We start from the raw sequence: 41257 nt of genomic DNA on the forward strand, positions 1-41257 counted from the left end.
CCGACTACCTCGTCCCGCGGGTGAGTGGACCGGCTGCCTCGTCCTGCGGGTGAGAAAGTCAGCACGCCTGTCCCCGCGGGTGAGTGCGCCGGCTACGTTGTCCCGTAGGTGATGCAGGTCGGCTACCTCGTCGCGCGGGCGAGAAAGCCAGCACGCCTGTCCCCGCGAGTGAGCCGACCGGCTGCGTCGCCCTCTCGGGTGAGCCGGCCGATCACCTCGTCCCGCGGATGTTCAGCGCAGTGCAGCTCGCCCCGAGAAGGCGATGCTCGCGGCCAGGAAGCCGGCGTTGATCAGGGTGAACAGGCCGACGAACCAGACCGCGAACTGCGGGGCGACGGTGAGCAGCACGCCGGCGAAGGCGATCACCGCGCCGTAGTCGCGGACCAGTTTGACCAGGCGGACCGGCAGGGACGTGCTGGTGACCATGCTGGCGGCCTGGGTGCCGGACTGCATCACCGAGGTGACCAGGTTGACCATCCAGGTGGCGGCGAAGGCGGCCAGCAGCCACGCGGGGGTGGCCGGTTCCTGTGCGGCGGCGGTGGCGGCGAACGCGGCGACGAGCGAGGTCTGCACGGCCACGTCGCAGAGCACGTCGAGGCGGCCGCCGGCGGCGCTGGTCTGCTTGGTGACTCGGGCGAGCTGTCCGTCGGCGCAGTCGAAGGCGTAGGCGAGCTGCCAGCCGATCAGCGCGATCAGGCCGATCGGCCATGCCCAGATGTCGTCCCGGGCGACCGGGCCGGCGGCGACGATCACGATGAACGAGGTGAGGCAGCCGAGGCCGAGGTTGAAGATGGTGAGCACGGTCGGGGCGAGTTTGTGCTTGTTCGCCCACACCGAGATCCGTGCGCCGATCCGCTGGCTGACGGCCTCGCTGAACAGGCCGCCGCCACGGTTGGCCGCGTAGAAGTCGGCTGCGGTGGGCGTACCGCCGAAGGTCGTGCCGGAAGCCGGGGCGGACCCGGCGGCGGGCGTCGGACCGGGACCGGGCGCGTCGTTGTTGTCGATGCGGGTGACGCCGGGCTGTGAGGGGACCGCGCCGGGGCGGGCGGTGGGGTGGCCCGCGCCGTTGCCGAGGTCAGAGGGCTGTGAGGACATCGTCGTATTCGGCCAGCTTCTGCCGGATCTGTTCCGGCGTCATCGCGAGGTGTTCCAGGATGGTGTAGCGGTCCGGGCGGGTTCGAGGGGCGAACTGGACGACCCGGGCGAACTGTTCGGCGTCGAGGCCGACATCGGACGGTGTGCGGGGGAGCTGGTGGCGGGCCAGGCATGCGGCCATCTGCCGGAAACGGGGTTCGTCGCCGCGCAGGAAGGTGCAGAACAGCGCGCCGAGCCCGGCCAGTTCGCCGTGCGAGGCGGTGTCCGGGAAGAGCGAGTCGGTGGCGTGGATGATCTCGTGGCAGCCGCCGCTGCACGGCCGGCTGCTGCCGCTGACGGCCATGGCCAGGCCGCTGGAGATCAGCGCCTCGGCGAGGGTGGTGACGAACGTGTCGTCGCTGAGGTCGCCGGGCATGGACAGGATCGCCTCGGCGCCCATGCGGGCGAGGGACGCGGCGATGCCGTCGACGGGTTCGCCGCGGACCTGCCGGGCCAGTTCCCAGTCGGCGAGCGCGCTGATGTTGCTGATCACGTCGCCGATGCCGGCCCGGTTGACCCGGTCCGGCCCGTTCTCGACGAAGTCCAGGTCGACGATCACCCCGAACGGGATGTGCACCCCGTAGGAGCCCTTGATCCCGTCGTTGACCAGGCTGGAGACGGGCGAGGCGATCCCGTCGTTGGCGAGGCTGGTGGCCACCGAGATCATCGGCAGGCCCCAGCGGCTGGCCGCGTACTTCGCGGTGTCGACGGTCTTGCCGCCGCCGATGCCGACGACCGCGTCGTAGTGGCCGGAGCGCAGTTTGGCGGCCAGTTCGAGCGCGGCGTCCAGGGTGCCGCCGGTGGTGACGTGCACGGTCGCCGACTGCAGGGAGGGCCGGAGCAGGTCGACGATCCGCTCGCCGAGGCCCGGGCCGACCACCACGGCGACTTCGCCGCCCGAGGAGATCCGACCGTCGGCCAGGATCCGGCCGAGGTCGGCGACCGCGCCCCGCCGCACCTGAACGTGCAGCGGGGTCTGGACGCTCCGGGCTAGTAGCGGCATGCGATGTCCCGGGCCTTCGCCAGGTCCTCGTGGTTGTCGACCTCGACCCAGGGCAGGTCGCCGATCTCGGCCGCGCGGACCTCGCCGCCACGGTTCGCGTACTCCTGGAAGCCGTCCTCGTAGTAGAGGTTCGGGTCGCGCTCGAAGGTCGTCTTCAGGGCGTCGGCCAGCCGGCCGGCCGCGACCGGCTCGATGATGTTGGCGCCGATGTACTCACCGTACGCCGCGGTGGGATCCATCAGTTTCGTTATCTTCGTCAGCTGGCCATCTTCGTCGAAGACGGTCTTCATCTCCTCGTCGGCCAGCTTCTTGATGGTGTCCACGGCGAGCAGGATGCTCGGGCCCCGGCGGGCCAGCAGCGTCTCCTCGACGCTGACCGGGTGGACGGTGTCACCGTTGACCATCAGCGCGCCCTGCGCGAAGTGGTCCCGGGCCAGCCAGAGGGAGTAGGCGTTGTTCCACTCCTCGGCCTTGTCGTTGTGCACCAGGGAGATCTTCACGCCGTACTTCTTCTGGAAACCCTCGACGCGCTCCTCCACGGCGCCGGCGCGGTAGCCGACGACGATGGTGACCTCGGTCAGGCCGGCGGCCGCGAGGTTGCGGAGCGAGATGTCCATGATCGTGGTCTCCCCGTCCACGGGGACCAGCGCCTTCGGGAGCGTGTCCGTGTACGGGCGCAGCCTGCGCCCAGCCCCTGCGGCGAGTACCAATCCGATCATGGGGCGGTTCCTTCCAGAGGTACGTCAGGTGTGCCCAGCGAGGATAGCCGCCGGTGTCTCATCCGTAGGACTCGCGAGGGGCGCACGGAAAATGGTATAGACCCGGCTTCTAAGCTGATGTCCATGACCGCTGAGCAGCTGATCTCCTTTGCCCGTGGCGCGCCGTCGCTGGACATCGTCGACGTGGAGGGGCTCAAGGCCGCCGCCGCCCGCGCCTTCGACGCCGACCCCGCCGGCGTGACCGCCTACGGCACCTCTGTCGGCTACCTCCCGCTGCGGAAGTGGATCGCCGACAAGCACAACGTCTCCCCCGACCAGGTCATCGTGACGAACGGTTCGCTGCAGGCGGACGCGTTCCTCTTCGGCCACCTGGTGCAGCCCGGTGACGACGTGGTGGTGGAGAAGCCGACGTACGACCGGACGCTGCTCAACCTGCAGAACCTGGGCGCCAAGGTGCACCAGGTGACCCTCCAGTCGGACGGTGTCGACATCGAGGAGCTGCGCGCGCTGCTCGAGTCCGGGGTGCGGCCGAAGCTCGCCCACATCATCCCGAACTACCAGAACCCGGCCGGTCTCACCCTGTCCGAGGAGAAGCGGCGCGCGCTGCTGGCCCTGGCCGAGCAGTACGAGTTCATCATCTTCGAGGACGACCCGTACGTGGACATCCGGTTCCGTGGCGAGCCGCTGCCCTCGATGCTGTCGCTGGACAGCAACAACCTGGTGGTGCACGCCTCCAGCTTCACCAAGACGGTCTGCCCCGGTGTCCGGGTCGGTTACCTGGTGGGCCCGGCCGCGCTGATCGACGCGATCGCGAAGAAGGCCACCAACCTGTACATCTCCCCCGGCATGGTGTCCGAGGCGATCGTGCACCAGTTCTGCGTCTCCGGCGACATCGAGAAGTCGGTCCGGACGGTCAGCGCGGCGCTGGGCGAGCGGGCGAAGGTGCTGGCCGAGTCGATCCGCAAGCACATCCCCGGCGCCACCTTCACCGAGCCGGACGGCGGGTACTTCCTCTGGGTCGACCTGCCCACGGACGTGGACGTGGACAAGCTGTTCCCGGCGGCGATGAAGAAGGGTGTCGCGGTCGTGAAGGGCAGCGACTTCCTGCTCGAGGGCGGCCGGAACGCGCTGCGCCTGGCGTACTCCGCGGTCACCGTCGACCAGATCGACGAGGGCGTGCGCCGGCTCGCCGAGGCGATCGAAGAGGTCCGGGGCTGACGCGGGTTTCGTTCCCGTCCGGCGCGGGGATGGTTCCCCGCGCCGGGGTAGCCTCCAGTGGTTTGTCGTCCCGGGGGAGGCTGACATGACGGAAGAGCGCTCGTGGGCGGCCCGTGGCGGGCCCCTGAGCAAGGCGTGGGCGGCCCGGATGCGTGGCCTGCTGAACAACGGCGACCACTTCGAACCGGGCGGGTCCGATCAGAGTCCCACCTCGGTCGTCGACTGCGGCGTCTACATGGACGGTAAGCGCACGCCCGGGGAGTTCGCCCCCGACCAGGCGCTCGAGGAGGCCTCCCGGCAGGAGGGCGCGTTCGTCTGGCTGGGGCTGCACGCGCCGACCGACGCGGAGATGGCCTCGATCGCACGCATCTACGGCCTGCACGAGCTGGCGGTGGAGGACGCGGTCAAGGCCGAGCAGCGGCCCAAACTGGAGCAGTTCGGCGCGGTGCACTTCCTGGTGCTGCGGACCGCCCGGTACGTGCCGCACCAGGAGCTGACCGAGAGCTCGCAGGTGGTCGAGACCGGCCAGATGATGATCTTCATCGGTGAGCAGTTCGTGATCACGGTTCGGCACGGCGACGCGTCCGAGATGGCGCCGGTGCGCGCCGACCTGGAGAACCAGCGGGCGGCGCTGCTGCAACAGGGCCCGTGGGCGGTGGCCTACGCGGTCACCGACCGGGTCGTCGACCACTATCTCGAGGTGGCCGACGACTTCGAGGCCGATTTGGACCTGATCGAGGAGGGCGTCTTCTCGCGCGACCGGATCGCCCCGATACAGCAGGTGTACCAGCTGAAACGAGAGCTGGTGGAGTTCCGCCGGGCGGTCGTCCCGCTCCAGCGCCCACTCGCGGCGATCACGTCCAGCCAGGGTGTCGTGCCGAAGGAGATCCGGCGCTACTTCCGGGACGTCCAGGACCATCTGACCCGTACGGTCGAGCAGGTCTCCTCCTACGACGACCTGCTCAACTCGATCCTGCAGGCCCGTCTCGCCCAGGTGACCGTCGACCAGAACAACGACATGCGCAAGATCGCGTCCTGGGCGGCCATCGCCACGGTCTGGACCGCCTTCGCCGGTGTCTACGGCATGAACTTCGACTACATGCCGGAGACCGAGTGGAAGTACGGCTATCCCGCTCTGATCGCCCTTCTGTCGATCATCACGGTGCTGCTGTACCGGGCTCTGCGCCGCAACGGGTGGCTGTGACATCGTCGCTCGCGACGGGTGACCCCCCACGACATCGGCGCGGGGCTCTAGAGTGTCCGGGTGCCGTCGCGTCAGGATGAGCTGCATTCGTATCAATACTCGGTGCAGCGTGTGGTGGCGGCGCTGGTGTCACACGACCCGGACCCGCAACGATCGCCGCTGCGCCGGGCCGGTGTCACCGCCCTGGTCAGCCTGCTGATCGCCGCTCTCGTGGTCGGCGGTTTCGCCGTCTACGGGCTGTTCACCGGCAACACCATGGCGCAGGCGAACGACCCGAGCGCCGTACTGGTGGAGAAGAAGACCGGTGCGCGGTACGTCTATCTGGAGTCGGACCGGAAACTGCACCCGGTGCTGAACTACACGTCCGGCATGCTGCTGGCCACCGGCAACCCGCCCGCGCTGAAGACGGTCGCGGCCGAGAAACTCGCGAAGGTCCCGCTGGGTGAGCCGCTCGGCATCCTCGGTGCGCCGGACTCGCTGCCGACCGACAAGAACCTGCTCAAGGACACCTGGTCGATCTGCACCAGCACGGTCGCCGGCAAACCGAAGAGCACGCTGGTGATCGGCACCGGCGTCCCGCAAGGGAAGGGCGCCCCGAGCGGCGGTCTGCTGGTCAAGGACAACAAGGGGCGTACGTTCCTGGTCTTCGAAGGCAAGCGGCACCTGCTGCCGACCGCCCGCGCCGACGCCACCCTGCGCGTCCTCGGCTGGTACGGCAGCCGTCCGTGGATCGTCTCGTCCGCCTGGGTAGACGCCATCCCGTCCGGCTCCGACCTGGCCGCGCCGGTGATCCCCGGTTACCGCGGCGCCTCGGTGATCCGCGGCCGCAAGGTCGGTCAGGTGCTGACCCTGGACGGCAGCTCGTACGCCATGGTCCTCGCGGACGGCGTCGCCCCGCTCAGCGAGCTCCAGCTCAAGCTGTTGACCATGGTTCCCGGCGCGGGCCGGCCGATCACGGTCGGCGAGCAGGAGTGGGGCAACAATCTGACCACGTCCAAGATCGGCATGCCCTCCACCGCGGCGGATCTGCCGCTGGTCGCGCCGAAACTGGCCGCGGCCCCGTCGACGGCCTGCATGACCGCGACGCTCAAGGACGAACAGATGAACCTGGAGCTGCGGACCGGCATCGAGATCCCGGCCGGGCGCACCCCGGTGGGCATGGCCAGCGTCGACCTGGTGCACATGCCGCGCGGCAAGGGCGCGGTGGTGGAGTCGGTGTCGTCGCCGGACGCCCCGGCGGGCAGCGGCACGGTGAGCCTGATCACCGACAACGGCGTCCAGTTCGCGCTGGCGAGCCGGGAGCTGCTGGGCAAGTTCGGGTACGGCAAGGTCACGCCCACCCGGATCCCGTCCCAGCTGGTCGACTATCTGCCCGTCGGGCCGGCGCTGGACCCCGTCCAGGCCGGCCCGAAGGCGAGCTGATTACCGGGGGTCCTGCTTGATCGGGTCGGTCGTGGTGCCGTTCGCCGTGGTGTAGACGGTCGGCTCCATCGGCTCGAAGGCGGCGTCGTCGGCCCCGCCGGCGCGCGACACGGGCTCGTACTCCTCCCACTGGGCCTCACGGCGACGGCGGGCGACGTACGCGGCGCCCACGCCGACCGCGGTGCCCAGCAGCGCCCACCCGGCCAGGCGGCCGGTCCGGCTCTTGCGGGGAGACGCCTTCTCGGCCTTCTTCTGGAGTTTGCGGGCCTGCTTCTCCTGGGCCTTCAACTCCTTCTTGGTGGCCTTCTTGGTGGTCTTGCCGGCCTGCCGGACGGTCTCCGAGGCCGTGGTCAGCGCGGCGAGCGCACTGTCCCAGCTCTGCGAGGCCGCGTCACGAGCCGCGGTCGCGGCCGGCTGCACGCGGTCGCGAGCCGCGCTGAACTTGGGTGTGACGGTCGCGCTGGTCTCCTGGGCCGCGATCGAGGCCGCGCGCTTGAAGTGGTCCACGCTCTGCCCGAGCTCGTTGCGCATCCGCGCTTTCCGGCTCCGACGACGAATCGTTGCGAACACCAGTGCCCACCTCCTGTGGTCTCTTCCCACGTCATGTTGCCTTCTCAGGTACCCCCGCGCGACCGGATCCACGACATGGGGCAGGATCCGAATTGCACGAGAACAGCCCATCACCACGACGGGAGTACCCGTGGCCGAGAACATTTACGCCACCCTGCACACCAATCACGGCGCCATCCGGGTGCAGCTCTTCCCGGATCACGCTCCGGCGACGGTCCGCAACTTCGTTGAGCTGGCCGAGGGCACCAAGGAGTACACCGACCCGCGGACCGGCCAGAAGGGCAGCGGGCCGTACTACGACGGCACCATCTCGCACCGGGTCATCGCCGGGTTCATGATCCAGATGGGAGACCCGACCGGCACCGGCCGCGGTGGCCCGGGCTTCCAGTTCGCCGACGAGTTCCACCCGGAGCTGTCCTTCGACCGGCCGTACCTGCTGGCCATGGCGAACGCCGGGCCGGGCACCAACGGCTCGCAGTTCTTCATCACGGTCGGCCCCACGCCGCACCTGAACCGCCGGCACACGATCTTCGGCCAGGTGGCGGACGAGCAGTCGGCCAAGGTCGTCGACGCGATCGCGAACACGCCGACCGGCCCGGGCGACCGCCCGCGTGAGGACGTCGTGATCGAGAAGGTGTCGATCGAGCGTTCCTGACCTCTCGCGGTACCTTTGGTGCCATGAGTGAGGCGCCCTCGACGACACCGGTGTGCTATCGCCATCCGTCACGAGAGACCCTGCTCAGCTGCAGCCGGTGTGAGCGTCCGATCTGCACCAGTTGCATGAACGACGCGGTGGTCGGGCACCAGTGCCCCGAGTGTGTCAAAGAGGGACGCCGCAGCCAGCGGCCGGCGCGCACCGCCTTCGGCGGGAGCCGCGCCGGCCAGCTCGGCTGGGTGACCACCGGCATCATCGCGATCAACGTGATCGTCATGATCGTCTCAGCGATCTACGGCGGTCCGCGCGCCATCGCCGGTGGCGGCGGCTGGGGCCTGCTCGGCAGCAGCACCCCGGTCACCGACTGGGGCGAGGTGCTGGGCCTGGCCCTCTATCCCGACGGTGAGATCCACGGCGTCGCCCAGGGCGAGTGGTACCGGCTGTTCACCGCCATGTGGCTGCACTACGGCGCGGTGCACCTGCTGCTCAACATGATGCTGGTGGCGCAGGTCGGCCGCTATCTTGAGGGTCACCTCGGCCCGCTGCGGTTCGCCGGGCTCTACCTGCTGGCCGGCATCGGCGGCAACGTGACGGCCTACGTCTTCCAGGCGCCGAACCAGCCGTCCGCGGGCGCGTCCACCGCCACGTTCGGCCTGATCCTGGCGGTCATCGTGATCAACCGCCGGTTGATGCGGGACTCCAGCGCGATGACGTCCACGCTGGTGGTCAATCTGATCTTCACGTTCACCATCCCGTACATCTCGATCGCCGGTCACCTCGGCGGTCTGGCGGCGGGCGGCGCCGCGGCTGCCGTCCTCGCCTATGCCGACCGGCCGCATCGGGGCGTCAAACAGGCGATCGGCCTGGGAGCGCTGCTCGTGGTGATCGTGGTCGCGGCGGTCGTCCGGACCGGGAGCATCGTCTAGCCGGCTCTTCAGGTAAGCCCTTCTAGGCGACGGCGCGCAGGTCGGCCAGGGCGGCCGCCACCTCCTCCGGATGGGCGCTGAGGTCGTTGGTGGTGAACAGGTAGATGGCGTCGCCCGCGTCGATCTCCAGAAAGTCGCTGCGCAGGCCACGGCGGGCGGTGCTCTCGACCCGGACCCGCTCGATCCGCGCCCAGGGCAGATGCCGGCGGCCGGCGAAGCCGGTGACCACCGTGATGCCCGCCGGATCCGCCGCCAGACGGACCGGGACCACCAGATCGCGGGCCGCCCACGCGGCGAGCGCGGCCGCGGCGACGACGGCGAGGCCCCAGCGGACCACGTCGCCCTCGGCGAACAGCGCGGCCAGGGCGGGCACCGCGAGGGCGGCGACCAGCTTGGCGGCCGGGAGGACGGGTCTGACTCGCCACTGCATCATCCCCATCACTATTCCAGAATGATTCACACCACCCTCGGCGAGCTGTTGTAATTCGATATTCAGTGGGGCCACCCGCCTCTTCCGGCATTCATCTTCCGTTAACACTGCATGGACGTGTTCGCCAGTACGTTCCACCCCGCGGCCGAGGCCGCCGCGGCCCTGCCGGGGGCCGGCCGGCACCTTTCGATCTTCCGCAACTGCGTGGACCCGGACGACCCGGCGGTCCTGGTGGCGCGCTGCGTGCGCCCCGGATCGCCGCTCTCCGGCGACTGGTTCCTGCTGCTGACCCAGCGCCGGCTGGTGGTCACCCAGGAGACCCGGCCGCTGCACCGGCTGCGCCTGCACCTCAACGCGAACCTGCGCCTGCTCAGTAACGTGACGTGGCGCCTCGACCTGTCCAAGCCGGGCATCGAACTGGCCGTCACCGCGATGGACGGGGTGCGCGAGCGGTTCCGGATGCGCCTGAACGACTCCGCGACCGCGTGGCGGGTCGAGGAACTGTTGCGGGAGGGTTTCCTCCCCAAGCCCCTCACGGTCTAGATCCGGCGTGGGTATTCCGGCCGCGCCCCGTGCGCCCGAAATACCCATCCTGGTGTCAGCCGAGGAACTCGCTGATCGACCGGCGCAGCCCGGCCGGATCGAGGCCGTGGGCGCGCGCGTGGTCACGCATGCTGCCGTACCTGCGCACCTCGGCGCGCCCGACGCCCAGGTGCAGCGCCCGGTGCGGCAGCCCGCTCAGCGCCTCGCTGACCAGCCCGGCCGACGTGCCCTTCAGATAGGGCTCCACGACGACGAGCTCACCGGCCCGCATCAGCGACCGGAGGCCACCGGTGTCCAGCGGCCGGGGCGTGTTGGTGTAGGCCACCGTCACGTCCAGGCCCCGGGTGGCCTCCAGAACCGGGTCCAGCATCGGCCCCACCGCCACCACCAGCGGCCCGCCGTGCCGCAGCGCCCGCAGGCCGCCGCCGTCCGGCTGCGCCCGGCTGTTCTCCTGCTCGGAGAGCCGCACGTAGACCCGGTCGTCGTGGCGGGCCGCGTCGCGCAGCATCGCCGGCACCTCGTCCCGGTGGCCGGGCACGTGCACGGTCCAGCCGTCCAGGGTGTCCAGCAGGGCCACGTCGCCCGGGGACTGGTGGGTGTAGCCCTCGGCCGCCGCGTCGTACGACCCGCCGATGCTGACCAGCACCGCGCCCACGTCCTGGTGCCCGAGGTCGAGTTTGATCTGCTCGTAGGCCCGGTCGATCAGGAACGGCGCGTACGAGTGCAGGTACGGCCGCATCCCGGTGAGCGCGAGCCCGCCGCCCACCCCGGCCATCAACTGCTCCCGGATACCGACGTTGAACACCCGGTCCGGGTGGCGGCGCTGCGCGTCGCGGAACGAGGCGGCCGAGATGTCGGCGACCACCAGCGCGGTCCGCGGGTCGGCGTCGAGCAGTTCCTTCGTGGTGTCGATGAACGTCTGCCTCATAGCGCCGCCACCACCAGGTGCGGCCGGTCGCCGACGGCCCGCAGAGCCCGTTCGATCTCGTCGTGATCGCGCCCGCCGACCACCGACACGCCCCAGTCGGGGAAGCGCGCCGGGATTCCGCCGGGCCAGCCGTGCGTGGCCGACCGGTTGTCGATCACGATCGCGGTGATCGGCAGCCGGATCGCGGCCGCGTACGCGATCGCCTCGTGGTTCGATCCCTCGTCCAGTTCCGCGTCGCCGAGCAGCACGAACGTCCGGGTGTCCAGGTGACCCTGGGCGCGCAGGCCGAGCGCCGTGCCGACGGCGAGCCCCAGCCCGTGCCCGAGCGATCCGGTGCCGACCTCGACGCCCGGGATCAGCAGCCGGTCGGGATGGTGGCCGAGCGGGCTGTCCCAGCCGCCCATGTCGTCGAGCCATTCCGCGGGGATGAACCCCTTGGCGGCGAGCACGGCGTAGTACGCGGCCGGGCCGTGTCCCTTGGAGAGCAGGAAGCGGTCCCGGGCCGGATCGTCGGCGGTCCCGGGTGTGACACGTAGCACGCGGTCGTAGAGAATCCACAGCACGTCCAGTGTGGAATGCGCGCTGGGCGCGTGCTTCGCGTCGCCGGTGACACGGCTGAGCAGCGCGTGCACGGGGTGTCCTGGTGTCGTCATCACGGTCATGTGCTTAGGCTGCTACTTGAAGTTCACTTCAACTCAAGGGAGCTACATGGAGACGCTCACCATCGGCGAACTCTCGGCGCGCAGCGGCGTCGCACCGTCGGCCCTGCGCTTCTACGAGCGGGAGGGGCTGATCCACGCCTCCCGGACCAGCGGCAACCAGCGGCGGTACGACCGCGCCGAGCTGCGCCGGGTGTCCTTCATCAAGATCGCCCAGCAGGTCGGGGTCTCGCTCGACGAGATCCGCGAGGCGCTCGCCTCCCTGCCGGAGAACCGCACCCCCACCAAGGCCGACTGGTCCCGGCTGTCGGCCCGCTGGCGTTACCGGCTCCAGGAGCGGATCACCGTGCTGGAACGCCTGCGGGACGAGCTCAGCGGCTGCATCGGCTGTGGCTGCCTGTCCCTGCAACGGTGCAAACTCGCCAACCCGGGCGACCGCCTGGCCGCCGGCGGCACCGGGCCCCAGCGCATCCTCAACCCGGTCCTCGACCTCAACCCGGTCCTCGACCTCAATCCGATCCTCGATTGAGACTGAGGCGGACGGAGGGGGCCGCCCGGCCCCCGACGGGAACGCGGGGCCGGGGAGATCGAGCGGAGGATGTGGGATTCGAACCCACGATGAGTTTCCCCATACCGGTTTTCAAGACCGGCGCCATCGGCCACTAGGCGAATCCTCCAGCGGTGCGGGGTCCAGTCTGCCATTCGCGATTGGTTCTTGTCGTACCGGTGGGGCAGAGTCGGGCTCATGCACGCGATCGTGATCGAGGACAAGCGGCTCGTCTGGGCCGAGGTGCCGGAGCCGGAGGCGGGCGAGGGCGAGGTGATCGTCGACGTCACGGCGTCGGCGGTGAACCGGGCGGACGTTCTGCAGCGGCAGGGTTTCTATCCACCGCCGCCGGGCGCGCCGGCCCATCCGGGCCTGGAGTGCTCCGGGGTGATCAGCGCGGTCGGGCCGGGGGTCACCGGGCATCACGTGGGTGAGCGGGTCTGCGCGCTGCTGGCCGGCGGTGGTTACGCCGAGCGGGTGGCCGTGCCGGCGGGTCAGCTGCTGCCGGTGCCGGCCGGGTTGTCGCTGGTCGAGGCCGCGACCCTGCCCGAGGTGGCCTGCACGGTGTGGTCCAACGTGGTGGACCGGGATCGCCTGCGTCCCGGCGAGACGCTGCTGGTGCACGGCGGTGGCAGTGGGATCGGCACGTTCGCGGTGCAGCTCGGGGTTGCGCTGGGAGCGAAAGTGCTGGTCACCGCGCGGCAGGAGAAACACGAGCGGCTGCGCGCGCTCGGCGCCGACCTGACGATCGACTACCGGACCGAGGATTTCGTACGGGTCTCGCGCGACCACACCGGCGGCCGCGGGGTCGACGTGGTGCTGGACATCATCGGTGCGAAGTACCTGGCCCGCAACGTCGAGGCACTCGCGCCGGAGGGGCGGATCACGGTGATCGGCATGCAGGGCGGCCGGTCCGCCGAGCTCGATCTGGGCGCCTTGATGGCCAAGCGTGGCCGGGTGTCGTCGACCTCGTTGCGGGCCCGTCCGGCGGCCGACAAGGCGCGGATCGTGGCCGGTGTGCGTGACCAGGTCTGGCCGCTGGTCGCCGCCGGTCTGGTGAAACCGGTCATCCATCGCACGTTCCCGCTGTCCGAGGCGGCCGCCGCGCACGAGTTGATGGAGTCCGGTGACCACTTCGGGAAGATCGTGCTCCAGCGCTGATCACACTTCCGGGTGAACGGTAACGGAGGTATATGACCGATAAGCCCGGATATGCGGCGAGTCGTGACCTCGTCCGGCCGCGGCCCACCCAGCATGGACGGACAACGCGTCCGGTAGGCGGACGCGTACCGACCGCTGGGGAAGACCGTGACGTACGCACCGCACCGCACCCCACCCGTCCGGCACGCCCCGTCGCACGAGGACGGCGCGGATCCGGCGCTGCGGTGGCGCGCGCGGCTGTGGATCGCCGGCGGCATCGTCGTCTCGGCCGCGCTCGTCGTCTTCGGCGTGTGGGCGGTGGTGACCACCCCGCCGCCTCCGGCCGTGCTGCCGGACGGCCCGGTCTCCGGGGTGTCCCAGGTCAGCGGCTTCCGGTTCGATGTGACCGGGCTGCGCTGCGGCGTGTCGTCGATCGGCCCGGAAGGCCTGGAACAGCGGCCCGGCGGGCAATTCTGCCTGCTGGACGTGAATGTGACGAACAAGGGCCGGGAACCGGAACTGTTCAACAGCGAGGTTCTGCGGATCCACGACGCCAACGGCGAAGCCTACGCCGTCGCCGAGCAGGCCGCGGTCTTTCTCAACGATCGAAACCCGACCCTGCTCAACGAGATCGAGCCGGGGGACACGGTGGCCGGTGTGATCCCCTTCGACGTGCCGGTGGACGCCGAGCTCAATCAGGTGACACTGCGCGGCACGCTGTCCACTCCGGGCGTACGCCTCGATCTCCCGGATCCGCGCTGAACACAGCGTTTATCGGTTCGTGATCGGGGATCAATTATGTGAATCATGCCCCGGCGGATTCGATGTTGTGTTGGCATGGTCCACGGAATATGCACGGTTGTCCGGGTTCCCATTGCCCACCTTCGACGGCGGCATAAGCGCGGCAGGCACCATCGGCCGCGTTTGGATGGGATTCGCGCGAGTGCCCCGGGCCTATTTCGGAGGCAACACTGCACGGTTCGTCCACCCGCCGGGTGCTGACCGCCGGCGCGCTCGCGCTGGCCGTCATCACGCCGGCCCTAGACCCGGTCGAGCACAGCGCTGAGGCGGTCACGACGCCCCAGTCCCTGCCGGCCACACCGGACCTCACGGATCACCCGATCGATGTGGAGATTCAGAAGCGACAGCTCGACGAGCCGGCGGCGTCCAGCCTGACGGAACCGCGCCCGGACCGGCTCAGGGAGATCCGGTTCGACGCCGGCCTCACGCCGCCGGCGCCGCCCGCCCTGCTGGGCCGCCAAGCCGCTGATCAGCGGGTCTCCCGTGCGATACCGCGCCGGCCCGCCGCACTGCGCCCCGCCACCCGGGTACGCCCGGCGCCGGTCCTCCGCCGCCCCGCCCGGCTCATCCGGCCGGTCGAGGTCCGGCAGGTGACCCGGCCCGCTGCCCGGCCAGCTGCCCGGCCGGTGGCGCGGGAGATCCGGACCGTGCGAGACACGGCCCGCGCCCGGACGACGCGGATCGCCCGCAAGGCCGTCGTGGTGCAGCGCCGCCAGGTGACCCTGTCGCCCGGCAAGGTCAGCCGGACGGCCCGTAGCACCGGCGTGCGGCGGATGCGGACCTCGTCGGCGGCGCGGGACATGCGGGCGGTGATCGCGTACGCCCGGTCGCAGGTCGGCAAGCGCTACGTCCGCGGTGGGGAGGGACCGTACGGCTTCGACTGCTCGGGCCTCACCAAGCGCGCCTACGCCAGGGCCGGCCTGCGCCTGCCGCACTCCTCCGGGGCACAGGCCCGGCGGGCCAGGACGGTCTCGCGCTCCAAGGCGCGTCCCGGCGATCTGGTGGTGGGCTCCGGGCACGTGGGCATCTACATGGGCAACGGGATGATGATCGACGCGGGGAACCACCGCACCGGCGTCGTCTACCGCAAGCTCTACCGCGGCCTGTCCGTCTCACGGCTTGGCTGAGCTCACGACGGCGTCGATGCGAAAGCTCACGGCTGGCTGAGCTCACGCCGGCGTCGATGCGAAAGCTCACGGCTGGGCCGATGTGAGGGCTCACCGTCGGGTCGATGCGGAAAGGCCCGGACAGCAGTCAGCACCCGCCGGTTCGACGGGTGCCGACTCGCTGACCGCCGTGGTCCTTCACGACAGCCGATCGCAACCAGGCGCGGGGATCTCGGCCACACACACCCGGTCGGATGTCTGACAGAAGCATTACCGAAGACGGGTCCGAGCATGCGCACCACCTGTGCGTTTACCCCTTCGAGTGACGGCGGGCCGCAATGCGGACGAAAGGCGCTCGTCACGTCGAACGGTTAGTCTCGGCCCATCGTGGGAAGACCTGATCAGTTACTCACCACGTCGCCGGAGGCCACCTCATGAGTCTTGACCGCGCTCTGGCGCCCGATCCGTACGATGTCCTGCCGCCGGTCCCGGCCTTCACCGTGACCAGCACGGACATGACGGACGGGCAGCCACTCGACGAGCTGTACGTGCACACCAGTGTGGGCGGGAAGAACCTGTCGCCCCAGCTCGCCTGGTCCGGCTTCCCGGCGGAGACGCGCGGGTTCGTGGTCACCTGCTTCGACCCGGACGCGCCGACCGGCAGCGGCTTCTGGCACTGGGTCCTGGTCAACCTGCCGGTGACGGTCACCGCGCTGGAGCGTGGGGTGGACCCGCTGCCGGACGGGGCGTTCTGTGTGCGCAACGACTACGGCGAGCGCAACTACGGCGGCTCCGCGCCGCCGCCCGGCGACCGCGCCCACCGCTATGTGTTCGCCGTGCACGCGATCGACGTCGACCGCCTGGAGGTGGCCCCGGACGCGTCGCCGGCCTACGTCGGGTTCAACCTGGCGTTCCACACGCTCGCCCGGGCCACCATCCGCCCGACCTTCCAGGTGCGCGGCTGACGGGCCCGCAGACGGATGAGGCCGCCGGCTGATCGCCGGCGGCCTTGTTTCGCTTGGAGGCGGAACCTGGTCTGGTCGGTCAGCCGGGGACGCGGGCCACGCAGAACACCGACTGGCCGAACGGCGGCCGCACGACCCGCTCCGCGGCCTTGGTCACCGGCAGCACGAAGGTGTCGTAGATCTTGACCATCGGCCCCTCTTTCGGGGCGAGCTTGAAGATGCTCGTGGCGGTGTAGTAACCGAGCAGGCCCAGCGCGTTCGCGTAGTGCAGCTTCTCGATCTCCAGACCGGCCTCGGTGAAGGCGGCGCCCAGCGTCTTCTTCGTGTAGCGGCGGATGTGCCCGGTGGCGATGTCCACCTGGCTCATCGCGAACATGAACGCCGGCACGATGATGATCACCCGGCCACCCGGGCGCACCAGCTCCTTCATGCTGCGCAGCGCGCCCACGTGGTCCTCGATGTGCTCGAGCACGTTGTAGGAGACGGCCGCGCTGTATTCCCCGCGCGGGTCCTGGGCGGGAAGCAGCATCTGCTTCACGTCGATGTTCGCGAACTCGGCCATCCGCTCCTTGAGCAGGACGAGCCGGTCGGGATCGGCCTCGGTCGCGGTGAACTTCGGCAGGTGCTCCGCCCACTCGATCGCGTAATCCCCGAGGCCGCTGCCGATCTCGATGGGGTTGTCTCCGAGGTAGGGGAGAGCGAGCTCGACGAACCACCGGCGGTGGTTCACGGCCATGGCGAGGCCTTCGAGCACTTCGGACTGGATCCGCTGGTCTCCAGTGATGTCTGCCATAGGTGAGGTTCCCTCATCTTGCCGATCTGAGCTGACAGCGGGACCGCTGAAGTTAACCATCTGACGCGCCTATCCGAAAGTTGGGCACTGGTCACCACTGATTTTTTGGCCTGATTGAGACATAGGTGGGCCGGGTGCTCGGATGGGTTACCTCACCGGAAGTCCACAGTCTGGGCGGTTCGCCGGACACGCGGAAAACACGCGTACATATCGGCTCTATCACGCCTGGGGCGCACACCGCTGGCATCTGCGAAACCTCGGTTAGGCTCGCCGATGCTATGACGATTACGGGTTTTGACTCGACAGGCCAGCCGACCGACGAGAACGTTCTGTCGCGCGGCCGGGTGACCGCCGAAGACGACCTGGATGCGGAGCTGATAGCCCTCGAGGCAAACGTCGCGGTGACCGCTTCCGCGGTTTCCGTCCCGCCCAGGGAGACCGTCAAACCCCAGGTGAGACGGCGTCTGCTGACGTGGCAGGACATCGTCGCACTCGCCACTTTCATGATCGCTGCGTTCCTGCTCACCGCTCCGTTGTGGCTCAATCTTGATCATGAACTGCGTGATGATCCGCAGGATCAGGCTTTCTTCGAGTGGATGCTGGCGCACGGTGCACGAGTGCTCACCGATGGCGCGTATCCGTTCTTCTCGGACCGCTTGAATTACCCCGACGGGGTGAACATGATGGCCAACACCTCGGTGTTGGCCGTTTCGTTGCCACTGACGCCGATCACTCTTCTGTTCGGTCCGCATGTGGCCTTCAACGTATTCCTGGCCGGCGCATTGTCATTAACCGGGGCTTCGTGGTATCTGGTGCTCTCGCGCCGCTTCGTCGCTTCCCGCGCGGCGGCCTGGGTCGGCGCGCTCGTCTGCACCTACGCCCCCAGCATGGTCTCGCACGCCGGCGGCCACCCGAACATCGTCTCGCAGTTCCTCGTCCCGCTGATCATCTGGCGCACCCTGGAGCTCCGGGTCCGCGGGCACGCGGTCCGCAACGGGCTGATCCTGGCCGGCCTGCTGGTCTGGCAGGCGTTCATCAACCTCGAGGTCCTCTTCATGACCGCGGTCGGCCTCGGCGTCTTCTGCGCGGTCATGGCCGTGGTCCGGCGCAGGAGCCACCGCGGCGAGGTCCTGCCGTTCCTGCGGGCGCTCGGCATCACCGCGATCACCACCCTGGCCGTGCTGGCCTACCCGTTGAGCGTCCAGTTCTTCGGCCCGCAGGCCTACCACGGTCTCGCCGAGTTCGTTCGGGGCTTCGGGGCCGACCTCGCCTCGTTCACCGCTTACTCACGGCACTCGGTGGCCGGCGACCCCGCCACCGCCGCCCTGCTGACCCAGAACCCCGCGGAGGAGAACGCCTTCTTCGGCTGGGGCCTGATCGTCCTCTTCTTCGGGCTGCTGCTCTGGCTGCGGCGCTCGGCCGCGGTGCTGGTGCTGGGCGCGATCGCGATCCTCTTCGCGGCCATGTCGCTGGGCCCGACCATCGTGCTGAACGGTGTCGACACCGAGGTGCCGGGCATCTGGGCGTTCCTGCACCACCTGCCGGTGCTGAACTCGGCGGTGCCGACCCGCTGGGCGATGGCGATCGCCCCGATCGTCGGCATCGTGCTCGCGCTCGGCTGCCAGCGCGCGGCCGACACGATGCGCACCCAGCCGGCCGCCCGCGGCCCGGTCCGGGTCGCGATGATCACCGCGGTGGCGATGGCGCTGGTGCCGCTGATCCCGCGGCCGCTGGCGACGGTCCCGATGGAGCCGGTGCCGGAGTTCGTCACGTCTGGGGCCTGGCGGGCCTACCTCGACGACCGGCACACCATGGTCGCTCTGCCGCTGCCGGACAGCAGCTATCCCGACCCGCTGCGCTGGACCGCCTACACCGGGCACGACATGCGGATCGCCGGGGCGTACGCGCTGCTGCCCAACCAGAACCCGCAGGACCCGTCCGACCGGACCGCGATGTTCTCCCCGCCGTGGCGCCCGACGAGCGGTCTGATCTCCTCGATCCGGCAGGGCAACCCGGTTCCGGAGATCACCGACGAGCGGCGCGAGATGGCGCTCGCCGACCTCCGCTTCTGGAAGGCCGGGGTGGTCGTGCTGACCCCGCAGAACCGGGACATCGAGATGCTGCGCGCCATGTCCGACCTGCTGGGCTTCCGCCCGACCTGGATCGGCGGCGCGTGGGTCTGGGACGTGCGGGCCCTCGTCGACGACCCGGACGCGGTGCTGACCAGCGACTCCTAGCGGGTGGGGGCCACGCTCCCGGGGGTGGCCTGTACCACCGCGCTCAGCCCGCAGCGGGCGGCAAAGGCGGATGGGCCGCCGACGCCGCTCCGGAGAGTCACGGTGCCCTTGTTCGGCCCGTACCACTAAGGGGTTTTGATGCAGCAGCCCGGGCAGACCTTGGGCTGTGGCAGGGTGAAGGCCAGGCAGCACGTCTTGCGTCGCACGTCGAGCCGGCCCTGGTTGTTGGGGTGGAGCTCGATCAGGTCGCGCACGCCGAGGGCGGTGAGCAGCCGGTCGATGGTCTCGGCGGAGGGGCCGGCGACCGCGTCGGCGGATCGCAGCACGCCGTAGGCGACGCCGGAGGCCAGGGAGCCCAGCAGTGTGCGTTTGCCGAGGCGGACCCGGCCGTGGACGGCGTCGAGCAGCGGGGTGAGGTGCTCGTCGAGGATGCTGCGGCGGAACTCGGCCAGCAGCGCGTCCTCGTCGGAGACCACCCGGACCTCCGGGCGCCCGGAGAGGGCCAGCGGGTCGTTGGGCAGGACCGCGATGGTGGCGCCGCGGCGGATGCCGAGCGTGATCAGCGGGCGCGGGTCGTCGAAGCGCATGACCGCGTCGGTGGCGGTGAGCAGCGGAACCCGGCGTGCGGAGGCCCAGCCGAGGACGGCCGGGAGGGTGAGCCAGTAGGTGTACGCCTTCCAGGCGAGCGCGGCGGCGGCGTGCGGCTGAGCGTTCCACCGGCGGCGTGCGGCGTCGAGGAGCGTGTCCAGGTGGACGTCGGTCAGGCGGGCGGTGGGGGTCCAGCCGGCCATGTCGGGCACCACGAGGCCGGGCGCCAGGCCGGGGATCTCGGTGCTGGTGCCGAACATGGCGCGCAGGGTCGCGGTGACCGGCGCCAACGGCCGGGGGCGGATCTGCGTGAGCTCCATGGTGGGGCTGGTCACGGGTGTCCGCCTGCCCGCGGCACTCGTCGCTGAGTCACCGCATTCTCCTTGCGGATGGACTTGCTTGAAGTAGGTGGGGCGAGCCGGGCTCTTGTGGAGCGGCTGGGCTCGTCGACGACCCACGGTACCCGGTTAAGGGTAGCCTAACCACACTGGGCAAGGGGATCTTTCGGGCGAATGCCCTAGGTAATGATTACTTTACGTAGCGTGCTGGCGCTGCCGGATTCGTCAAGGTATCTGTCGGCAAGTCGCTACTAGCTCCTTCGCGACAGGGACTCGCGGTGACACTGAACATGCCGTCGCGAAGGGGACATCCGTGATGACCACCTCGCCCATCGAACGGGCAGCAGACCAGTTCGTCACGGTGCTCGCGCAATGGCGGGCCGAGCGCGGGATGACGAAGAAGCAGCTCGCCGCGCGCATGGGTTTCGATCCCTCCTACGTCAGCCACGTCGAGGGACGGCGCCACAAACCCACCGAGGACTTCGCCCGCAGAGCCGAGGCGGTGCTCGGCGCCGGCGGCGCCATCTGGCAGAGATTCCAGGAGTACGACGAACTCCGGCACGCCCGCAACGCCGGGATGCACCGGGAACCGCCCATCCCCGTCCAGTGGCTGCCGCCGGGCACCGGCCTGATCGTCGAACGTGAGGTCGCCGAGCTCGCCTACACCGGCGGGGCCTACCGCTGCCGGGTGTGGCGCTGGCTCTACAACGCCGGCGTCGAACCGGTCACCCGCTACCTGGCGAAGGTCGCCGTCGACCGGTACCCGCACGACCCGGCCGGCTCGAATCGGCACCATCGGGAGAACCCGCTCGACTTCGACGAGATGGACGTGCGGGCGTTCGCCGGTGAGGGCGACGCGGCCGAGCCGATGCAGTGGCGGGTCAAGCTCGACCGGGACGCGTCCAAGGAGATCTGGCTGATGTTCGCCAATGAGCGCGGCCAGTTCCCGCTCTACCCCGGCGATCGGACGATCATCGAGTACGCGTACACGGTCGACGAGAAGAAGTGGGGCCAGTGGTTCCAGCGCGCCGTCCGGCTGCCGACCCGCTCGCTCACCGTCCGGCTGGATTTCCCGGAGAGCTTCGAGCCCCAGGTCTGGGGAGTGGAGGCATCGCTCAACGCCGAGGTGCCCGTCCGGACCCCGTTGGAACGCCGCACCGAGGGAGGTCGTGCCATTTTCGAGTGGTCCACCGACGCGCCCCTGCTCAATGCCCGGTACCGGCTGGAATGGCGGTACCGCGGCGCCGGCGCCCCGCTGTACGAGGAGGTCGGGCCGCCGGAACCGGCCCTGCCACGGGCCTCGCATCGGATGCGCGGCATCGGCATCATCCAGCGCGGGTCCGACCTGCTCCGGCAGCGGGCCCGCCACTTCCAGCTGCCCCGTGAGGCGTCCGCCGCCCGCAACGCGGTCACTCAACTGCTCACCTCGCTGGGCCGGCTCGACGACCTGCACGAGTTCAGCAAGGGGGTCGGGCTGGCCGCGCCGCAGATCGGCGTGCCGGTGGCGGCTGCCGTCGTCCGTCCCCCGGAGCGGGACATCGATCCGGTCGTCCTGCTCAACCCGCGGGTCGTCGGGGAGTCCACCGAGTGCGACGAGCAGTACGAGGGATGTCTGTCGTTCTTCGACTACCGGGGGCTGGTGCCGCGGTCGCTGCGGATCGACGTGGAGCACGCCCGGTTCGACGGGACCCGGGTGGTGACGACGTTCGAGCGCGGGCTGGCCCGGCTGGTCAGCCACGAGATCGACCATCTGGAGGGGCGGCTGTACGTGGACCGGATGCAGACGGACGCCAGCCTGCTGCCGGTCGCGGAGTACCAGCAGACCGGCCGCCCCTGGGACTACTAGCCGCTTCACTCCGAGAAGCTGTCATACTTTATCCGGATTGAGGGGACCTGAAGTTCGGCGAGGGTCTTCAGGGTGGCCTTCACCATCCGGCCCGACCCGGAGACGAAGAAGTCGTGCTCCTTCCACGGGCCGTACTTCGCCAACACGTCCGAGATGTCGCCCTGCTCCCCCGGGAAGGTCGGATCGTCACTGCACGCGGTGACCACCGACAGCCACGGGTACCGTGCCGCCAGCCGGTTGAGGTCGGCCAGGTCGTAGAGATCCTCCCGGTTCTGCGCGCCGAAGAAGACATGCACCCACCGGGTCCGGTTGTACCGGGTCAGCTCCTCCAGCAGCGACTTGATCGGGGCGAGACCGGTGCCGCCGGCCACGAAGACGGCGTCCCGGGTCGACCTGCGGTCCAGCGTCATCGAACCCATCGGGGCGGCAAGCTTCACCATGTCCCCGACCTGCAGCCGGCGGACCAGCGCGCTCGACACCCAGCCCGCGCCCACCGCCCGCACATGGAACTCCAGGGTGTTGTCGCGGCGCGGCGCGTTCGCTGGGGAGTAGGTGCGCCACAGCCGCGGCTGGTAACGCGGGGCCTCCAGGCTCAGGTACTGCCCGGCCCGGAACTCCAGCGGCTGCAACGGCAGAACCGTGAACACCGCGATGTCCTGCGAGCGGCGTTCGTGCGCGACCACCTCGCCGTACCAGTACGGCGGATTCTGATCGGCGTCCGCACCGGCCAGCATCTTCGAGGCGATCACCGCGTACGCGTCGGCCCAGGCCTGGTCGTACTCGACCCCCCACTCCTCGCCCGCGAACGCCCGCATCGCCTCGATCAGCGCCCCGCCGACCACCTCGTAGTGCTCCGGTTCCACGTGGAACTTGCGGTGGTCCCGGCCGAGCGCCCGCAGATAGTCGTCGAACCGCTCCGGGTCCTCGAGCGTCTGCACCGCGGTCACGATCGCGCCCAGCAGCCGGGCCCTCTGCACATCCATCTGCACCGGGAACAGATCACGCAGGTCGGGGTGCGACAGGAACATCCGCGCGTAGAAATAGCCCGCGACTTTGTCCTGATGCTCCTCGACCAGGCTCCAGCTCTCCTTGAGCAAGCGTGCGAGGTCTCCCATGTCATTCAGGGTGGTCAGCACAGTCGGGAACACGACGCACCCGAAGTGCGATTCGCCACCCTGCCCGGCGCGCCGTTTGCCGAAATGGGCGAATTTGTGCCTCGCCTACAGTTGTCGGGTGAGCGTCGAGGAACAGCAGCAGTCAACCCGTCCGCGGTACGGGACCGAGATCACCATCGTGTTGCTGCTGTCGCTCGGGCAGTCCGCCATCTACTCCATCGTCTCGCTCACCGCGAAACTCACCGCCGAGGCGCCGCTCGCCAAACAGACCGCCACCCTCAACCCGACCGTCTCCCCGCGCCCCTACCTCGACCTCACCTACCAGCTCCTGGGCATCTTCTTCGCCCTGATCCCGGTGATGCTGGCCCTGTTCCTGCTGTGGCGCGATCACATCCGGCCGCGCGACCTCGGCATCGACTTCCGCAAGCCGGGCTTCGACATCGGGTGGGGCGCCGGCCTCGCGGCCGGGATCGGGCTTCCGGGGCTTCTTCTGGTGTACGCCGCCCTGCAGCTCGGCATCAACGCGCAGATCCGCCCGTCCGGCCTCGACGCCTACTGGTGGACCCTGCCCGTGCTGATCCTCGCCGCCGTGCAGAACGCGGTGCTCGAAGAGGTGATCGTCGTCGGGTACCTGATGACCCGGCTCCGCTCCCTCGACCTGTCCCCGGTGTGGATCATCGCCGCGTCCGCCGTGCTACGCGGCTCCTACCACCTCTACCAGGGCTTCGGCGCCTTCATCGGCAACGCGATCATGGGCGTCGTCTTCGCGCTGTTCTACCTCAGGACCAAGCGGGTCATGCCGCTGATCGTCGCGCACAGCCTCCTCGACATCGTCGCCTTCGTCGGTTACGAACTACTGCCCGCATCCTGGCTCGACTGGCTCGAATCCTCCGCATAGAACCGCTGCGCGCGGGCCGCCACCATCCCGGCAGTCGCCCGGGCGCCCAGCACGGCGGTGACCAGACTCACGCCCGGCAGCGCCCGGTTAGCGAGCCACAACGCGGCCCACGCCACGAACGGCCCACTGCCCGGACTGGCGAGCCTCAGCAGATCCTTCGCCCGCCGCGGATCCTCCGGATCCATCCCGAACGCGGCCGCCACGTGCAACACCAGCTCGGCGTGCGTCACCACGATGGCGGTGGTCAACGCGACAGGTGCGAACGGGCCGGCGACGGCGCCCAGAGCACCGCGCATGCCGGCGGTCCGGGTGAACCGGTGCGCGGCCAGCCGGGCCAGCGCCTGCGGGGACGCTGTGGGATAGGTGTCGCGGGCGCGGGCGGCCCAGGCCTTCGCTCGCGGCCCGATCGCCTCGACGGCGGCAAGAGCCAGGATCTCGGGGGTACGGGAGGGCTCAGCCAGCAGTTCCTCCGCCAGCGACTCGAACCGCTTCCCCACCGGAACCCGAACCTGCGGAGCCACTGACGGCAGCCGCAGAACAACCGCCGCCTCCGCCGCCACCGTTTCCGCCGCCTTCGCCGTCACCGTTTCCGCCGTCGCCGTTTCCACCGCGGCCGTCTCCGCTTCCGGCGTCGCCTCGGATGCCGCCTCGGGCGCCGCCGTGGGTGCCGCAACCACCGCTGCTTCCGGTGGGGCGATCGCCTTGGTCTCCGCTGTCTCAGACGCTGCGATTACCGCTGCTTCCGGTGGGGCGATCGCCTTGGTCTCCGCTGTCTCAGACGCTGCGATTACCGCTGCTTCCGGCGCGGCCTTGGGCGCCGCAATCACCTCTGCCTCCGGTGCCGCGATCGATCCGGTGCCTGCTTCGGGTGCCGTCTCTGGCACCGCTTCGGGTGCCGCGGTCGACTTCGTCTTCGGCGAATCCGGGGGTGTGAGTTGCGGTGTCTCGGTTCCCTCCGGCTGTGGGGTGCTGGGCGTTGTGGATGCTGCTGGACCCAGCGGAGCCGTCGCGATCGGCGGCGGCGTTTCCTTCGGCTTCCGGGCGGAGGCTTTCCGCGGCGGGGTGCCCTTCTTGGCTGGAGCCGCCTTCTTCGCGGGGGTCTCCGGTGCGGGGGTTGCCTTCGCGGCGGGGGTCGTTTTCCTTGCCGGAGCGCGCTTGGCGGGCGTGGCTGCCTTCCTCACGGACCGCTGTGCCGGACCGTTCTCCGGGAGGGACCGGCCCGGCCGTTTTCCAGCAGGCGTCTGCTCGGGCGGATCTTCAGCGGACGCGCGGTCAGGCGCGCTGTTTGTGGGCTGCTGCTCGACGCCAGCCGTCGGCTCGCCAGCCGTCGGCTCGCCAGCCGTCGGGTTTCCCGCCGTCGGGTCGATGGGCGGGGAGTCCTGCGGGCGGCGGGACGGCTGGGGCGGCACCGTGGCCGCGGTCGGCGCCGGCGGGCGGGGCTCGTCCTTCCGCGGGGTGCGGCGTGCGGGTGTGGATTTCTGCGGGGGTGCCTGCCCCGTACCCGAAGAGGGGTTTGAAGAGTGACTTTCGGCACCCGGACCGGGCTTCGGTGGCTGGAAGGTGACCGCCGGCGGCGCGGTACGGCGCGCGGGGCTCGCGGCCGGCTGCTCGGCGGAGGGCTTCTGCTCGGGCGCGCTGAAGGGGCTACGCGGATCGCGAGCCCGCGGAGCCTCCCGGCGCGTGTTCTCCTCCATCGCAGGAAGCCTAGCCCTCTCCGCGACGTTTCGCCTGTTCGCGACCACTCGCGAAGATCTCCGGTGTGCCGGATGCCGCCCTCTTTGTGCAGCCGTCACGAGGTCCGGTATTGTCAAGCCCCGGTGGCCCTCGGGACACCGGGGAGACTTCGCCTAGTCTGGTCTATGGCGCCGCACTGCTAATGCGGTTGGGGTTTTAAAGCCCCTCCCGGGTTCGAATCCCGGAGTCTCCGCGCGAAAGTCGGTGTTGTAAGCTGACTGAGCAACAAGGCAAGCGCCCGTAGCTCAATGGATAGAGCATCTGACTACGGATCAGAAGGTTAGGGGTTCGAGTCCCTTCGGGCGCACCAAAGATCAAGGCCGTGACCTGCGGAAACAAGGGTCACGGCCTTTTTGTTTCCCATTTCTGGTCCAGAATGTCCCACTTGATGGGATTGTGGTGATCGGATGGTGATCGCGTGTCGCAAACGTGTTCCGTCCGTAGTGGATTGGGGTTGAGCAGGACTTTCCTCCGCGAAACACGGCCGGACCCGAAGCCTGTACCGATTACTGTGTGTGACACCCGGCAGTGTTGTCGTCCCGGTCAGGCTGCCAGCTCCCCTACGCGTCGCCGTGAACGGCGGCCGCAGGCGGGCGGGTAGGTCGACGTACCACTGTTGGAGTGTGGCGAGGTGTTCGAGGAGCCACTGCCGGGCGACGGGGCTGAGGTCGTGGTCCGGGAGGAGAGCGATGGTCGGCAGCAGGGGGCCGCACACGCACCCTGCGAACGTCCAGGCTCAGGTTATCCAGGAAGTCCGCGGAACAGCGCTTCGAGGTCCTGTTCGCCGTCCCGGGTCTGGGCGCCGCGGGCCAGTCCCGCGCTCATGAGTTGCGCTGTGGCGGGACGGAAGACGAGCCCGGCCCACACGTCGTTCTCCCGGGCCAGGCCATCGGCGTGATTGTGGGGGGCGATAGCCTGTTTGGCCGCGGCGATGACATCGTCGGGCAGTGCGGCGATATTGCCGGCGAGCCGGTCGACGAACGCGTCCAGTTCGTGCGCGGGGAGCGCGCGGTTGATCCAGCCGTACCGTTCGGCGGTCTCGGCGTCGTACAGGTCGGCGCCGAGCACGATCTCCAGCGCGCGGTTCCGGCCGACGCGTTCGGTGAGGTACTGAGTGGCGCCGCCGGCGGGGACGATGCCCATGAGCGCTTCGATCTGGCCGAGTCCGGCCGGCCCGATCGCGGCGAACGCCATGTCGGCGGCTACGACGAACTCAGCACCGCCGCCGCGCGCCTTGCCGGCGAGTTTGACGATGGTCACCTGAGGCTGCTGGCGTAGCTGTTCTCCGACGGCCTGGAAGAGGTTGACGCCTTCCGGCAGGTCCGCCATGAGCCCGGCGAGGGCCTGCGCAGTGGCGGTCATGTCGACGTGAGCGAGGAAGAAGTCCGGGTCGGCGCTGTCGAATACGATCACTCGTACGGTGTCGTCGCCGGCCAGCGAGGCAAGGAGGTCCCGTAGGTCGGTCATGACCGCGACGCTGAGGATGTTGATCGGCGGGTTGTCGATCGTGACGTACGCGATTGCGTCCTTCTGGCTGACCCGCAAGGTCTGGTAAGTGGTGTGCTCCACTGCTGTCTCCCTAGGTATACAGCAAGACCTTGGTTCCTGCTGTATACCTAGACTGATTCCGGCTCGGACCAGCGTCAATAACGCACTTCGGGCATCCCAAGGAACGCGGAGGATACCGCCATGGCTACTTCTGAGGCCGTTTACCAGGCCATCGCCGAGGATGAGCTGGTGTTCCGGTCTGATTGTCCGAGCCGGTCGATCCTCGATCAAATCGCCGACAAGTGGTCGATGATGGTGATGGCGGTCCTGGCCGAGCCGCGCCGGTTCAACGAGATCAAGCGTCGCCTCGAGGGAGTGACCCAGCGCGTGCTCACCCAGACCCTGCGGCGGCTCGAGCGCAACGGGATGGTCGAACGTCGTGTCCTGCCGACCTCGCCGGTCGGCGTCGAATACTCGCTGACCGCGCTCGGCGAATCGCTGCGCGAACCGTTCGGCGGGCTCTACGACTGGACCGTCGCCCACGCACCCGAGATCCAAGCCCGGCAGCGTGACTACGACCAGCGCGCCCAACGCTGACGGCCGAGCCGCAAAGTTGAACTGGAAAGAGCTCAATGCTCATCGCGCAGCTCACTCAGGACGAAACGCACCCTCGATGAACTACCCTGCGTCCGTAGACCTTCGGCGTGTGCGGCAGCCCACCTCCATCGCTGCTTATAGCTGGTAGAGCTGGATGGCGTTGTCGCGAAGGACCATCGTCGCTAGCCGGTCGACGTCGTCGGCGCGGATGACGTGGTCGCGGAGCATGTCGGTCAGTGCGATGGCAATTGCGTCGCGCGCCGGGATCCTGCAACGACCACTGAAACTCGAGCCAGGTGCAGCGTCAGCTCCCAGTTGCGGAAGCCGTGGACGCGCGCCACGCCGATCACCCGTTGACGTTGCGCAGCCGCACCGTCTCGAGGTAGTCCCACAAGGCGCGTTCGCGCTCGACGTTGTAGGACTCGTCCGAGGAGGGCGTGACGCGGATGCGGTCGACGTACGAGCCGGACGGCGCAGGCGTACGTCCGGTGACGGTGGCGGCGAGCCGGCGCCCAGCCGTCGCGGCGTTGTCGATGGCGGGCGTCACCGTAAGTAACGGCACGATCCGGTCGTTGAGGAATCGGGCGAAGGGTTTGGCGTGCCGGCCGTGCCCGGTGGCGGGGACCAGGCCGGGGCTGTGCGCGACGATGTCGACGCCGTGGGGCAAGCGCCTCGCCCACTCGTGTACCAGGTAGATCGCCGCGAGTCTGCTCGTCGCGTACGCGGTGTACCCGGCCGCGGCTGTCCCCGGCGACGGGAAAGCGCCTGGCTGGGCGAGGACGCTCGGGTCGGCCCAGCGTGGTGCCGGGGTCAGGCCGTATGTGTGCCGCAGGTCCCCGAAGTGTGTGCCGCTGTTCGTGATCACGATCCGGGCCGGGCTGACGAGGCGGGATTCGAGTGCGCGGAGCAGCAGATGGTTGGCGAGCACGTTCACGGCGAACGTGGTCTCAAGGCCGTCCGGGGTGGTGTGCAGGGCATCGGTGAACTGGACGCCCGCGTTGCCGACGAAACCTCGCAGCGGCGGCAGTTCCCCTGAGTCGAGCATGGCACCCACGGCTTGGCCGGCCGACTCGACACCGTCGATACTTGCCAGCTCGGTGTCCACCACGGTGACCCGGTCGTGGGCCCGTAACTCACGCACCGCCTCCGCGCTGGTGGACTCCCGTGCCAGGACGACGAGCCGGAGCTCCGGGTCGTCGTGCAGCAGGGCTGCAGCGGCGAACCATCCGATCCCTCGGGTAGCGCCGGTCATGACCAACGTGTGCATATCGTTCTCCGTTTGACTCGGCTGACAACGTCAGCACAGGTTCAAGGCCAGTAGCCGCAGGCTGATGTTCGCGGGCAGAAGGCGACACGGCCGCGGCTGGCAAAGCCGTACATGGCATCGCCGATTCGGACTTTCGCCCACTGGCGCCGGTCCGGAACATGACCAGCGTGGTGGGCGACGGCGCGCTGTGGCGATGCCCCAGCGGAACGTTTGAACAGCTCAGCGATGCGCCTCGAGCCATCCCTGAACTTCCGCGATCACCCGTGGGTCTGGTTCGCCCAGTTCGTCGGCGAACTTCGGCGACATGTTCATGGTGTGCCCGATGCCCGGGTAGATGATCACCTTGTGGTCTTTGTTGCCGGCCGCTGCCATGGCGGCGTCTGCGGTGAGCGCTGCTCGGGCCGGGGTTTCCAGGTCGTTCTCACCGTTGAGTAAGAGCGTTGGGCCGGAGAACCGGGGCAGTGCCTTCCCAGCGTCCGGGAACCGGGCAAGGTCTTGGATGTATCTGACCAGGAAGGGGTCCAGGCCGGGGATGGCCGGGTACGCGTCGATTCCGGTGATCGTGCGCAGCACCGCGCCGGCCTCTGTGTCGATGGCGATCTGACCGTCGTGGTTTCGGTCGGTGCTTGCCTTGACGATCTTGCCGTCGAGCAGGACGGAGCGGAACAGGTCGGCGACCGGTTGCGGCTGGCCCACCAGGCCGTCGGTGGCTTCGGTGGCGGTCAGCCGGCCGTCGCCGTCGATGTCGAACTCGTCGTGTAGTTGCAGCGGCAGGCGACCGTAGATCTGGAACGTCAGGAGTTGCTTGACGGGCTTGCCGAGGACTGCCATCGCGACCACCCCGGCCGGTTTCGGGATGCCGAAATTGTGCGGGTCGGCGGCGAGGTTGGCGGCCACGTTGGTGCCTTCGCTGTGGCCGATCAGGAAGATCTTCGAGGGGTTCACTCGCGGTGATTTGGCCGCGAACCGGAGCACCGTGGCAGCGTCCTGCTGGGTCCGGTCGTAGGGGCGCTTCGGCTCCAACTGGGCGGTATCAGTGGTGGTTATGGGCCCGATGTCGCTTACCCCGCGCTTGTTGAAGCGCAAGGTCGCGTAGCCCGCACGGCCGGCTGCCTGCGCAATCCCTACGAAGGTCGAGCCCTTGCCGCCCGGCAGCGTCTGGTTCATATCGTTGCGTCCGCTGCCGTGCAGGAACACGACCAGCGGTAAGCGTCCCTGGGCAGCGTTCGGATAGGTCAGTTCGGCCTTGGTGACCCAGCCGTGGCCGAGGTCGATCCGTACTTGCTCGCGGGTGATGTCGTCCCAGCCGGACGACGAGGCGGGTTGGGAAGATACGTCGGCGTTGGCGACCCCCGCACCCGCGGTGAGCAGAGCGGTGCAGGTGAGAACGATGAGCAGCTTTCTCATGTCAATTGTCCTTGCTCGGCGATGGCCGACATCGTCAGGTGGGCCGCGCCGTCGATCGGAAAGGCGCGGCTCCACCTGACGAACGGGCTCAGCGGGCGTTGCAGAGGGCGTGGTCGACCAGGTCGGTGGTGATGTCCACGGTGGGCATCGGCACGCCGGGGTCCGGTTTGAGCGAGTCGGTGTTGATAGACACGGTGACGCTGCGGGAACCGTCCGGGGTGACGCCGTTGCGGGTCATGAAGCCAGGGATGTCGCCGCCGTGGCTCCAGTAGCCGCCGCACGAGTTGTCCGCCCACACGATGCCCAGGCCGTACCGAGCGCCGGGCCACCTGGCTCGCAGCCTGTCATCGGTCTCCACGGTGCGCAGCATCTCGGCGAGCTGGGCGGGCTTGAGTACCTTGCCGGTGATCAGTGCCCGCAGGAAGGTGTTGGCGTCGTCCGCGGTGCTGATCATCTCGCCGGCGGGGCCGGCCAGTGACGGGTTCAACAGCGTGGCGTCGATCGGTTCGCCGTAGCGGGGATCCTCCGGTGTTGCGTCCGGGCCGGGGAACCGCTGGTAGCCCACCGGGTGTGGGCGGGGGATGGTCGGGGTGGTGCTCGGCAGGTAGGTGTCGCGCAGGCCGAGCGGCCGCACGATCCGGTTGCGGACCTCCTGCTGCCAGGTCCGGCCGGTGACCTTCTCGATGATCATCGAGGCGACGACGTAGCCGGTGTTGGAGTAACTCCACCGCGTGCCCGGCGCGAAGTCGGCCGGGAACTGCATGGCAAGACCGACGAGTTCGGCGTTCGTCCAGGTACGCAGGCGCGACTGCTGGAATCCCTCCTCGGTGCCCAGAGCGGCCATGGCGTTGGTGTACTCGGGCAGGCCGCTGGTGTGCTGCAGAAGCTGCCGCACGGTGATCTTCCGGCCGTCGTTGCCCTTGCCCTGGATCAGGCCGGGCAGGAACCGTTCGACCTTGTCGTCCAGCGACAGCTTGCGCTCGCCGACCAGCTGCAGCACAGTCGCCGCCACAAACGGCTTGGTGTAGCTGCCGATCCGGAACTTCGCCTCCCACGCGATCGGGGCGCGCTTTGCGACGTTGCCGTATCCGCTGCGCACCTGCACGTCTCCGCGCGAGGTGTCCAAGGCGACCAGCACACCCGGTGCGCCGTACTTGCGCAGTCCATCGGCGTCGGCCTGCAGAGTGGCGCTCAGGCTCGGCCGGAACGCGGCTGGCGTCAGCGAGCTGGGGGTCGTGGCCTGAGCGGCTCCGATACCGACGACGGCGGCTCCCGCTATCGTCGCCGCGACCATGACGGTCACCAGTGATTTCCTCATGCCGACGACGCTAGAGAGATCGATGATAGAAAACGTCACCACTCAGTGGACACTCGTCTGTCCCTCTCACGAGGGACAGGAGGTCCGCCACACTGATGTCGGCCCGTGGCCTCGGGCCAGACGGTTGCGAGCTCAAGGTGTACACCGTAACTTCGCCCGGCGCACCCTGAGCCGGGTGAAGTTCGTCGGCGAGACCCTGCGGGCGCCCTGAAGATCCTGGCCGGCGGCCGCACCGGCATGGCTGACGCCGCGCTTCGATACAGGCTGGGCCGAGCAGGTCGGCCGGGACGGCTACCTGATCCTGTACGCGGTCACCGCCAGCGGCGCTCCCGGGTGGCTGCGCGAGATTCCGCAGTGCAGGTCCTGGCTCAGTCGTGGGGGCAGCAGTCGCTGCGGCAGGGGCCCCGACGTCGTGCCGCACTACCGGTCGGCAAGCTCTGGTTGGGCTCGTACTCGCATGGTCCGTCTCACCTTTGCATTGCGGTTCGGGTGTGCCGCGAGGATCTTCCGGGCGTTGTCGCAGGCGCGAAGCTGGTGGGGCTGCGATGCCACATGGGAGGGCCCATCGCGGCACTGATGATCGGCCGGACCTGGCAGGTACCGGCTCTTTGTCCCTCGAGCGAGCTACCCGCAGGTGTCCACTGCGAGGTGACGATCTCTGGCTTGTTGATCCATAGCATTTTCCCAGCGCGGTGCCCGGCCGCTCTGGCGAAGGAGCCGTTATGCGTTTCGTGAAGCAGTGCTTGGCCGTGCTGGCGGTCATGGTGGTAGGTGGCCAGGCGACCGCCGCGGTGCAGGACAATCCATGGCTGACCCTTGCTGCCGGCTTGGTGTCGGCGGTCCTGACCGTCCTCACCTACCGCTGGGTGGTGCGGCGTACCGAGCATCGCGACGTCTCCGAACTAGCCGGCGGCGGCACGCGGTTCGCTGCGGGCGCGCTGATCGGCGCTGCGATGTTCGCGTCGGTCGCTGTCAACCTGGCCTTCAACGGCGACGTGCACTTCGTCGGCGCCGGCTCGGTGTCGAACACGTTCGGCATCTTCGGGTTCATGGCGGCCGCCGCCGTGACCGAGGAGGTGCTGTTCCGGGGTGTGCTGTTCCGGATCGTCGAGGAGCGGCTCGGCACCTATTTATCGCTGACCCTGACGGGTGTGGCGTTCGGCGCGATGCACCTGTTCAACGAGAACGCCACCCTGTGGGGTGCGCTCGCCATCGCCGTCGAAGCCGGGTTCATGCTGGCCGCCTGCTTCGCTGCCTTCCGCAACCTGTGGGTGCCGATCGGCCTGCACTTCGCCTGGAACTTCCTGCTTGCCGGTGTCTTCACCCTGACGTCGTCCGGTAACGGTCTCGGCCAGGGCCTGATCCAGGTCACGATCACGGGCCCGGAGCTGTTCACCGGCGGCGAGTTCGGCCCCGAGGGCGGCGTGGCAGCGGTCGGCGCGGGCACCCTGCTGACCCTGATCTTCCTGGTCATGGCTCACCGCCGCGGTCACATCGTACGGCCGGGTAGCCGAGGATCCGGCGTCGCCGCCTACGCTACGGTTGCCCGATGATCGACGTCGGCAGGGTTGCGGCGTGGTGGCGCAGGCTCCCCGTCCCTGTCCGCGACCTGCCCCTGGCGCTGGCTCTCGCCCTGGCCTCGCTGGTACCTGCGGTGAACAGCCACGGCACCCAGATCGGCGACGTGCCCACCCGGCCGATGGACGCGTTCGGGATCGCCGTCGTTGCTGTGGAGTGCCTGCCGCTGGCGATCCGCCGTCGCTGGCCCTCCGCCGGGCTGGCGCTGGTGTCACTCGGGTTCGCCGCCGACCAGCTCCGCGGGTACCACACCCTCGCCGCCACCGCGCTGACCATCGCCCTGTTCAGCGCGGGCGCCCACCTGCAGCAGTATCGGCGCACCACCGTCGTGCTGGTCACCGTCGCGTACGTGCTGCTGACCGTGGCGCTCACCGGGAACGGCGCGTCCGAGAGCCCCGCGGGCTTCGCCACTTTCTATGCAGGCATGGCGGTGCTGTGGTGGTGCGGCTCGTACCTGCGGACCGCCCGCGTCGCCGAGGCGGAACGCCGCCGGGCCGTGGCCGAGGCGAGCCGCGCGGCCGAGCGCGCCCGCATCGCCCGGGAACTGCACGACGTGGTCACTCACCACGTGACGGCCATGGTCGTGCAAGCCGAGGCGGCCCGCTACCTGACCGCCAACCCGGAACGCCTCGATCAGACCCTGACCGCGATCACCGGCACCGGCCGCCGCGCCATCTCCGACCTGCGCAACCTGCTCGACCTGCTGAACCCGGAGCACGGCACCGAGCCGCGCACCCCGTCCGTCGGGGAGCTGCGCGCCCTGGTGGAGCAGACCCGGCAGGCCGGGCAGCCCGTCGAGTTCACCGAGGACGGCACGCCCCCGCACACGGCCGGCAGCACCGAGGTTGCGCTGTACCGAGTCGTGCAGGAGGCACTGACGAACGCCCTCAAGTACGCGCACGGCAGCCGCACCATCGTCCACGTGCGGCGTACGCCGGGTGGGACGACGGTGGAGGTCAGCACCGAGGCTGCGGGGGTACGGCATGCGTCCCCGGGCGGCAGCGGCCGCGGACTAGCCGGGCTGCGCGAGCGCGTCGGCGTGCTCGGCGGCGAGTTCAGCGCGGGCCACGGCACGGACGGCGGATTCGTCGTGCGGGCCCGCATCCCCGCCGGGAGCCCGTCGTGACGGCCCCTGTCCCGGCCGCGATCCGGGTGCTGGTCTGCGACGACCAGGCGCTGATCCGCATGGGCTTCACGACGATCATCGACGCCCAGCCCGACATGGAAGTGGTCGGCGAGTGCGCCGACGGCCGCGCCGCCGTCGACCTGACCGCCCGGGTACGGCCCGACGTCGTCGTGATGGACGTGCGAATGCCGGTGCTCGACGGCATCGAGGCCACCCGATTGCTCGCTGGCGCCGGCGTCGCCGACCCCGTCAAGGTCCTCGTCGTCACCACATTCAACCTCGACGAGTACGTATACGAGGCGCTGCGCGCGGGCGCGAGCGGCTTCCTGCTGAAGGACGCCCCGCCGGCCCAGCTCCTGCACGGCATCCGCACGGTCGCCACCGGGGCTGCACTGCTGGCGCCGGAGGTCACCCGGCAGCTCGTCGGCCGGTACGCGGCGCGCATCCGGCCCGCGCACGGCGCCACGGGCGACCCCGCGCTGACCCCGCGCGAACTGGAGGTGCTGCGCCTGATCGCGAACGGCCTGTCCAACGCTGAGATCGCCGCGACGCTCGTAATCAGCCAGGAGACCGTCAAGACGTACGTGTCGCGTATCCTCACCAAGCTGGGCCTGCGTGACCGCGTGCAGGCGGTCGTCTACGCCTACCGCCAGGGTTTAATCGCCTAGGACCACTGGTCGCTTCGCAGAACGGCCCGGTAGCCGGACAGTTCATTCAGGATCAGGTCGATGAGGGAATCGTCGCTGCTGAGGGTGGTCCATGCCTCGTATGCCGCGTAGTAGGACCGCACCCCGACGTCTGCCAGGATGCCTGCCAGCCGGGCGTCGCCCAGGCGGGCGGAAAGCTGATCCTCTATCGCCTCAGTGATGGAGGAGCGCTTGAAGGCGGCTCGCTCCTGTAATTCAGGGCTGGAGACAAGCAGACGCATCAGGCGCTTGCCGACCTCTTGCTGGCCGACAGAATGAACGCGTGCCATCGCGGTGATCCCGGCTTTCAGCACCTCGACGGGCAAGGCCTCTTCGGGCGCGTCGCGAATGCCTTCGACGGCCGCGTCGATGAGGGCGCCTTGACCCTGGAACAGGATTTCGCGCTTGTCCTTGAACAGGCGGAACAGGGTGGTTCGTGTCAGGCCGGCCCGCTGAGCGATCTGCGCCGTCGTGGTCTGCTCGTATCCCTGCTCGGCGAACAGGTCGAGAGCGGCGGCGAGCAGCCGGCCGTGCGCATCGGGATCCCATCTGGCCATGACTCGATCATAAGTGATGTAACTCGGTCGCATCGAACTCTTGATGTAACCGAGTTTCATCGCTTAGGGTGATGGAACACAGTCACATCATATGGCTGTCGTGGGACCCCTCGTCCGCTTCTGCGGCTATGGGACCCGCAAAACCTCCTGGACAGGAACACTTATGCGTGTCTTCATCACTGGCGCTTCCGGCTGGATCGGAACGGTTCTGACCGAGGAGCTGGTCACAGCAGGTCACCAGGTCGTCGGCCTGGCCCGATCGGAGGCTTCGGCGGCCAAGGTCGCCACCGCGGGCGGCGCCCCGGTCCTCGGCGACATGTCCGACCATGACCTCATCGTGCAGCACGCCCAGCAGGCCGACGCGGTCGCCCACCTGGCATTCACCCTCGACTTCACCAAGTTCGCAGAGACCGTCCAGAACGAGCTGGAACTGCTGGAGAAGCTGGGCAAAGCTCTCGAGAGCAGCGGGAAGGCCGTGTTCGCCGCCTCCGGCACCCCGACGGTCGAGGGCGGCCGGGCCGCCACCGAGCGGGACGAACTGGGCTCCACCGGCCTGGCGGGACCCCGTGCAGCCACCGCCAAGGCCGTTCTCGCGCTCGCCGATCGGGGTATCCGCTCCGGCCTCGTCCGCCTACCCCGCACGGTGCACGGACAAGGTGACCACGGCCTGATCGCCATGCTCGTCGGACTCGACCGCCAGCTCGGCGTCGCCGCCTATGTCGGCGACGGCAGCAGCCGCTGGCCCGCAGTGCACCGCAGCGACGCCGGACACCTGTTCCGGCTCGCGCTGGAGAAGGCGCCGGCCGGCAGCGTGCTGCACGCCGTCGCCGAGGAGGGCGTGACGATGCGGGAGATCGCAGAAATCATCGCCGCCCGGACCGGTCTGCCGGCCGGTCCGATCGACCCCGAACGGATGGGCCCCTTCGGCGCCCTGGTCGGCGGTGACCAGCCCGCCTCCAGCACCGCCACGCGCGAACTCCTGGACTGGGAACCGACCGGCCCCAGCCTCCTGGACGACCTGCGGGCCGGCTACTACACCACCTGAGCCCACCCGAAGACGGCCCTCCGGGCGCGAGGGCCGTCTTCACCCCTCCTGCCGGGTCCGGCGCGAGCCCTCAGGCCCTCTCCGCGCCGACTCGTCGACCCGCCTGATCAACTCCGCGCACTCGAGCTGGGTGACACTTGATCGACGCTGTCGACGAAGCTCAGCATGGCTGCTGCCAACTCCTCGGGAGCTTCCAAGGCGACGTAATGGCCGACATTGGCCAGTTGGACGTGGCTGATTGCCGTGGATGCCGCCTGTGACATGGTGTTGCAGGTGAACGGACCGCCTCCGGCGCCGACGGCGAGTACTGGCTGGTGGAGACCGGGTGACTCGGCGAGCTTCCTGATCTCGGAACCTTCCTGCAGCATCGATCGGTAAAGGCCGGTAGCGCCGCGCCAGCCACCAGATCGCCTGTAACCGCGAGAGAATTCCTCGATGTCGGTGTCCCCGATCGCCTGGGGCACAGCGGCCATCGAAGAGAAGGCGTATCGGTCGAGGAACTCTTTCTCGCGTCCGGCGAGCAATAGTTCGGGGACGCCTGGGGCGGCCAGGGCGCCGATGTGCCAGGCGCCTCCATGGGTTACGTCAGCCAGCGCCTCCAATCCGAAACCGGGAAGGCCCATCTCGATGGCGGTAAGGCTGCGTACCTGCTCGGGGTACATGGTGGCCAGGCGGAAGACGGTCGCTCCGCTGATGTCTTGTCCGGTGAGATGGACGGGTCCAACGTCGAGGTGAGCGATCAGGTAGTGCAGGTCGGCAGCTGATGTCGCGCTGTCGTAGGCGCCTGGACCGCTGTCGGAGTCGCCGAAGCCGCGCAGGTCCACGGCGAAGACCCGGTGGGTGGCGGCCAGCAGGGGAATCAATTTGTGGAATGCCCACCAGCTTTCGGGAAAGCCGTGGACCAGCAGGATCGGTGAGCCGTCAGCGCCGGCGCTGACGTAGTGAAGGCTGGTGCCGTTGACGTCAGCGCGGTGGTGCGTGAGGCCGTGGGGCGTGCGGGCGGAAGTCATGTGTCCCTTAAAAAGACATCCTGGCTGTCGATCTCGACGATAGACAGCCTGGCTGTCCTTGTCCAGATGTGGTGTCGTAACCTTCTGGCATGTCTCGTTCTGGCGCTGATCTCGCGTTGCTGCTGCTGGGTGGCTTTCGCGGCCTCGTCGACGCCGCGACCGAAGAGCTCGCTCGTCGGGGCTACCAGGACGTACGGCCCGTCCACGACTTCGCCATGCGCGCCATCGCGGCCGGAGCCGACAGCGCGTCCGACCTGGGCCGAAACCTCTCCGTCGCCAAACAGTCAGCGGCCAAGACCATCGCGGTTCTTGTGGAACGCGGGTATGTCATTCGCGAACCCGATCCCCACGATGCCCGCCGCAAACGCCTACAGGTCACTCCGCTCGGATTCGAAGTCATGCGCGAAGGCGAGGCCATCTTCGACGAATTGCGTATCCGCTGGCAACGGCAGCTGGGTACTGCCGAGTTCGCGAATTTCGAGGGACAGCTGGCAAAACTGGTAGGCGCGGGTTCGGTCCGTTTCGATACACCGGGCTGGATGGCACGAGGCCTTGACGGGTCAGCCTGAGGGTCTCGAGATCCGCCGCCTGATCAACATTCTGTTCCAGCAGCCGAACCGCAGCGCCGCCAATCGATTGCGCCGGCCTCATCGCCATCGAGTACGAGCCAGAGGTGTTTGGCTGTCCTGGGCGCAGAAGGCCACAGGTCACCGGTCTGGGTCACGAACTGGTGAGATCTTGATGGTCGCTGTCGCGCGCATGTGGGTTCGCTCGCCTTGCCTGCCGAGCAGTGCGAGGATCTCGGCTGGCTGTGTACCGGCGGCGCCGAACCAATGCGGTGCCCGCGTGTCGAACTCTGCGGCTTCGCCCGGCTTGAGCAGCATCTCTTGTTCGCCGAGTATCAGTCGTAACTCGCCGTTGAGGACGTACAGCCACTCGTAGCCGTCATGAGTGGTCAGTTCGGGCACCGCGGGTGAGCCTTCGCCGGGCAGAATGAGTTTGTAGGCCTGGATGCCGCCGGGTCTGCGGGTCAGTGGGATCAGGGTCTTGCCGTTGCGTACCACCGGCCGCAGGTGGACGCGGGCGTCGCCTGTGGACGGCCCGCCCAGCAACTCGTCGACCGAGACGGCATGCGCCTCAGCCAGAGCGAGCACCTGTTGGAGTGTGGGCTGGCGATGACCCTTCTCCAGCCGAGACAGGGTGCTGACCGGGATGCCACTGGCCAAGGACAAGTTGGCAAGGGTCGCACCGCCACGTTGCCGTAACGCTCTCAGACGTGGGGCCAGGTTGCGCAGAGTCTCCTCGACGACAGACATCATTCGAGTTTGACAGATCAGCAAATTTTGCCAGGGATCGCCGGCCCACCGTTCACGCTGGGCCGATCCCCCGATGTCCTGGAGTAAGAATGCGCCCCTCAATGGCCGGCCGCCTGGCCGTGCTGTTCCTGACCCAGATGATGCTGGTGGTCGACACCACCATCGTCAACGTCGCTCTTCCTAGCATCGGCGCACAACTCGGCTTCTCCGCTGCCGGATGAGCTGGGTGGTGACGGTGTACGCCCTGTTCTTCGGCAGCCTCATCCTTCTCAGCGGCAGGATCGGAGCGTTGGTCGGCGCCCGCCGAGCCCTCCTGACCGGTGCTGGAGTCTTTGTCGTCGCGTCGCTAGCGGGTGGGCTCGCATCCTCGCCTGGAATGTTGATCGCCGCGCGGGCGTTCCAGGGTGCCGGTGCGGCACTGGCTGCGCCGAGTGTGCTGGTGTTGCTGACCGCCATCACCAAACCGGGTCCGCAGCGGGCACGGGCGATGGCCCTGTTCGTGCTGGCCACCGCATCCGGTGCTGCTGTGGGGCTGATCATCGGCGGCCTGCTCACCGGAGCTTTCGGCTGGCGGTCGGTGATGTTCGTCAACGTGCCGATCGGTGTCGCCATCATCGCGGGCGGAATGTTCTTCCTGCAGGAGCTTCCACGGCAGTCACAGAAGTTGGATGCCGGCGGAGCGTTCACCTCGACCCTGGCGATGGCGGCGGCCGTCTACGGCTTCACCGTGATGGCAGACGAGGGCGTCACGCACCCTCCGGTCATGATCGCTCTCTCGGTTGCGGCCGTCAGTCTCGCAGCCCTGATCGCGGTCGAGCGCGGCAACCCGGCCGCGGTGATGCCGCTGTCCTTCTTCAGCTCACTGCGCACGGCCGGACCACTCTTGGCCATGCTTCTCATCCCGGCCGGGCAGGTCTGCTACCTGTACTTCACGACCTTGGTGACGCAGCAGCGGCTCGGTTATACGCCGTTGCAGACCGGCCTGGTACTGATGCCATACACCCTCGCCTTGATCCTGTCCAATCAGCTCACCCCGCTCCTGGTGACGCGACACGGCGAACGCTTGATCGGATCGGTCGGCATCGGGGGTCTGACGGCCGGTATCACCGGTATGGCATGGGCGGTGTACGACTCGACTGCCGTCACCGCCTTGATTCTGCCGTCGATCGTCCTTGGTATCTCTGCCGGCCTGACCTTCGCCCCGGTCACCGGCATGATCATGAGGCAGGCCCCGGACGGCAATAGCGCTGCGGCCGCAAGCCTGCTGCAGGGCCTGCAGCAACTCGGCGGCGCCATCGGCCTGTCCGTGGTCATCGGCGGTGGCCACAGCTACACCGGGGCCTTCCTCACCACTGCCCTCTTCCCGCTCATCGCCCTCGCGCTGTTCACCGGCGGCGCACTGCGGATCGATCCACTGACAGCAACCTCGAAGGGACAATCGTGAAGATCTTCCTCACCGGCGCGGCCGGCTACATCGGTGGTGCCGTCGCCACCCGCCTGGTCGCCGACGGGCACGACGTTCGGGGCTTGATCCGTGATCCGGCCCACGAGCCACTGATCACCCAGGCCGGCGTCACCCCGGTACACGGGGATCTCGACGACTTTGACCTGCTCGCCGCAGAGGCGAACCTCGCCGACGGCGTGGTCAACGCGGCTAACAGCGATCACCGCGGCGCGGTCGAGACGTTCTTGCAAGCCCTACCCGGCACGGGTAAGCCACTCGTGCACACCAGCGGATCCAGCCTCATCGCTGACGACGCGAAAGGCGAATACACCGCTCGGAAAGTCCACGACGACATCGAACAGGTCGTCGCCGGCTCCCATCCCATCCGGCAGGCCCGCTTCGCGATCGACACCATGCTGGTCGACGCAGCAGACGACGGGATACGAACCGTTGTCCTGTGCAACTCACTGATCTACGGCACCGGACGGGAACCCCGGCCGGACACCGTGCTCCTCCCTCCGTTGGTCAACCAGGCCCGTGCCAGCGGAGTCGTGCGCGTCGTCGGGCAAGGTCACAACCGCTGGTCGACCGTCCACATCAACGATGTGGCGGCGCTCTACTCCCGCGTCCTCTCCGATCAGACCGCGTCCGGCTTCTACTTCGTCGAGGCCGGCGAGGCCTCGTTCGCCGAGATCGGGGCCGCGATCGCGGACCGCCTCGGTTTGGGGCCCGTCCAACCTTGGAGTCTCGCCGAGGCATCGCAGGAATGGGGCGCGGGGTTCGCCCGGTTCGCTCTTGGATCGAACAGCCGGATACGAGCAACCCGCGCCCGGCAACTCGGCTGGACCCCTGCACATACCTCCGTTGCTGCCTGGATCCGGGACGAGATGAGAGCCGAC

The 41257-nt window shown here is 68.9% G+C and carries 41 protein-coding genes and 3 tRNA genes; 25 read left to right on the forward strand and 19 right to left on the reverse strand.

Annotated elements, in window-relative coordinates:
* Positions 1 to 231 precede the first annotated feature (231 nt).
* The 3 genes from Aut01nite_RS20375 to Aut01nite_RS20385 are packed head-to-tail and all read right to left on the reverse strand — an operon-like array spanning position 232 to position 2856.
* Positions 232 to 1095 (reverse strand): CDP-alcohol phosphatidyltransferase family protein, encoded by an 864-nt coding sequence (locus tag Aut01nite_RS20375; RefSeq protein ID WP_084000034.1) that lies wholly within the window; start codon positions 1093 to 1095, stop codon positions 232 to 234.
* Positions 1076 to 2137 (reverse strand): iron-containing alcohol dehydrogenase family protein, encoded by a 1062-nt coding sequence (locus Aut01nite_RS20380; RefSeq protein WP_043532882.1) that lies wholly within the window; start codon positions 2135 to 2137, stop codon positions 1076 to 1078. The genes Aut01nite_RS20375 and Aut01nite_RS20380 overlap by 20 nt, the downstream gene beginning before the upstream one ends.
* Entirely contained in the window at positions 2125 to 2856 is a 732-nt protein-coding gene (locus Aut01nite_RS20385) for a phosphocholine cytidylyltransferase family protein (protein WP_043532883.1), read from the reverse strand. Before Aut01nite_RS20385 ends, Aut01nite_RS20380 begins: the two co-directional genes overlap by 13 nt.
* Before the next feature lie 123 nt (positions 2857 to 2979).
* Between Aut01nite_RS20385 and Aut01nite_RS20390 the strand changes: the two genes are divergently transcribed.
* From Aut01nite_RS20390 to eccB, 3 genes are all read left to right on the forward strand, one after another.
* The gene (locus tag Aut01nite_RS20390) at positions 2980 to 4074 is read left to right on the forward strand and encodes an aminotransferase-like domain-containing protein (protein WP_043532928.1); all 1095 of its coding nucleotides are present in this window, start codon (positions 2980 to 2982) and stop codon (positions 4072 to 4074) included.
* A gap of 85 nt (positions 4075 to 4159) precedes the next feature.
* A complete protein-coding gene (locus Aut01nite_RS20395) occupies positions 4160 to 5278 on the forward strand; it encodes a magnesium and cobalt transport protein CorA (protein ID WP_043532884.1) in 1119 nt (372 codons plus the stop codon).
* Between the two features lie 60 nt (positions 5279 to 5338).
* Positions 5339 to 6700 carry a type VII secretion protein EccB gene (gene eccB, locus Aut01nite_RS20400; protein WP_084000035.1) on the forward strand — a complete coding sequence of 454 codons (1362 nt, stop codon included), beginning with the start codon at positions 5339 to 5341 and terminating at the stop codon, positions 6698 to 6700.
* Here eccB and Aut01nite_RS20405 read toward each other — a convergent pair whose 3' ends face one another.
* A complete protein-coding gene (locus Aut01nite_RS20405) occupies positions 6701 to 7231 on the reverse strand; it encodes a hypothetical protein (RefSeq protein ID WP_043532886.1) in 531 nt (176 codons plus the stop codon). It abuts the gene before it with no gap.
* Positions 7232 to 7400: 169 nt separating this feature from the next.
* On the opposite strand from Aut01nite_RS20405, the gene Aut01nite_RS20410 reads away from it, so the two are divergent.
* Together Aut01nite_RS20410 and Aut01nite_RS20415 are read left to right on the forward strand one after the other, a co-directional pair.
* A complete protein-coding gene (locus Aut01nite_RS20410; protein ID WP_043532887.1) occupies positions 7401 to 7925 on the forward strand; it encodes a peptidylprolyl isomerase in 525 nt (174 codons plus the stop codon).
* A 23-nt stretch (positions 7926 to 7948) separates the two neighbouring features.
* Entirely contained in the window at positions 7949 to 8851 is a 903-nt protein-coding gene (locus Aut01nite_RS20415; RefSeq protein WP_043532888.1) for a rhomboid family intramembrane serine protease, read from the forward strand.
* A gap of 22 nt (positions 8852 to 8873) precedes the next feature.
* Here Aut01nite_RS20415 and Aut01nite_RS20420 read toward each other — a convergent pair whose 3' ends face one another.
* Complete coding sequence (locus Aut01nite_RS20420) at positions 8874 to 9281, reverse strand: PH domain-containing protein (RefSeq protein ID WP_052164557.1); 408 nt, start codon at positions 9279 to 9281, stop codon at positions 8874 to 8876.
* A gap of 111 nt (positions 9282 to 9392) precedes the next feature.
* Between Aut01nite_RS20420 and Aut01nite_RS20425 the strand changes: the two genes are divergently transcribed.
* Positions 9393 to 9824, forward strand: coding sequence for a hypothetical protein (locus Aut01nite_RS20425; RefSeq protein WP_043532890.1), 432 nt, complete (start codon positions 9393 to 9395; stop codon positions 9822 to 9824).
* Between the two features lie 55 nt (positions 9825 to 9879).
* Here the strand turns inward: Aut01nite_RS20425 and Aut01nite_RS20430 are convergent, their stop codons facing one another.
* Both Aut01nite_RS20430 and Aut01nite_RS20435 read right to left on the reverse strand, forming a co-directional pair.
* On the reverse strand, positions 9880 to 10752 hold the full coding sequence (locus Aut01nite_RS20430; RefSeq protein ID WP_043532891.1) for a transketolase family protein: 873 nt from the start codon (positions 10750 to 10752) through the stop codon (positions 9880 to 9882).
* Positions 10749 to 11414, reverse strand: a complete 666-nt coding sequence (locus tag Aut01nite_RS20435) for a thiamine pyrophosphate-binding protein (protein WP_043532892.1) — start codon at positions 11412 to 11414, stop codon at positions 10749 to 10751. The genes Aut01nite_RS20430 and Aut01nite_RS20435 overlap by 4 nt, the downstream gene beginning before the upstream one ends.
* A 46-nt stretch (positions 11415 to 11460) precedes the next feature.
* Between Aut01nite_RS20435 and soxR the strand changes: the two genes are divergently transcribed.
* On the forward strand, positions 11461 to 11940 hold the full coding sequence (gene soxR / locus Aut01nite_RS20440) for a redox-sensitive transcriptional activator SoxR (RefSeq protein ID WP_052164550.1): 480 nt from the start codon (positions 11461 to 11463) through the stop codon (positions 11938 to 11940).
* Positions 11941 to 12003: 63 nt separating this feature from the next.
* On the opposite strand, the gene Aut01nite_RS20445 is transcribed toward soxR, so the two are convergent.
* A tRNA-Ser gene (locus tag Aut01nite_RS20445) sits at positions 12004 to 12088 on the reverse strand.
* A gap of 68 nt (positions 12089 to 12156) precedes the next feature.
* Between Aut01nite_RS20445 and Aut01nite_RS20450 the strand changes: the two genes are divergently transcribed.
* The 4 genes from Aut01nite_RS20450 (at position 12157) to Aut01nite_RS20465 (ending at position 15970) form a co-directional block, all read left to right on the forward strand.
* Positions 12157 to 13119 carry an NAD(P)H-quinone oxidoreductase gene (locus tag Aut01nite_RS20450; protein ID WP_043532893.1) on the forward strand — a complete coding sequence of 321 codons (963 nt, stop codon included), beginning with the start codon at positions 12157 to 12159 and terminating at the stop codon, positions 13117 to 13119.
* Between the two features lie 147 nt (positions 13120 to 13266).
* Entirely contained in the window at positions 13267 to 13860 is a 594-nt protein-coding gene (locus Aut01nite_RS20455) for a DUF4352 domain-containing protein (RefSeq protein ID WP_043532894.1), read from the forward strand.
* Positions 13861 to 14093: 233 nt separating this feature from the next.
* Positions 14094 to 15026, forward strand: a complete 933-nt coding sequence (locus Aut01nite_RS43640; protein ID WP_236643162.1) for a C40 family peptidase — start codon at positions 14094 to 14096, stop codon at positions 15024 to 15026.
* A gap of 413 nt (positions 15027 to 15439) precedes the next feature.
* The gene (locus Aut01nite_RS20465) at positions 15440 to 15970 is read left to right on the forward strand and encodes a YbhB/YbcL family Raf kinase inhibitor-like protein (RefSeq protein ID WP_043532895.1); all 531 of its coding nucleotides are present in this window, start codon (positions 15440 to 15442) and stop codon (positions 15968 to 15970) included.
* A gap of 79 nt (positions 15971 to 16049) precedes the next feature.
* Here Aut01nite_RS20465 and Aut01nite_RS20470 read toward each other — a convergent pair whose 3' ends face one another.
* Entirely contained in the window at positions 16050 to 16763 is a 714-nt protein-coding gene (locus Aut01nite_RS20470) for a class I SAM-dependent methyltransferase (protein WP_043532896.1), read from the reverse strand.
* A 374-nt stretch (positions 16764 to 17137) separates the two neighbouring features.
* Here Aut01nite_RS20470 and Aut01nite_RS20475 point away from each other — a divergent pair, with 374 nt between their 5' ends.
* Complete coding sequence (locus Aut01nite_RS20475; protein ID WP_052164558.1) at positions 17138 to 19000, forward strand: DUF6311 domain-containing protein; 1863 nt, start codon at positions 17138 to 17140, stop codon at positions 18998 to 19000.
* A 125-nt stretch (positions 19001 to 19125) separates the two neighbouring features.
* Here the strand turns inward: Aut01nite_RS20475 and Aut01nite_RS20480 are convergent, their stop codons facing one another.
* Positions 19126 to 19908, reverse strand: coding sequence for a hypothetical protein (locus Aut01nite_RS20480; RefSeq protein WP_043532931.1), 783 nt, complete (start codon positions 19906 to 19908; stop codon positions 19126 to 19128).
* A gap of 334 nt (positions 19909 to 20242) precedes the next feature.
* Between Aut01nite_RS20480 and Aut01nite_RS20485 the strand changes: the two genes are divergently transcribed.
* Positions 20243 to 21772, forward strand: coding sequence for a peptide deformylase (locus Aut01nite_RS20485; protein WP_043532898.1), 1530 nt, complete (start codon positions 20243 to 20245; stop codon positions 21770 to 21772).
* Positions 21773 to 21777: 5 nt separating this feature from the next.
* Here Aut01nite_RS20485 and Aut01nite_RS20490 read toward each other — a convergent pair whose 3' ends face one another.
* The gene (locus Aut01nite_RS20490) at positions 21778 to 22887 is read right to left on the reverse strand and encodes a globin domain-containing protein (RefSeq protein ID WP_043532932.1); all 1110 of its coding nucleotides are present in this window, start codon (positions 22885 to 22887) and stop codon (positions 21778 to 21780) included.
* Positions 22888 to 23005: 118 nt separating this feature from the next.
* Between Aut01nite_RS20490 and Aut01nite_RS20495 the strand changes: the two genes are divergently transcribed.
* Positions 23006 to 23785: a CPBP family intramembrane glutamic endopeptidase gene (locus Aut01nite_RS20495; protein ID WP_043532899.1), complete on the forward strand. Its 780-nt coding sequence runs from the start codon at positions 23006 to 23008 to the stop codon at positions 23783 to 23785.
* On the opposite strand, the gene Aut01nite_RS20500 is transcribed toward Aut01nite_RS20495, so the two are convergent.
* Positions 23734 to 24462: a hypothetical protein gene (locus tag Aut01nite_RS20500; RefSeq protein ID WP_152629105.1), complete on the reverse strand. Its 729-nt coding sequence runs from the start codon at positions 24460 to 24462 to the stop codon at positions 23734 to 23736. The genes Aut01nite_RS20495 and Aut01nite_RS20500 overlap by 52 nt on opposite strands.
* Positions 24463 to 25621: 1159 nt before the next feature.
* Between Aut01nite_RS20500 and Aut01nite_RS20505 the strand changes: the two genes are divergently transcribed.
* Both Aut01nite_RS20505 and Aut01nite_RS20510 read left to right on the forward strand, forming a co-directional pair.
* Positions 25622 to 25712 (forward strand) — tRNA-Ser (locus Aut01nite_RS20505).
* A 41-nt stretch (positions 25713 to 25753) separates the two neighbouring features.
* A tRNA-Arg gene (locus Aut01nite_RS20510) sits at positions 25754 to 25829 on the forward strand.
* A 431-nt stretch (positions 25830 to 26260) separates the two neighbouring features.
* Here the strand turns inward: Aut01nite_RS20510 and Aut01nite_RS20515 are convergent.
* Positions 26261 to 27088 (reverse strand): enoyl-CoA hydratase/isomerase family protein, encoded by an 828-nt coding sequence (locus Aut01nite_RS20515; protein ID WP_043532900.1) that lies wholly within the window; start codon positions 27086 to 27088, stop codon positions 26261 to 26263.
* 120 nt (positions 27089 to 27208) lie between these two features.
* On the opposite strand from Aut01nite_RS20515, the gene Aut01nite_RS20520 reads away from it, so the two are divergent.
* Complete coding sequence (locus Aut01nite_RS20520; protein WP_043532901.1) at positions 27209 to 27604, forward strand: winged helix-turn-helix transcriptional regulator; 396 nt, start codon at positions 27209 to 27211, stop codon at positions 27602 to 27604.
* Positions 27605 to 27950: 346 nt separating this feature from the next.
* Here the strand turns inward: Aut01nite_RS20520 and Aut01nite_RS20525 are convergent, their stop codons facing one another.
* From Aut01nite_RS20525 to Aut01nite_RS20535, 3 genes are all read right to left on the reverse strand, one after another.
* Entirely contained in the window at positions 27951 to 28871 is a 921-nt protein-coding gene (locus Aut01nite_RS20525; protein ID WP_043532902.1) for an SDR family NAD(P)-dependent oxidoreductase, read from the reverse strand.
* Between the two features lie 219 nt (positions 28872 to 29090).
* Positions 29091 to 30278, reverse strand: a complete 1188-nt coding sequence (locus Aut01nite_RS20530) for an alpha/beta hydrolase (protein ID WP_043532903.1) — start codon at positions 30276 to 30278, stop codon at positions 29091 to 29093.
* Between the two features lie 88 nt (positions 30279 to 30366).
* Positions 30367 to 31596, reverse strand: a complete 1230-nt coding sequence (locus tag Aut01nite_RS20535) for a serine hydrolase domain-containing protein (RefSeq protein ID WP_043532904.1) — start codon at positions 31594 to 31596, stop codon at positions 30367 to 30369.
* Between the two features lie 722 nt (positions 31597 to 32318).
* On the opposite strand from Aut01nite_RS20535, the gene Aut01nite_RS20540 reads away from it, so the two are divergent.
* Genes Aut01nite_RS20540 through Aut01nite_RS20550 form a run of 3 tightly spaced genes read left to right on the forward strand, consistent with a single transcriptional unit; the run spans position 32319 to position 34968 of the window.
* Positions 32319 to 33149 (forward strand): CPBP family intramembrane glutamic endopeptidase, encoded by an 831-nt coding sequence (locus Aut01nite_RS20540; RefSeq protein ID WP_043532905.1) that lies wholly within the window; start codon positions 32319 to 32321, stop codon positions 33147 to 33149.
* Positions 33146 to 34300, forward strand: a complete 1155-nt coding sequence (locus Aut01nite_RS20545; protein ID WP_043532906.1) for a sensor histidine kinase — start codon at positions 33146 to 33148, stop codon at positions 34298 to 34300. The genes Aut01nite_RS20540 and Aut01nite_RS20545 overlap by 4 nt, the downstream gene beginning before the upstream one ends.
* Entirely contained in the window at positions 34297 to 34968 is a 672-nt protein-coding gene (locus Aut01nite_RS20550) for a response regulator (RefSeq protein ID WP_043532907.1), read from the forward strand. Before Aut01nite_RS20545 ends, Aut01nite_RS20550 begins: the two co-directional genes overlap by 4 nt.
* Here Aut01nite_RS20550 and Aut01nite_RS20555 read toward each other — a convergent pair.
* Complete coding sequence (locus Aut01nite_RS20555; RefSeq protein WP_043532908.1) at positions 34965 to 35543, reverse strand: TetR/AcrR family transcriptional regulator; 579 nt, start codon at positions 35541 to 35543, stop codon at positions 34965 to 34967. The two genes, Aut01nite_RS20550 and Aut01nite_RS20555, sit on opposite strands and share 4 nt — an antisense overlap.
* A 163-nt stretch (positions 35544 to 35706) precedes the next feature.
* Here Aut01nite_RS20555 and Aut01nite_RS20560 point away from each other — a divergent pair, with 163 nt between their 5' ends.
* Entirely contained in the window at positions 35707 to 36588 is an 882-nt protein-coding gene (locus tag Aut01nite_RS20560; protein WP_043532909.1) for an SDR family oxidoreductase, read from the forward strand.
* Between the two features lie 107 nt (positions 36589 to 36695).
* Here Aut01nite_RS20560 and Aut01nite_RS20565 read toward each other — a convergent pair whose 3' ends face one another.
* Entirely contained in the window at positions 36696 to 37598 is a 903-nt protein-coding gene (locus Aut01nite_RS20565) for an alpha/beta fold hydrolase (RefSeq protein WP_043532910.1), read from the reverse strand.
* A gap of 89 nt (positions 37599 to 37687) precedes the next feature.
* Between Aut01nite_RS20565 and Aut01nite_RS20570 the strand changes: the two genes are divergently transcribed.
* Entirely contained in the window at positions 37688 to 38167 is a 480-nt protein-coding gene (locus Aut01nite_RS20570; protein ID WP_043532911.1) for a MarR family winged helix-turn-helix transcriptional regulator, read from the forward strand.
* Between the two features lie 138 nt (positions 38168 to 38305).
* Here Aut01nite_RS20570 and Aut01nite_RS20575 read toward each other — a convergent pair whose 3' ends face one another.
* Positions 38306 to 38917, reverse strand: a complete 612-nt coding sequence (locus Aut01nite_RS20575) for a helix-turn-helix domain-containing protein (RefSeq protein WP_052164552.1) — start codon at positions 38915 to 38917, stop codon at positions 38306 to 38308.
* An 86-nt stretch (positions 38918 to 39003) separates the two neighbouring features.
* Between Aut01nite_RS20575 and Aut01nite_RS44355 the strand changes: the two genes are divergently transcribed.
* The 3 genes from Aut01nite_RS44355 to Aut01nite_RS20585 form a co-directional block, all read left to right on the forward strand.
* Positions 39004 to 39135, forward strand: a complete 132-nt coding sequence (locus Aut01nite_RS44355) for a hypothetical protein (RefSeq protein WP_268871749.1) — start codon at positions 39004 to 39006, stop codon at positions 39133 to 39135.
* The gene (locus Aut01nite_RS20580) at positions 39132 to 40358 is read left to right on the forward strand and encodes an MFS transporter (RefSeq protein ID WP_084000038.1); all 1227 of its coding nucleotides are present in this window, start codon (positions 39132 to 39134) and stop codon (positions 40356 to 40358) included. The genes Aut01nite_RS44355 and Aut01nite_RS20580 overlap by 4 nt, the downstream gene beginning before the upstream one ends.
* A partial coding sequence (locus tag Aut01nite_RS20585) for an NAD-dependent epimerase/dehydratase family protein (protein ID WP_204037600.1) occupies positions 40355 to 41257 on the forward strand: 903 nt, incomplete at its 3' end. The genes Aut01nite_RS20580 and Aut01nite_RS20585, both read left to right, overlap by 4 nt.

This window comes from Actinoplanes utahensis (assembly GCF_016862455.1).
Taxonomy (GTDB): domain Bacteria; phylum Actinomycetota; class Actinomycetes; order Mycobacteriales; family Micromonosporaceae; genus Actinoplanes; species Actinoplanes utahensis.

Excerpts from the sequence above, each read along its gene's own strand:
- Aut01nite_RS20535 (WP_043532904.1), bottom strand. The coding sequence starts at position 31,596 with ATGAGGAAATCACTGGTGACCGTCATGGTCGCGGCGACGATAGCGGGA.
- Aut01nite_RS20570 (WP_043532911.1), top strand. The coding sequence starts at position 37,688 with ATGTCTCGTTCTGGCGCTGATCTCGCGTTGCTGCTGCTGGGTGGCTTT.
- Aut01nite_RS20580 (WP_084000038.1), top strand. The coding sequence starts at position 39,132 with ATGAGCTGGGTGGTGACGGTGTACGCCCTGTTCTTCGGCAGCCTCATC.
- soxR (WP_052164550.1), top strand. The coding sequence starts at position 11,461 with ATGGAGACGCTCACCATCGGCGAACTCTCGGCGCGCAGCGGCGTCGCA.
- Aut01nite_RS20525 (WP_043532902.1), bottom strand. The coding sequence starts at position 28,871 with ATGCACACGTTGGTCATGACCGGCGCTACCCGAGGGATCGGATGGTTC.
- Aut01nite_RS20385 (WP_043532883.1), bottom strand. The coding sequence starts at position 2,856 with ATGATCGGATTGGTACTCGCCGCAGGGGCTGGGCGCAGGCTGCGCCCG.
- Aut01nite_RS20555 (WP_043532908.1), bottom strand. The coding sequence starts at position 35,543 with ATGGCCAGATGGGATCCCGATGCGCACGGCCGGCTGCTCGCCGCCGCT.
- Aut01nite_RS20530 (WP_043532903.1), bottom strand. The coding sequence starts at position 30,278 with ATGAGAAAGCTGCTCATCGTTCTCACCTGCACCGCTCTGCTCACCGCG.
- Aut01nite_RS20485 (WP_043532898.1), top strand. The coding sequence starts at position 20,243 with ATGACCACCTCGCCCATCGAACGGGCAGCAGACCAGTTCGTCACGGTG.
- Aut01nite_RS20405 (WP_043532886.1), bottom strand. The coding sequence starts at position 7,231 with ATGCGCAACGAGCTCGGGCAGAGCGTGGACCACTTCAAGCGCGCGGCC.
- Aut01nite_RS20565 (WP_043532910.1), bottom strand. The coding sequence starts at position 37,598 with ATGACTTCCGCCCGCACGCCCCACGGCCTCACGCACCACCGCGCTGAC.
- Aut01nite_RS20545 (WP_043532906.1), top strand. The coding sequence starts at position 33,146 with ATGATCGACGTCGGCAGGGTTGCGGCGTGGTGGCGCAGGCTCCCCGTC.
- Aut01nite_RS20470 (WP_043532896.1), bottom strand. The coding sequence starts at position 16,763 with ATGGCAGACATCACTGGAGACCAGCGGATCCAGTCCGAAGTGCTCGAA.
- Aut01nite_RS20560 (WP_043532909.1), top strand. The coding sequence starts at position 35,707 with ATGCGTGTCTTCATCACTGGCGCTTCCGGCTGGATCGGAACGGTTCTG.
- Aut01nite_RS20375 (WP_084000034.1), bottom strand. The coding sequence starts at position 1,095 with ATGTCCTCACAGCCCTCTGACCTCGGCAACGGCGCGGGCCACCCCACC.
- Aut01nite_RS20450 (WP_043532893.1), top strand. The coding sequence starts at position 12,157 with ATGCACGCGATCGTGATCGAGGACAAGCGGCTCGTCTGGGCCGAGGTG.
- Aut01nite_RS20435 (WP_043532892.1), bottom strand. The coding sequence starts at position 11,414 with ATGACCGTGATGACGACACCAGGACACCCCGTGCACGCGCTGCTCAGC.
- Aut01nite_RS20490 (WP_043532932.1), bottom strand. The coding sequence starts at position 22,887 with ATGGGAGACCTCGCACGCTTGCTCAAGGAGAGCTGGAGCCTGGTCGAG.
- Aut01nite_RS20540 (WP_043532905.1), top strand. The coding sequence starts at position 32,319 with ATGCGTTTCGTGAAGCAGTGCTTGGCCGTGCTGGCGGTCATGGTGGTA.
- Aut01nite_RS20575 (WP_052164552.1), bottom strand. The coding sequence starts at position 38,917 with ATGATGTCTGTCGTCGAGGAGACTCTGCGCAACCTGGCCCCACGTCTG.
- Aut01nite_RS20395 (WP_043532884.1), top strand. The coding sequence starts at position 4,160 with ATGACGGAAGAGCGCTCGTGGGCGGCCCGTGGCGGGCCCCTGAGCAAG.
- Aut01nite_RS20420 (WP_052164557.1), bottom strand. The coding sequence starts at position 9,281 with ATGCAGTGGCGAGTCAGACCCGTCCTCCCGGCCGCCAAGCTGGTCGCC.
- Aut01nite_RS20465 (WP_043532895.1), top strand. The coding sequence starts at position 15,440 with ATGAGTCTTGACCGCGCTCTGGCGCCCGATCCGTACGATGTCCTGCCG.
- Aut01nite_RS20425 (WP_043532890.1), top strand. The coding sequence starts at position 9,393 with ATGGACGTGTTCGCCAGTACGTTCCACCCCGCGGCCGAGGCCGCCGCG.
- Aut01nite_RS20480 (WP_043532931.1), bottom strand. The coding sequence starts at position 19,908 with ATGGAGCTCACGCAGATCCGCCCCCGGCCGTTGGCGCCGGTCACCGCG.
- Aut01nite_RS20520 (WP_043532901.1), top strand. The coding sequence starts at position 27,209 with ATGGCTACTTCTGAGGCCGTTTACCAGGCCATCGCCGAGGATGAGCTG.
- Aut01nite_RS20430 (WP_043532891.1), bottom strand. The coding sequence starts at position 10,752 with ATGAGGCAGACGTTCATCGACACCACGAAGGAACTGCTCGACGCCGAC.
- Aut01nite_RS20380 (WP_043532882.1), bottom strand. The coding sequence starts at position 2,137 with ATGCCGCTACTAGCCCGGAGCGTCCAGACCCCGCTGCACGTTCAGGTG.
- Aut01nite_RS20415 (WP_043532888.1), top strand. The coding sequence starts at position 7,949 with ATGAGTGAGGCGCCCTCGACGACACCGGTGTGCTATCGCCATCCGTCA.
- Aut01nite_RS44355 (WP_268871749.1), top strand. The coding sequence starts at position 39,004 with ATGCGCCCCTCAATGGCCGGCCGCCTGGCCGTGCTGTTCCTGACCCAG.
- Aut01nite_RS20390 (WP_043532928.1), top strand. The coding sequence starts at position 2,980 with ATGACCGCTGAGCAGCTGATCTCCTTTGCCCGTGGCGCGCCGTCGCTG.